This is a genomic window from Bacillus siamensis (assembly GCF_051628075.1).
In the GTDB taxonomy this organism is placed as follows: domain Bacteria; phylum Bacillota; class Bacilli; order Bacillales; family Bacillaceae; genus Bacillus; species Bacillus siamensis.
Genome location: NZ_CP155579.1, coordinates 516,692 through 570,000, shown reverse-complemented (window position 1 = coordinate 570,000; position 53,309 = coordinate 516,692). Strand labels below are relative to the sequence as shown.

Below are 53,309 nucleotides of genomic sequence, written 5' to 3'. Positions count from 1 at the left end.
AGACTCTTACCTTGAGGCTAGCCCTAAAGCTATTTCGGAGAGAACCAGCTATCTCCAGGTTCGATTGGCATTTCACCCCTACCCACACCTCATCCCCGCACTTTTCAACGTGCGTGGGTTCGGGCCTCCATTCAGTGTTACCTGAACTTCACCCTGGACATGGGTAGATCACCTGGTTTCGGGTCTACGACCACGTACTCATGCGCCCTATTCAGACTCGCTTTCGCTGCGGCTCCGCATCTTCTGCTTAACCTTGCACGGGATCGTAACTCGCCGGTTCATTCTACAAAAGGCACGCCATCACCCGTTAACGGGCTCTGACTACTTGTAGGCACACGGTTTCAGGATCTGTTTCACTCCCCTTCCGGGGTGCTTTTCACCTTTCCCTCACGGTACTGGTTCACTATCGGTCACTAGGGAGTATTTAGCCTTGGGAGATGGTCCTCCCGGATTCCGACGGAATTTCACGTGTTCCGCCGTACTCAGGATCCACTCAGGAGAGAACGAAGTTTTGACTACAGGGCTGTTACCTCCTATGGCGGGCCTTTCCAGACCTCTTCATCTACCTCGTTCCTTTGTAACTCCGTACAGAGTGTCCTACAACCCCAAGAGGCAAGCCTCTTGGTTTGGGCTGATCCCGTTTCGCTCGCCGCTACTCAGGGAATCGCATTTGCTTTCTCTTCCTCCGGGTACTTAGATGTTTCAGTTCCCCGGGTCTGCCTTCTCATATCCTATGTATTCAGATATGGATACCACTCCATTACGAGTGGTGGGTTTCCCCATTCGGAAATCTCCGGATCAAAGCTTGCTTACAGCTCCCCGAAGCATATCGGTGTTCGTCCCGTCCTTCATCGGCTCCTAGTGCCAAGGCATCCACCGTGCGCCCTTTCTAACTTAACCGTTAAAAAGAATCACTACGTGATATCTTGCATTACAATTGAATGTGAATTACTTCTGTTATCTAGTTTTCAAAGAACATTATCTCGAAGAATCGAATGATCCTTCAAAACTAAACAAGACAGGGAACGTTCTGTTTATAAGACCCAAGGTCTTATATTCCGTTAAAATCCTTAGAAAGGAGGTGATCCAGCCGCACCTTCCGATACGGCTACCTTGTTACGACTTCACCCCAATCATCTGTCCCACCTTCGGCGGCTGGCTCCATAAAGGTTACCTCACCGACTTCGGGTGTTACAAACTCTCGTGGTGTGACGGGCGGTGTGTACAAGGCCCGGGAACGTATTCACCGCGGCATGCTGATCCGCGATTACTAGCGATTCCAGCTTCACGCAGTCGAGTTGCAGACTGCGATCCGAACTGAGAACAGATTTGTGGGATTGGCTTAACCTCGCGGTTTCGCTGCCCTTTGTTCTGCCCATTGTAGCACGTGTGTAGCCCAGGTCATAAGGGGCATGATGATTTGACGTCATCCCCACCTTCCTCCGGTTTGTCACCGGCAGTCACCTTAGAGTGCCCAACTGAATGCTGGCAACTAAGATCAAGGGTTGCGCTCGTTGCGGGACTTAACCCAACATCTCACGACACGAGCTGACGACAACCATGCACCACCTGTCACTCTGCCCCCGAAGGGGACGTCCTATCTCTAGGATTGTCAGAGGATGTCAAGACCTGGTAAGGTTCTTCGCGTTGCTTCGAATTAAACCACATGCTCCACCGCTTGTGCGGGCCCCCGTCAATTCCTTTGAGTTTCAGTCTTGCGACCGTACTCCCCAGGCGGAGTGCTTAATGCGTTAGCTGCAGCACTAAGGGGCGGAAACCCCCTAACACTTAGCACTCATCGTTTACGGCGTGGACTACCAGGGTATCTAATCCTGTTCGCTCCCCACGCTTTCGCTCCTCAGCGTCAGTTACAGACCAGAGAGTCGCCTTCGCCACTGGTGTTCCTCCACATCTCTACGCATTTCACCGCTACACGTGGAATTCCACTCTCCTCTTCTGCACTCAAGTTCCCCAGTTTCCAATGACCCTCCCCGGTTGAGCCGGGGGCTTTCACATCAGACTTAAGAAACCGCCTGCGAGCCCTTTACGCCCAATAATTCCGGACAACGCTTGCCACCTACGTATTACCGCGGCTGCTGGCACGTAGTTAGCCGTGGCTTTCTGGTTAGGTACCGTCAAGGTGCCGCCCTATTTGAACGGCACTTGTTCTTCCCTAACAACAGAGCTTTACGATCCGAAAACCTTCATCACTCACGCGGCGTTGCTCCGTCAGACTTTCGTCCATTGCGGAAGATTCCCTACTGCTGCCTCCCGTAGGAGTCTGGGCCGTGTCTCAGTCCCAGTGTGGCCGATCACCCTCTCAGGTCGGCTACGCATCGTCGCCTTGGTGAGCCGTTACCTCACCAACTAGCTAATGCGCCGCGGGTCCATCTGTAAGTGGTAGCCGAAGCCACCTTTTATGTCTGAACCATGCGGTTCAAACAACCATCCGGTATTAGCCCCGGTTTCCCGGAGTTATCCCAGTCTTACAGGCAGGTTACCCACGTGTTACTCACCCGTCCGCCGCTAACATCAGGGAGCAAGCTCCCATCTGTCCGCTCGACTTGCATGTATTAGGCACGCCGCCAGCGTTCGTCCTGAGCCAGGATCAAACTCTCCGATAAATGGATCACAGACTAAGTTCACTGCATCCTGCAGTAACGTCTGTGTGATCTGCATCGTGCAGACCTTAGTTTGACTGACTACGCACATCGCTGTGCGATTTATTTAAAACTTTGAATTAACAGGTACGTTTTGTCTTGTTTAGTTTTCAAAGATCATTATAATGGAGCGGGTGATGAGAATCGAACTCACGACATCAGCTTGGAAGGCTGAGGTTTTACCACTAAACTACACCCGCATTTTAAATTGGCGCGCCCGAGAGGAGTCGAACCCCTAACCTTTTGATCCGTAGTCAAACGCTCTATCCAATTGAGCTACGGGCGCTTATCAGGCGACTTAACTATCATACTATCAATCAGAGATGATGTCAAGTGTTTTTTATTTCTTTTTGAAGTTGTTTTCTCAACCTCATTTATTATACACGTTTCTAATAATTTGTAAAGTCTTTTTTCAAAAGCTCATTTTCTCTTTTAGCGTGATCGCTTTGTTCATCAGCGACGTTTACTAATATACCATGCCCCTTAAATCGCGTCAACACTTTTACAAAAGTTTTTTCTCGCTTATTACTTCCTTCTATATATATATAGAAAATAAAAAACAGGATTCCTAAGAACCCTGCATCTCTCTTGATTACCCGCTCACCTTGACCTCTGCACTTTTTCGCTCTGGTTTTTCATAAGTACGGAAGTTTTGTTCAAGCTGTTCAAGCGACAGACCTTTTGTTTCCGGCAGGAACCTTTTCACGAATATGACGGACGCTATTCCTAACAGAACAAAAATAAAGAAGGTTGCAGACAGTCCGATGCTTGCGAGCAGAACCGGGAAAGTTAAACCGACAAGGAAGTTCGCGATCCAAAGACAGAAGACAGTGACTCCCATACCAAGCCCCCGCAATCGAAGCGGGAATATCTCCGACAGCATCAGCCAGGTCACAGGAGAAACCGCTCCCTGCTGAAACGCAAGGAAAGTGACGGTTAACGTAAGAACTACATAAGGAAGGGAAGGGGATCCTTTCAGCACGACAGATAAAATGCCGATCAGCAGCAGCACGGCAGTCGTTCCGATCAGCCCCGTCATCAGCATCGGGCGCCGGCCGACTCTGCCGAGAAGCCATATGCCCACAAACGTCGCAAGCACGGAAATCACACCGTTAGCGATATTGCCGATCAATGCAGCTTTTGTTTGGAAGCCGGCATCTTTTAGTATTTGAGTTCCATAGTACATAATTGAATTTACGCCGGTGAGCTGCTGCACTACCGCAATTCCGATTCCGATAAATACAATGCGGCGCACCCACGGAACGGCAAGGTCCTTAAATGTCGCCCGCTCCATCTCCGCTTCCTTATGAAAAGCAGATTCAATCTCGGCGAGTTCTGACTTTGCTTTCTCGTCATTCCGTATTCTCCGGAGAACACGCAAAGCATCTTCTTTTCTTCCTTTAGAAACCAACCAGCGCGGACTTTCAGGAACTTTCAGCATACCGAAAAACAAGAATACCGCCGGAAGAGCCGCGATAACGAGCATGTAACGCCAAGCGTGAGACGTATCACCGAGCACATTGCCGATGATGGCATTACACGTGAAGGCAAGCAGCTGGCCCGTTACAATCATCAGTTCATTTTGGGTAACCATTCTCCCCCGGCTTTCCGCCGGCGACATTTCAGCCAAGTATGCCGGAACTGTTACGGAAGCTCCCCCGACAGCAAGCCCCAGCAGAAAACGAGAGATAATCATAACCGATACGTTAGGCGCCAGTGTACATCCCAGCGTCGCCGCAAAGAACAAAACGGCAAGGAAAAGGATATTTTTACGTCTGCCGTTATAGTCCGACAGCCGCCCTCCGAAAACTGCGCCGATCGCAGCTCCCAAGAGAAGAGAGCTTGCCACCATGCCTTCAGTCAGCGCCGTAAGATTAAGCTGGTCAGCTTCCGCCATAAACGGCAGCGCTCCATTAATTACACCTGTATCGTAACCGAAAAGAAGCCCCCCGAACGTCGATACTAAAATGATGGTTCTCAAAAATGAATACTGGCTGCTATTTTTATTCATCTTCAAATCCTCCCAGTTTTTATACAGAGATATAAACCGAATATTCAGTTATCTATATTTACGCCTATAATGTCTTACCCACGTTTCGACAATTCAAAACAGCTTCTATATAAAAAATCACTCGAAAGCGTCATCATTTATCATTTATATTCGCTCTCTCCTTTCGTCGAATTGTTACTTTATAGTTATTTTTTAGTTAAGTTGTAATGATATTATTAGCACTTATGTTATTATCTTAATTTTAAAAGCGATTTCAGTCAATAAATATTTCAGATAATTTCAAAGATTTTCTTAATATGATCTACATATAATCAATATTTGTTTAAAATAAGCTTACGTTCATAATATACTCAATAATCATCTCAGTTTTAATCAACAAATGATTATATAATGAAAAAACCCCCAACTGCTGATCGGGGGTTTTTGTTTATTCTTCGTTCAGTTTAACGATCGTTCTCCCTCTCGCTTTTCCTTTTAAGAGAGCAGGAAGCGTGTTCGGCAGTTCCTCAAGTGTAATTTCCTTTTGAATAAAGGCCTCGAGATCCGCTGGCTTGAAATCTTCAGCCAGACGCTGCCATGTTTTCTTTCTTGTGTCCATGGGACAGAATACGGAATCAATTCCCAGGAGGCTGACGCCGCGCAAAATAAACGGGAAGACCGTAGCCGGGAGTTTCGTTCCCGCTGTCAGTCCGCTCACTGCAACTGTTCCGCCGTACTGAATCTGGCTGAGAACTGAAGCAAGCGGCTCACCTCCGATCGGATCGACGGCCGCAGCCCATTTTTGTTTTTGCATCGGTTTTAACGTGCCGTTGTAAACTTCGTCACGGTGAATAACCGATTTCGCACCGAGACTCTTCAGATAGCCGCTTTCTTCTTCTTTTCCGGTACTGGCCTCTACGTCATAGCCTAATGAAGAAAGAATGGAAACCGCAAAGCTTCCGACGCCTCCTGTTGCTCCCGTCACCAGCACTTTCCCTTTTTCAGGGGCGGCATGGTTTTCCTCAAGCCGCTGAACGGACAATGCGGCCGTAAAGCCGGCGGTTCCGATCGTCATGGCTTCTTTAAGAGTCAGACCTTCAGGCAGCGGCACGATCCAATCTGCCGGAATGCGGGCCATCCCGCTATAGCCGCCAAAGTGGGAGACGCCTATGCCGTAGCTTGTCGCAATGACTTTGTCTCCTTCTTTAAAACGGGCGTCATCTGAGGAAACGACGATTCCCGCTAAATCAATTCCCGGCACGAAAGGATACGAGGTTACGATCTTGCCGTCAGGAATGGCAGCCAAGCTGTCTTTGTAATTCACGCCTGAATAGCAAACCTTAATCAGTACTTCACCCTCGGGAAGGTCCTGAACTGCGAGCTCCTGTACGCTGACTGAAAACCGGTCTTCACGTTGATCGACTACTAACGCTTTAAATTGATCTGTCATCACTATGTCTCCTTAAAATGTATTGAATGGCTTTGAAAAAGCATAAAATAAGTTTGATTTATTTTCAAATGTCCTGCCCCGTGTAGTATGATCAAAAGAAAAAACAGCGAAAGAGTGGTTAGCAGCATGTCTGATAAACAAAACAATGATAACAAAAATAACAACAGCAGTAATCAAACATTACCGGACATTATTCATACCGCCGTTTTCAAGGCGCCGCTGCAAGTGGTCTGGGATACGGTCTCCACTGCGGACGGACTGTCTCTCTGGTTTATGCCGAATGATTTCACTCCTCAAGAAGACAGTGAGTTTCAGCTGGAATCTCCATTCGGTCCGTCTCCGTGCAAGGTGCTGGATATCGAAGCGCCGTACCGTCTTTCTTTTTCATGGGATACGGAGGGCTGGATCGTTTCTTTTGTCTTGAAAGAAACGGAAAGCGGAGATACGGAATTCACTCTCATTCACGGCGGATGGAAAGAGCCGGATGCTGTCATCAATAAAGTCAATCGGAAAAGCTCGGAGATTCACAGTACGATGGATCAAGGATGGAACGGGCTTGTCAACACGAAGCTCCGCGGGGCGGTCGAGGCTTAACGCAAAAGGACGGGACACACTTTCCGTCCTTTTTTTGCTGCCAATACATAAAAACCGACTTTGCTAAGACACTAACAGAAGAACCGAAAACTGATTTCAGGGGGCGCTGTTCATGTATTATTACAAAGAAGAACTGATCAATATCATTAAGCCGGACAAGCCGGATCCAGCCGCCGCCAAGGTGCTTCAGGAAATTTTAGGCGGGCACTACGGAGAAATGCGGACGATGATGCAATACTTTTTCCAAAGCTCTAATTTCAGGGGAAAAGAAAAGCAGTTCCGCGACCTGCTTCGCGGCGTATTTTTAGAAGAAATTGCACACGTTGAGCTCGTCCAGCATACGATTAATGCGCTGCTCGATGAAAGCGGGGCTGAGGGCCCCGGAAATCAGGCTTCAGATCAGGCGCCGATTGACGAAGCGGTGAAGCATGCCAATCCGCACCATTACATTATCGGGGCGCAAAGTTCTCTGCCTGCAGATGCAAGCGGCAATCCATGGAATGGCTCTTGGGTCTACAATCACGGTAATCTGATTGCCGACTTATTGGACAATGTCGTGCTGGAATCAACCGGCGTGCTGCAGAAAACGCGCATTTATGAGATGAGTTCTAACCAGACGTTCAGAGAAACACTCGGTTTCCTGATTGTCCGTGACAATGCTCATCAAAATGCTTTTACAAAAGCGCTGGAAACACTGGGTGTTGAATGGGGCAAATTATTCCCCGTGCCGAATTATGACATTGAAAAATATCCGGAGTGCCGTAAATTCGTTGAGATGGGATATCATAATACCCAATTTAATTTCAGACTGGATCCGACACGGATCGGAGAAATTCTGCAAGGACAGACGCCGAGCCGAAACGGCGGCGAATTAAGTGTGTCTGAGCCGCCTAAAGGGTTCCCTGTGCCGGAACTTCCTGAGCTTCCGAATGAGCACAGCCCCGGACTGAAAGATATGAACTTGTAATAAAAAAACGCCTGCTTCGGGCGTTTTTTTATTTTTATAGATGTAAGGTTTGAACGTGAGCAAAACGGGGAATATAAGCGGGGAGATCTTGACATGCGGCCGTATCAAGTCACTCCATTATGATTTGAGCATACTGATGTACATACTTCAGCATCGAAAGCTGTCCTAATTTTCCAGCCGGCCGGCTGGGTATGTTCGAATGATAATGGGAATTATGTAAATAGAACATGTCTTATAAGGAGGCAGCGAATGTCTAAGCAGGGAAACTTCCAGAAATCTATGTCACTTTTTGATCTTATTTTAATCGGCATGGGAGCCATATTCGGTTCAGCATGGCTGTTTGCCGTCAGTAACGTCGCCTCTAAAGCGGGCCCATCAGGCATTTTTTCCTGGCTGGTCGGCGGGGGAATCATCTTATTGATCGGCTTAGTTTATGCGGAACTGGGCGCAGCGCTGCCGCGGACCGGGGGAATTATCCGGTATCCCGTATATTCACACGGACACCTGGTCGGATATTTAATTTCCTTTGTCACCATTGTGGCCTACACGAGCCTTATTTCTATAGAAGTTACGGCAGTCCGCCAATACGTGGCGTATTGGTTTCCCGGGTTGACCGTGAAAGGTTCTGACTCACCGACAATTGCCGGGTGGATATTGCAATTTGCGCTGCTCTGTCTGTTCTTCCTCCTCAATTACTGGAGTGTCAAAACCTTTGCAAAAGCAAACTTCATTATTTCGATTTTTAAATATGTCGTTCCGATTACGGTTATTATAGTACTGATTTTTCATTTTCACCCGGGCAATATGACCGTTCACGGATTCGCGCCTTTTGGTTTCACCGGAATTCAAGCCGCGATTTCTACCGGCGGCGTCATGTTCGCCTATCTTGGGCTGCACCCGATTGTGGCTGTCGCAAGTGAAGTGCAGAATCCGAAGCGGAACATTCCGATCGCATTGATTGTCTGTATTATCGTTTCTACTATTATTTACACCGTGCTGCAGCTCACTTTTATCGGGGCGATTCCGGCGGATACCCTGAAGCACGGATGGCCGGCTATCGGGACTGAATTCTCTCTTCCGTTCAAAGATATCGCCGTTTTGCTCGGATTAGGGTGGCTGGCGACATTGGTTATTTTAGATGCGATTTTATCACCGGGCGGTAACGGTAATATCTTTATGAATACGACTTCACGTCTCGTCTACGCCTGGGCCAGAAACGGAACTTTATTCAGCACCTTTTCTAAAGTCAATAAAGAAACCGGGACACCGCGTGCCTCCCTTTGGCTTTCGTTCGGTCTGTCTGTTTTTTGGACGCTGCCGTTCCCATCTTGGAACGCTCTCGTCAACGTGTGCTCCGTCGCATTGATTCTGTCTTATGCGATTGCGCCGATTTCTTCAGCGGCGCTGAGGGTGAACGCCAAGGAGATTAACAGACCGTTTTATTTAAAAGGGATGAGCATCATCGGGCCGCTGTCGTTTATTTTCACTTCTTATATTGTATATTGGTCCGGATGGCGCACCGTATCTTGGCTTCTCGGTTCTCAAATTGTCATGTTTCTGATCTACCTCTGTTTCAGTAAATATGCTCCCAAAGATGATGTCAGCATACGCCAGCAGCTGAAATCAGCATGGTGGATCGTCGGCTTTTATGTCATGATGCTGATTTTCTCCTATCTCGGCTCGTTCGGCCACGGATTGGGCATTATCAGCAATCCGCTTGACCTGATTCTGATCGCCATCGGTTCGCTCGGTATTTATTACTGGGCAAAATATACGGGACTGCCGAAGGCTATGATCGACAGTGATAAATGATGAGCGCCGGAAAGAAGCATGGTCTTCTTTCCGGTATTTTTATTTTAAGGGATGACAAAAAAGCGAATGTGCGATAAAATGAATGACAGTCATTCACAAAAGGAGGAACCCCTCTATTGGCAAAACAAAGCTCGGGAAAATATGAAAAGATCCTGCAAGCCGCAATTGAAGTCATTTCTGAAAAAGGATTAGACAAAGCATCCATTTCAGAAATCGTCAAAAAAGCCGGAACGGCCCAAGGGACGTTTTACTTATATTTTTCTTCTAAAAACGCGCTGATATCCGCGATTGCAGAAAACCTGCTCGACACTACACTGGACAGAATAAAAGGGAAAACGGACGGTTCTGAAGATTTTTGGACGTTGCTGGACATTTTGGTAGATGAAACATTTCACATCACCCGGCTTCATAAAGATATTATCGTTCTCTGTTATTCCGGTCTTGCCATCGATCACTCAATGGAAAAATGGGAGGCCATTTATCAGCCTTATTATTCCTGGCTGGAAGGCGTCATCAATACGGCCATTGAGCAGGGTGAAGTCAACAGCGGCATTCATGTCAGATGGACGGCCAGAACGATTATCAATGTTGTCGAGAACGCAGCTGAACGGTTTTATATCGGCTGTGAACAGGATGTCGATCTCGAAGTATATAAAAAAGAAATATTCAGCTTTCTCAAAAGAAGCTTGCAGAAATGATTGGCAGAGACCGATCATTTTTGACCGCCATAAAAATGACTGACATTCATTCATAACTGAGGTGACTGTAAATGTATTGGCTGCTTGTACTGATAGCCGGACTGTTAGAAGTAGTTTGGGCGTCCGCCCTGAAGCATGCGGATTCGCTCTTTGATTGGATTGGTATTTTCCTGCTGATTGCTGTCAGCTTCCTGATGCTGATCCGTTCTTATAAAAAAATACCGATGGCTGCCGCATACACCGTTTTTGTCGGAATAGGCACCGTCGGCACATATGTAACGGGCGTCATTTTAGGAGAACCTTTTTCAATCGGGCAAATCTTCTTTTTAACTTTGCTGTTGTCCGGCATTTTAGGAATGAAGGTATTTACGAAAGAAAACAAAACAAGGGGTGAACATTAATGGCATGGCTGCTGTTATTTATTGCCGGAGCGGAGGAAGTTGTAGCGGCCGCTGCCATGAAACATATTGACGGTTTTAAAAAAAAGTGGCCGCTGATTGTCATGGTAACAGGCTTTATGCTTTCATTCTTTTGCCTTTCCGGAGCGATGAAGGTTCTTCCCACAGGTGTCGCGTATGCGGCTTGGACCGGCATGGGAAGCATCGGCGTTTCGGCCGTGGGCATACTTTGGTTTAAAGAAAAATTCAATCTGTCACAATTGGTGTCTCTGGGGCTTATCCTCATCGGTGTCATCGGCTTAAAACTGACAACGTGACGGCCTGAGAAAGCTTTTTAAATAAAAAACAAAGGACCCTAAGCGGGCCCTTTGTTTTTTTATGCTGTTTTGATCTGTTCAGCTTTTCCGGCTCCGACACCGAAAATGAAAATCAGAACGGAGACCGCGATCAGCATGAATAACGGAACCGTCCAGCCGTGCGTGATATCATGCAGCAGGCCGAATACGAGCGGTCCGAACGCGGCAAGCAAATATCCGAATGACTGGGCCATTCCCGAAAGCGCCGCGGCTTCATGGACATGCCGAGTCCGCAGGCTGAAGAACATCATTGCCAGACTGAACGCACAGCCTCCCGCAATTCCGATCAAAATGACCCATAGCGGAGTGAGAGCCGGGCTTCCGAAAAGAACGCCGGCAATCCCGATAAGGAAAAATAAAGCCGTCAGTCCGGCGAGTGCGCGTTGGTTTTTCATTTTAGCGGCAGCGATCGGCACGATAAAAGTAATTGGCAGGACTGAGAATTGCATTAATGAAAGCATCCATCCCGCCTTACTTGAGCTGAGTCCATTCTGCTGAAGAATTTCCGGCAGCCAAGCGATGATGGTGTAAAAAATAAGGGATTGCAGCCCCATGAACAACGTCACCTTCCAAGCCAGCGGAGACCGCAGCAGACTGCTTTTCTTCTCTCCGTTTGTCCCAGTCGTGCGGACGGGCAGTTCGCGTCCTCGCATTTGCGGAATCCACATGACGAACGCAATGAAAGAAAGGATAGCCCAGCAGCCGAGCGCGCCTTTCCAGCCTAACCCCGCTGAGGAGGCGATCGGCACGCTGATGCCGGATGCAATCGCACCGCACAGATTCATAGAAACAGAGTAGACGCCGGTCATGACGCCTAAATTTCCGGGAAACTTATGTTTGATGAGACCCGGCAGCAGGACGTTACATACGGCGATCGACAATCCCAACAGGATCGTTCCGAAAAAGAGAGTGCCGATTCCGGCGATGGAGCGCAGCAGAGTTCCGGCTGTCAGGACAATTAATGATGACAGTAAAACAATCTCGGTCCCGAAGCGCCGGGACAATAAAGGAACAAACGGCGACAGACATGCAAATGCCAAAAGAGGCACTGTCGTAATGGTGCCGGCAGCCGCATTGGTCATGCCGAGGCTGTCCCGAATTGAGGAGACGAGCGGCCCGACCGATGTCAGAGGCGCTCTGAGGTTAGCCCCTATCAATATGACTCCGATAACCAGCAATATCAGTTTTTTACGCTGACTTGCTTGCAGCACTTGATGTTCGTCTTCAATTTTCATGTTCATCCTCCATGTGTATTGTATCTTTAAATACTGTGATGTATTGGTTGACGGCCTCCATGGCCTCATCCGGTTTCTGTCCGGCAATCGCAGCGGCAAGCTGGGTGTGGATCCGGATAGCAGGCGTAATTTCCAAGAGATTATGGACTGACGCACAAAGCGCCTCTGTCATATGCTCGTATAGATCAGAAAGCATGTTGTTATGGGCCGCCTGTACAATTGTTTTGTGCAGATTAATGTCAGCTTCGGCATACCGTTTTCGATCTTCATTTTGCAAGGCCGCCTCACATTCATCCAGGCATGCCTTCAGTGCTTTAAGGTCTTCGTCATTACGCCTTTGGGCCGCCAATCGTGCGGCTTCTCTCTCAAGTGCGTATCTGACTTCTAATGTTTCAAGCAAATTTGATTTTTTTATATGGCGGTAAAATGCAGCGCCGAGGACACTGGATGAGCTGACATACGTACCGCTCCCCTGCCTAGTCTGAAGAAGGCCGGCATGTACGAGCGCCCGAATGGCCTCACGCAATGTGTTTCGGCTCACATCAAATTGCTTCATTAAATCCAGCTCAGGAGGAATGCGCGTCCCGACCGGCCATTTATCCGATTGTATTAACGATTCAATTTGCGCCACCACTTGTTCTACGAGCGACAGTCTGCTTGTTTTGGATATTTCCATCAGAACACCTCTGTAATTTGTAGGATGATTCTATCATTGGATAACATAACATAAAGTAAACGAAGGTGTAAACAGCTGCAACAAAAAAAGAGTGAGTTTTTCTCTCACCCTTCGTCGCTTTTATGAACGTTTTATATGGACTGAGGTCACGACAAACTTGTCATGGCGGCAGCGGGAAAATGAAGTGCCGTTGTCCAAAAAACCTGCATGTTCCGACTTCTAATATCGGGTCATCCGGCTGCACCCGAACTCCATTGCGAGCGTCTTTTCATCAGGGAGCGGCTGATCTATGTCATAAACACTGCTTTTAATCCTCGTTCTCATTTTGTTGGCGATTTTTTCGTACTTATTCATCGGTTTCCTCAGGCTGTGTAATGTTTGATCTGTATAGACTCCTTACGGTTATCATAATTTTTTTTCTGCTCCATCAATGACATTACAGCCGCCGCTATTGAAATTGAAAGGATTTCCTCGAATTTTCTATGGAATCTCTCTCACTATTATGGTAGAATTCTTTGCAGAAACGGACACAAACGAATATTGTATACATTGTATAACCTCAATGATATGGTTTGAGGGTGTCTACCAGGAACCGTAAAATCCTGATTACAAAAAATTGTCCCGCACACTTTTTGTAATCAGGATTTTTTATTTTCTAAAAAATAAAAAAAGGAGTATCTGTACATGAATTTCAAAGTATTTCTGCTTGCAGCATCTACTATTGCAGTCGGATTGGTTGAATTAATTGTGGGCGGTATTCTCCCGCAAATCGCTTCCGACTTAGATATATCCATCGTCAGCGCAGGGCAGCTGATCAGCGTATTTGCGCTCGGTTACGCGGTATCCGGCCCGCTGCTTTTGGCAGTGACGGCAAAAGCTGAACGAAAGCGGCTTTATTTAATCGCACTTTTTGTTTTCTTCCTGAGTAATCTGGTCGCTTATTTCAGTCCCAATTTCGCCGTGCTTATGGTGTCACGGGTGCTCGCTTCCATGAGTACGGGACTGATTGTCGTCCTATCTTTAACGATTGCCCCTAAAATCGTAGCGCCGGAATACAGAGCGCGGGCGATCGGCATCATTTTCATGGGCTTCAGCTCCGCAATCGCTTTAGGCGTGCCTGTCGGCATTATCATCAGCAATGCTTTCGGATGGCGCGTTCTGTTTTTGGGAATCGGCGTATTATCGCTTGTTTCCATGCTGATTATCAGCGTCTTTTTTGAAAAAATACCTGCTGAAAAAATGATTCCGTTTCGTGAGCAGATCAAAACGGTCTGGAACGCCAAAATTGCCAGCGCACATCTTGTCACCTTGTTTACACTGGCTGGGCATTACACACTCTATGCCTACTTTGCGCCTTTTTTGGAAACAACGCTTCATTTGAGTTCCGTTTGGGTCAGTGTATGCTACTTTTTGTTCGGCCTGTCAGCGGTATGCGGCGGACCGTTCGGCGGCTGGCTGTATGACCGTTTGGGATCATTTAAAAGCATCATGCTTGTGACTGTTTCTTTCGCTTTGATCCTGTTTATCCTTCCGCTGTCAACGGTTTCTTTAATCATTTTCCTGCCTGCGATGGTGATCTGGGGATTGCTCAGCTGGAGCCTTGCGCCGGCGCAGCAAAGTTATTTGATCAAAATTGCGCCTGAGTCTTCCGATATTCAGCAAAGCTTCAATACATCCGCTTTGCAAATCGGCATTGCGCTCGGGTCAGCCATCGGCGGCGGCGTGATCAGACAAACGGGTTCTGTCACAGCTACCGCCTGGTGCGGCGGTTTGATTGTCATTATCGCTGTCGCGTTAGCCGTGTTTTCTTTAACGAGACCTGCTTTGAAAAGAAAATCCGCATAAGTGTGAAACCGCAAAAAAGCCAAAGGAGTTCCTTCGGCTTTTGCGGTCTTTTTTTATTTTGCGGCGGAAAGTTCGTCTTCTGTGACCCATTTATGGTTGGTTACTTTTTGGCCGCCGTCCGTCGATGTATAGTCGACCATATAAACGGTTGTCTTTTTGGCTGAATCAATGACGGCTTCAGCGCCCTTCATGCCTTTCATATGGGATGCCTCGATGACGGCCTTGTCACCTGGCTTTAACGTCTTATCACCGGCGCCCTTTAATTCTTCCTGAATGACCCATTTATGATCTTTAACGCGCTTTCCTCCCGTTGTCGGCGTGTAAGATACACTGTAAACCGTTGTATCATAAGCACCTGTTACGGTTCCTTGCGCATTTTTCATGCCCTTCATATGAGAAGCTAAAATCATGACGTCACTGCCGACTTTATAAGTCGGATTTTCGGCCTTCTTTAAACCTTTCGGCACCTCGGATGAACCTGAGTGATTCATGTCTTCGTGAGCGTGCGTTTCTTTGTCTTTCGCTTTTTCGCTTCCTCCTGAAGATTGGCTGTTGCATCCGGCAAGCGCCAGGACGGGAATGAGGAGAAACATGCTGAATAAAAATAATCTTGCTTTCATTTCAAGAACTCCTTTGCCTTTTTGATTTTTTACTTTTCCCTTTCGGTTCGTCAGTAAAACAGAAGATGAATTGCAGCCGGTCATCTCTCCTAATTCTTCAAATCTCTCTTCATTGCCTTTCGTCAGGTGAAATTGTTCACAAAATGTACACATTAATGGAAATGCAGTATAATTCCATTATCAGATAATAGGGGGAACTCATCATGAAAACAAAGGTTTTTGCGGTGGTATTGGGTGCTGTTTTAATGGTTGCAGGTTTGATTTTGGCAGAGGTTTCACTTTATATGGAATACATCACCATGCTCGGAGCTATGATTTTCTCTTCTATCTTTATGTCAGAGCCGAAAAGAAAATTTCGCGTCATCAAAGGGGTTTGACTTTTCTATTACCGCCGTCTTCTCAGGACGGCGGTTTTTTTGTATGTCACTCAGTCTATTCGCAGAGCGGTTTCTTCTGTGCCGTCTTGATATAAAACGAAATGTGAGGCCGCTTGGGCTTTATCACCGGCAAATTCAATTTCAAGCGGCAGCGCCCGGACAAAATAACGGGTTTCCGTCATTGGGAATAATTCGAATGGTGTCTGCCCGTCTATAGTAAGATACAATCGATTTTCTTTTACCGCCACCGATGCATGGGTATCATCCTGAAATGAGTAATCACCGATAAATCTGCTGTAAATCGCAGGATCGATGTCTGCTTTTTTCTGATCCGCCGGACGTTTCGGAATCTCGTATGGCTGATCAAATAAGATGTTTACAGCAGCGGCAATCACAGCTTGTTCAAATTGATACGGTTGTTCCATATTGCTGAGATAGATCAATGTTTTATTGTAGTCAATATAACGGATCATCAGAGTTGAATAGCCCGGCCAGCCTCCGTCGTGACTGACAACCTTCCCTTTTTGGGGGCTGTTTTGAATCATCCAGCCAAATCCATACCCGAAGTGCTCTTCTTCATTCCAATAGCCAGGTGTAAAAGCTTGGTCTTTCGTCTCTTTGCTGATGATTTCTTCCGTATAAAGAGCCTGATCAAACAGATATAAATCTCTTATCGCGGAGTTAACGGTTCCATCACCTTGAATACCGTCAAGGAAGACGACATAATTGGTTTCCTCAAGTTCATCAGGCAGGACATACTCTCCGGAATGCACATCATAGACATAGCCATATGCATAGTTCGGGATGTTTTCTTTACTCAGCCTTCTGTTATAAACCCGAGTATCGTTCATACGGAGCGGACGAAATACAGCTTGCTTCATAAATGCAGCAAAACTCATGCCTGATACAATTTCAATCATAACCGCTAACACAACATACCCCGTATTACTATAAAGCCACCCCTTACCCGGCGGGAAATAAGCATCCGGTTTATGCTGCTTAAGCATATCAATCACATCTTGATTAACGGCAATTCTGTCCCGGTCCCAATGTGTTAAGAACAGCTCCATATAATCCGGCAATCCTGACGTATGATGAAGTAAATGCCGAATGGTAATGCCCGGATAAGGAAAATCAGGAAGCCACCGCTCTACCATATCGTCATACCGCAGCTTGCCCTGCTGCTCTAACTTCATAATCCCGAGAGCAGTAAACGGCTTCGATACTGAGGCCAATTCAAAGACAGAGCGGTCATTCAGCATCCTGTTTGTTTCCAGTTCTGCAGTGCCGAATGAACCCTGATATAAAATGCGGCCGTTTTCTGCCGCTAAAACAGCTCCGTTTATTTCATGCCTTCCGTCTAAAGTGCTGAAAAGCTGTTCAAAAGCTTGTTTTTTCTTATCCATCATTATGATCCCTCCATATAAAAACTGTATCTCTCTTTTATACGAATGGCTTTTATATGAGTTTCAATATTCTTCCTCAACCGGAACAAGTCGGTAAATATACGATGATAATCAGAAGCCGCGGAGTTTTTATGAGGATCTTTTATTCACACAATACAGTACAGGCTTCGAATTCAACATGCTTCTCATCTTTTTTGGCCCCGGCAATTTCCATAGTTGAAAACATCGCGCAGACGACAGCTTTGTATTCGTTCATGACGGTTTGAATTTCAATCAGGAACCGTTCGGATGAAGCCGCGCATTCCGTTACGTACTCTTTCATTTTGCCGATAATATCATCTGCCTGACGGCTGAATCCTGCCGCCTCCAAATCACTCTCAAACTGGTTTTTGTTCATCATATGAATATGCATTTTCAGGCCCCTTTCAGCAGTGTGTTTGTGGTTATACCTACTGTAAAGGACAGGGTTGGATAAACTTTTAATAAAATATGAACAAACTATGAATTGGAACATCTGCCTGACCCGCGTGCATCCGGCTGTTCTCCATACCATTTGAACTACCTGAAAATATTACTTCTTTACTCTATTAAAAACAGCTCATATATGATCTAATACTGTAAAACGATCGTTTAGGAGGCGGCCTATGTCAACAGCAGGAAACCGGCAAAAATTTTGGATCAAGGCGATGCTTATAGCGGTCTTTGCTGTGTTTGTCTTCTCTTTTTCTGAGAATCATTCACAAAAGGACTGGCACGCGACAGTAGATGAGGCGTCCGTGAATGTCTTCGGCCAGCAGATCTTTGAAAAAGACCGTCTGGAAAAAACACTCGGCGCACGTGAGGCAGAATCTCTTCTGACTCTTATCAAACTCGCAAATGAAGAGCATCACATCATCTAAGAGTCTTTATAAAAAGCCTGTTTCCCTTTTTACAGCGGAAACAGGCTTTTTTCGTGTATTATTTTTTTTGTTCAATAAACCGGTCGATCCGGGCCAGGACATCTTTCATGTCCATGCATTCTTTAAAGCTTTCGTTAATGGCTTGAATGCCTTGTTTATATTTTCCGTTATGCAGCACTTCTTCTGCGGCAAGCTTTAACTTTTCAGCGCTTATTTCATCTTTTTGCACGGTATAGCCGGCATTCAGTTCAGTCAGGCGGCGTGCAATCATCGGCTGATCTTTATCATGCGGGATGACGACCAGCGGCACTTGATAATGAATGCCTTCATTTACACTGTTCATTCCGCCATGTGTAACAAATAGGTCAGCCTGCTCCAGCACCTCAAGCTGCGGCACGTATGGAGCGATGATAAAGTTTTCCGGCGCCTGTTTGATTTTCGACAGATCGGCTATTTCTCCGGCGGCGATGACAACCTTGCCTTCAAAATCTGAGAACGCGTCTATGCACAGATTGAAAAACGCTTCCGTGTCCCAGAGCACTGTCCCCATTGAAATATAAATGACTTTTTCATCCTTTAAAGAATCAATCGGGAAGTCGGTGTGCCCCTTTCTCTTCGGAAAACTCGGACTGATAAATAAATACTCATCTCCGAACGTCTCGCTTTCGGGCTGAAAATATCTGCTTGTATAGACGACGTTCAGTTCACCCGTGTTGTTCATAAATTGAATCAGGCTGTCAGGAGCAACGCCGTATTTGTCTTTCATCTCAGCCAACAGCTCTTCACATTCCCTGTCCGGCTTAAACGGCACGCCCGATTCCGGATGGAGCGGGAGGGTTTTCAGGCCGTCTTCATTGAGCAGGAAGGATGCTGAAGAAGAGATGCCGGGAATGTTGAGATAATCCCTCACCAGCTCTCCCGCACCGAATTTATCATAATAGACGGCGTCGAATTGAATGTCCTCAGCCAGACGCTGCACAATATGTAAAATCTCCAGTGACGTTTTGATATGAATTTTTAAGAATGGCAGTATGCCGGACGGGCTGTCAGGATCAATGGGTGTCATTCTGAGCAGATCGCGGTGAAGGTGAACCTCCGCCCCTACTCCTTCCAGCCTGCTTTTGTACTTTTCCGTTGAGATATAATGAACGTGATCGCCCCGTTCACTGAAGGCCTTTGTCATACCGAGGGTCGGGTTTACGTGTCCTTCTGCGGGAAAATTGACCATGAGAATATGTTTTGCCATTTTTCAAACTCCTTTGCCTTTTTTGCGCTTTTTCCATATCCATCATAAATGATGCGGGAAAAATTATGCAAGAAACACCCGTCAGGTCTTCATGGCGGTTTGATGACACCGCCAAAAAAAGACAAGGCTTTTCGCCTTGTCTATCGTGATGATTCGTCTGTTTCTTGTGCTTTCAGCACGCCTTTCAGATGTTCTGCATCGTGCTTGAGATGCTCCGTCATATAGTGCACGGCTTTTGTTTTGTCGCCTTTTTTTATTTCTTCAAAGACTTTCCGGTGCTCATGTAAGATCACTTCCGCACGGTCATCCCCTTTAAAATTAAGGACTCTGCAAAAATGAATCAGCACATTGACATGCTCAAGCAGCTTGGCCAGCTGACTGTTATGGCTGAACTCCACAAGGAGCTGATGAAACGTTTCGTTCAAGGAAATAATCTCCGTCTCTTTGACGCCTTTATGGATGGCTTCTTCCGTCTCCCGCAGCTGTTTTTCGATGAGTTCAATTTCACTCTCAGCCGCTTCATCAATGACGAGTTCGACCGCCAGTGATTCAAGTGACATTCTGATTTGATAAATCTCTTCAACATCCTTTACGGATAAAGAATAGATGACAAAGCCGTTTCGATCGTCTGCCGTCAGAAGCCCATCCTTTTCAAGGAGCCGCATCGCTTCTCTGACCGGCGACCGGCTGACTCCGAAATCCTTGGCCAGCTGTGTTTCATTCAGCCGTTCTCCCGGTTTAAAAATCCCGTCAAATATCATTTTTTTCAATTGGGAATAAAATTGCAGATAATACGGGGTTGGCTTATCTAATTTAAAGTTATCCATCTTTCCTACCTCTTCATACAATTTAGGCCTTATTGTTACCAAGATCATATAACAGTTTATCTATGGAAGCAACATTCCCGAGCTTGTCAGCATAGCGAGTATGGCGTAATATGGAATTATAACAAACGACGGTCGACGGTCTGCCGTAAACCGAAACAATTCATTCAGGGGGGATGGAACATGAAAACATACAAGATTGCCAGCATACCGGGGGACGGTGTAGGAAAAGAAGTCGTTCCGCAAGCGGAGCGGGTGTTGAACGCAATCGCCGAATTACATGGGGGCATGGCATTCGATTTTACTTCTTTTCCGTGGAGCTGCGAGTATTACTTGGAGCACGGAACCATGATGCCGGATGATGGATTAGAAACGTTACAGCACTTTGATGCTTTGTTTTTAGGAGCGGTGGGGAATCAAAAGCTCGTCCCCGATCATGTTTCGCTGTGGGGGCTGCTCATCAAGATACGCCGGGAATTTGAACAGGTGATCAATGTACGGCCGGCGAAGCTGCTGCCGGGGATCACTTCCCCTCTCGTTAACCCGAAGGATTTTGATCTGCTGGTCGTCCGGGAAAACAGTGAGGGCGAGTACAGCTCTGTCGGCGGCAGAATGTATCAGGGCGAAGACGAAATCGCCATTCAAAACGCGGTCTTTTCCCGCAGAGGAACGGAAAGAGTGATGCGGTATGCCTTTGAACTGGCGGCAAATCGGAAGAAACACGTCACAAGCGCGACGAAATCCAACGGTATTGTTCACTCGATGCCGTTTTGGGATGACATCTTTAAAGAGGTCAGCCGGGAGTATGCCGGGATTGAAACGGACTCGCAGCATATTGACGCACTGGCGGCCTTTTTTGTCACTCACCCGGAGCGCTTCGATGTCATTGTCGCTTCAAACCTGTTCGGAGATGTGCTGACAGATATCGGGGCGGCGATTATGGGAAGCATCGGAATCGCTCCCGCCGCTAACATCAATGTAAACGGCAAATACCCTTCCATGTTTGAGCCTGTTCACGGCTCCGCTCCGGATATTGTCGGAAAAGGGATTGCCAACCCTATCGGCCAAATATGGACGGCAAAATTAATGCTCGATTCATTCGGAGAAGAGGAGCTGGGCAATCTGCTCCTGCAATCCATTGAAACGGTCACAAACAGCGGCGTCCTGACCCCGGATGTCGGCGGAAAACATTCAACGGAAGACGTCACTTCCGCTATTATTTCTCAAATAAAAAATTAACATTTTATAAGGAGAGAGAAAATGGATTCTTTTCGTGAACAATTTGAAAAGCATGTGACCCATGATTCAATTGAGGTAAATGGCATCCGCCTTCATTACGTCTTTGCGGGAAAGGAGGATGCTCCCCCCGTCATTCTCCTGCACGGCTTTCCGCAAAGCTGGGTGACGTGGCGTTATGTGATTCCGACGCTTGCCGCTTCTCATAGAGTCATCGCTGTTGATCTGAGGGGCTACGGCGATTCTGAAAAGCCGGGCGGCATAAACGGCTATGATAACAAAACGATGGCAAGCGATATACAAGGTCTGATGCGCCGCCTGCATATACAAAAAGCGTTAATTGCCGGGCATGACAGAGGCGCCAGGGTCGCAAGGCGGCTCGCTTTAGATGCTCCGGAGCTGGCGGCAGGCCTTGTGCTCATTGACATTATGCCGACTGAATACGTCTATGATTCTCTGACGGCAGCGGAAGCGGCAAAAAAATACTGGCACTGGACATTTCAAGTCGTTCCCCATCTGCCGGAAGAATTAATAAGAGGAAAAGAAGAGGAATATCTTAGATTTTTATTAAGCAGAGGTGACGGGCTTTTTGACCTGCTGACATCAGACGGCGCCTGGGACCGGTACTTAGCCGCCTGGAAGCAGCCCGGCGCTGTCCAAGCTGCGCTTAATGACTACAGAGCCGCTTATCAAATTGATTTGCCGAGATATCGTTCAGAAAAGGAATCACAGAAAAAACTGGATGTGCCCACGCTTTTGCTGTGGGGAGAAAAAGGGAACTTAGCCGGCCTTCCCGTGCTTGACACATGGAGAGAATCAATTCGTGAAGTCAGCGGATATGAGGTAAAAGGCTGCGGCCATTACGTCCCCGAGGAAAAACCGACAGAAATTGCCCGCAGGATTATCGATTTTTCAAAAACGGTTTTTTAAGGGGCGCACCACACCGAAACAGGCAGACTCTTAAAACCCGGCCTGATGATTTACCATCTCTATCACAGGCCGGATCATTCATAAGTGAAATGGTTATGAACCAGTTTCTCTCTTTTTTCTGCTTGCTGCCTTAATCAAAATAAACGGGTTCGTCCGGATGTTTGAGATATGCAAACATCCTTTCAATCTGACTTTCCGTATTGCGGGCTTCAGACAGCGGCGGCAGCTCCGTTTCTGCAAAAAAAGCGGCCGCGCTTGTTTCCATTCCCTCCCTGAGCTGTCCGCCGATGATCTCACATTTGATAAACACTTTGTAAACGTGGGCGGCGGACGGCGGATGGGAATGGCATTTCTTATCCATTACAGCTAACAGTTTGACCGGCTTTACGTCGATGCCCGATTCCTCTTTTACTTCTTTGACAGCTGCTTCGCCCGGAGAAATCCCGATATCGGCCCACCCGCCCGGCAGCGCCCATCTGCCGTCGCTTTTCTCTTGCACCATTAATATACTCTGATCTTTAAAAACTGCCGCTCTGACATCAACTTTCGGAGTGGGATACCCGCTGTCCCCTGCGAAGACGTCTTGTATGATCTCTTTGCCGGTCCCGGTATGATGCGCCATGATATCCACGCTGATTTTTCTTATTTCTTCAAATCTCTCAATATCATATATGTCTTTGGAATAAGCCAGCCCCGCTTGCGCCGCGGATTGAAGCTGTTTTGCCCATTCAAGCCATTTTGGCTCCATTTTCAATCATCCTCCGATCTTTATGTTTTCACAAATACAGAAACCTAGTTCATTAACCCCCAGTTTTTCCGCTGCTTTCTCCCCCCTGGCGGAGAAAGCAGCGGAACAGGGTTTGTTTTTTTCATGGAAGAGTTTTGGAATTCAACCGTTATGAAGTATTTTTTGACGTCTTCGCTCATAATACCTCCTTGACGATATGGCAACCATATCCTTTATGATGATCATTGGATGATCATCATAAAAAGGGAAGAGGAGTATGAAGGATGACGATTGAAATCAGAGCAGTCACGGAAGAAAACCGTACCGATATACTGGCGCTTCATGTAAGTGAAAGCCAGGCTTCATTTATTGAAACTGCGGAAGAGTGTTTACAAGATGCTGAGGATTGCCCGCATTATCAGCCGGCCGGCCTTTATGTTGACGGGGAGTTGGTCGGCTTTTCCATGTACGGCTGGTTTCCGGAATATGATGAAGAAAATAAAAACGGCAGAGTGTGGCTTGACCGTTTTTTCATTGATGAACGATACCAGGGACGGGGATTGGGCAGATTGATGCTTGATGCCCTTATCCATCATCTCGCTCAATTATATGATTGCAGACGGATTTATTTAAGCCTGTTTGAAGATAACGTGCACGCACTGCGCCTTTATCAAAAATTCGGCTTTAGATTCAATGGAGAGCTGGACTCAAACGGGGAAAAAGTGATGGTCAAAGAGCTGCAGAGCGCTGTATAAACGCATTCCGGCTTCTTGCCAATACTTTAAATTTGAGGTAACATAAAGTTATTGAACGACGGTCGACGGACAACGGTCGATCGTTAAACATCTGGTACAGCGGATCGAAACATTGTCATCAGGCATCTAAATGGAGGAGAAGATTGTGCTTATTATACTCGTTATGTTTCTGCTCGGGATTATTCTCGGGTTTATCGGCGCGGGGGGAGCCGGTTTTGTCATTGCACTTTTAACTATACTTTTTCACGTACCGATTCACACGGCTTTGGGCACTTCCCTAGCCGGAATGGCTTTCACAAGTTTGTCCGGGGCTTTCAGCCACTACCGTGAAGGCAACATTCAGATGAAAATCGGTCTCATCGTCGGCGTTTTTGCGGCATTCGGTTCATTTTTCGGGGCCAGACTTACTTCTCTTATCCCCGCAGATTTGCTGCATTACTTGACGGCGGGCATGCTGTTTTTATCTGCTCTATTGATTTTAGTCCGGTTATTTATTTTAAAAGAAACACAAGAGGACACCGGACCGCAAAGCCATCTGAACATATGGGTGAAAGCCGTTGTTCTCGGTATTATCGCAGGAATCTTGTCCGGAACATTCGGCATCGGCTCTGCCCCTTTCATCCAAATCGGCTTAATGATTCTTTTGCGCTTATCCATCCGCCAGTCGGTCGGCACCACCATGCTAGTCATTATCCCGCTTGCAGTCGGCGGAGGTCTCGGTTATGTAACGGAAGGGTTTGTCGACTATATGCTGTTGGTCAAAGTGCTGATCGGAACGATGTGCGGTGCATATGTCGGAGCGAAATTCACCAATCTCGTGCCGAAAGTCATTCTGAAATCAGCCATCTTTTTAACACCGGCCATCGCCGGGCTGATGCTTTTATTTTAAACTGAAACGGAAGGCGGCGGCCTCCCGTTTTTTTCTGTTTTCACCTGTTTTCGAAGAGCTTTTTCAGCTTTGCTTCCGTTTCGGTATGATCTACCGGCGTATACACGCTGCAGCGCAGATCACTGTTGCCCTGAACCTGAAAAGAAGTCAGATTAAAGACCATTTTTCCCGCCTTCGCGTGGCGGAACTCAATTAATACTTCGGGAGCCGAGCTGACTTCGCTCTCATTCCACAGCGTATGAAACTCTGAATATGTCTTCTCCATTTCCTCTATAAACTGAGAATACCACGTATCCGCTACATACTGGCCGTAATACGTTCTGAAAATGGCAATGAAACCTTTCACAAAATGCTCCCAGTTCACGGCTAGACTTCTTAATTCTTTTCTTGAAAACAATAGCTCAATGAGATTCCGTTTTTCGGGGGGAATTTGTTCAAAATCTAAAAACACGTGAGCCGCCGCCTGGTTCCACCCTACGATATGACACCGCCTGTCCGAGATGATGGTGGGACAATAACGGAGCTCTTGCAGAATTTTTGAAAGGGACGGGCTGATGACCGCCTCTTCCTCCGCGGCAAACGGCTGTTTCACGCCCTCATCAATGGCAAGCGCGTACAAATAATTTCTTTCATCTTTATTCAGCTGGAGCGCATCGGAAACGGCGTCCAATACACCTGCCGACACTTTAATGTCTCTGCCCTGCTCCAGCCACGTATACCACGTGGTGCTTACGCCGGCTAATTGCGCGACCTCTTCTCTTCTGAGTCCCGGCGTTCTTCTTCGCGTGCCCGTCGGCAGGCCGGCCATCTGCGGAGAAATTTTGGCCCGCTGCATTTTTAAAAACTCTGAAAGAGCCTGCAATCTTCCTTCTGGTATCATACCGAATCTCTCCTCTCCTACCCTGGTATTTATTATACTAGGATAAACAACAACTTGTAATAGGATAATTGCGAGTTACAATAAATACATACCGAAGGAGGAATGACCATGAAAAGAGTTGTCATCACCGGAATGGGAGTGATTTCACCTCTCGGCAATGATGTAAATACATTTTGGAAACACCTGACGGAAGGAAAATCGGGAATTTCTCTCATAGATTCTTTTGATGTCTCCAGCTCCAAAACAAAAATAGCCGGCACCGTCCGCGATTTTGACGCAGAAGAAAGATGGGGCAGAAAAGAAGCGAGACGGCTTGACCGTTTCAGCCAGTTTGCTTTAGCGGCAGCGGAACAGGCGCTGGAAAGCTCCGGAATTCAGCTCGATCAGATTGACCGTGAACGCCTCGGCGTGTACGTCGGCTCCGGAATCGGCGGCATCACGACTTTGATTGACAATGTCCATACTTTAAATGAACGGGGAGCGCGAAAAGTGAGCCCGAGCCTTGTCCCCATGATGATCTCAAATGCGGCCGCCGCTCAAATCAGCATCAGATTAGGCGCGCTCGGCCCCTCACTTTCTCCCGTCACCGCGTGTTCCATCGGCAATACGTCGATCGGGGAAGCATTCAACGCCATTCGGAATGATGATGCGGATATCATGTTTGCCGGGGGCGCGGAGGCGGCGATTACGAATTTGTCATTAGCCAGCTTCGGCAATGCCCACGCGCTGTCAGCGAGAAACGAAGACCCCGCCGCGGCAAGCCGGCCGTTTGACGCGGATCGCGATGGATTTGTCATGAGTGAAGGCGCGGGCATCTTAGTATTGGAATCATTGGATAGCGCAATCGGCAGAAATGCCCCGATCCTTTGTGAGGTGCTCGGCTACGGTGCGAGCTCTGACGCCTATCATATGGTGGCCTCCCATCCGGAAGGAACGGGCGCATACCTGGCGATGAAAAACGCTTTGAAAAAGGCGAACGTTTCAGCGGAAGACATTGATGTCGTAAGCGCCCATGCGACAAGCACAAAAGCCGGAGATCTTTCTGAAACGTTGGCCATCAAGACATTATTCGGGGAGCTTGCCTATGACATTCCGGTCACGGCCAACAAATCAATGCTCGGCCACATGCTTGGCGCGGCAGGCGGCGTTGAAGCCATCGCTTTGACAGAGAGCTTGAGACACGGCATCATTCCGCCGACGATCAATCTGCAGCACCCTGATTCGGCATGTGATTTGGACTATGTAGCAGACGGGCCCCGCCAGCAATCGTTAACGATCGGTCTTTCCAACTCATTCGGCTTTGGCGGGCATAATTCGGCGATCGTGCTGAAGAAATATGAATAACGGGCATCAAAAAAAGGAGTGAATCATTTCACTCCTTTTTTGCTTTCTCCGTTTTTGTTGTTAAGGCGAAAAAAGCGATGGAACCGATAACGGATGTCGTGAACATAATTGCCCCCATCGGGACGGCTGTCGCTTCATTCATCCCCACAAGCGGCGACACGATGGAACCGAGAAGAAGCGGAAGCATGCCGAGCAGTGCGCTTGCGCTTCCCGCGCGGTGTCCCTGCTTTTCCATCGCCAATGTAAAGGTGCTTGTCAGCGTCATGCCGATCGTAATCATATAAATGAAAATTGAAATCACCAGCGCCGCCAGCGGTCCGTGAATGATCGTCATGACGAGCAGAACGGCAGTCGCCGTCATCGCTGTAATCACGCCGATTCTCAACAGGCTTTTTTCGTGAATGATTCCGCCGAAACGCCCGATGATAAAGCTTCCGGTAATGATCGCCAGACCGTTTATGCCGAATAAAATACTGAATACCTGCGGCGATACTCCGTAAATATCCTGATACACAAAAGGCGTCCCGGAAACATACGCAAAGCTCCCGCCGTGAATAAAGCCGACCGTCAGCGCATAGCCGATAAATGACCGGTCTTTCAGCAGGCTTCCCATTGTCCGCACGGAATTTCCGACGGAACTCGGAATCCGCTTTTCCGGCGGCAGGGTTTCTGTCAGCTTAAGCGCAATAATGAGAACAAGCAAAAACCCGATAAAGGTTAAAAAGAGAAAAATCGTATGCCATGATGCAAACGGGAGCAGTAAAATCGCGCCTCCCGTCATCGGCGCCACCATCGGCGCGACGGCGGTAATGACCATCAGCAGCGAGAAAAACTTAGAAAGCTCTCTTCCCGTAAACACATCTCTGACGATCGCACGGGACAGAACGAGCCCCGCCGAAGCGGTGAAGCCTTGAAGAAAACGGGCAATCACTAATGTAGTAATGTTCGGTGCAAGCGCGCAAAACAGAGAAAACAAAGCAAATAAAAAAATACATAGTAATAACGGTTTTCTTCTTCCCTTCGCGTCACTTAACGGGCCGACAACAACCTGTCCGATTGTCAGTCCGATCAGACATGCGGTTAAACTGAGCTGGACAAGCGATGCGCGGGCGCTTAAATCTTCAGCGATTTCAGGGAAACTCGGCAGATACATATCTATATTCAGCGGCCCCAGTATCGCAAGCATGCCAAGAAGAAAAGCCAGCGCAAGCCGCTCCTTGCCGGTCGGATTATGCAGCATATCGTTCCCACCTTTCCTTTGTTAGTCTCTCAAAACATTTGTATATTGTATCATAATTTTTTCTTTATTTTTAAAAGTTTTCAAGCGGGGCAAAAAGACATAAAAAAACCAAGAGCCGTCACAGCCCTTGGTTTCAACTCGCGCGATGAAAATGTTTACGCATGCTTTTCTTTAAACGCTTTTGCGTACTGGTCGGCCGCTATGATAGCATCCGCCACGTCGTCAGCCGTCACATCAAAAGCGGCATGAATCGTTTCTTCCTCAATCGTCGCGGCTTCTGCCACTTTCATAATATCCTCTTTCGAAGCGTCTTTTAATTTGATGTCTTCAAGTGTGACAGGCAGTCCCAAGCTGATATAAAACGCGATATACCGCTCAATTTCTTCAAGCGAACGTTTTTCCAGCGCCAACTGAACGAGCGTGCCGAATGCCACTTTTTCACCATGGGTTAAGTGATGAATTTCTCCTTCAAGCGCGGTGAAGCCGTTGTGAATGGCATGCGCCGCAGCCAAGCCGCCGCTTTCAAATCCCAGTCCGCTCAGAAGTGTATTCGCTTCAACTACCGCTTCTAATGGAGGAGTGACGACTTTCGCTTTCACAGACTCATAGGCGAGACGGCCGTATTTGAATAGAACTTCCTCACATTTTTCCGCGATAGCTTCCCCGGCAATTGTGGGAATTCCGCCTGCCATCGTTTTACCGCCGCTGGCGATGACACTGCGCGCCTCTATCCACGTCGCCATCGCATCGGCAATCCCTGATGCTAAAAAGCGCGGCGGAGCTTCTGCGACGATTTTCGTATCGACCAGAACCAGATCAGGATTTTTATGATAGAAACGATAATTTTCAAACGCGCCTTGTTCAGAATACACGACAGACAGCCCGCTTGTCGGGGCATCCGTTGAAGCGGCCGTCGGCACGATAACGGTGTAGCCGTTTATTTCATCTGATACCGCTTTGGCCGTATCAAGCGTTTTACCGCCGCCGACTCCGATTACAATGGACGCGCCCGCTTTCTCTGCGATGCCCGCAATTCTTTTCATTTCTTCCTGGGAGGCTTCCCCGTTGAAAACCGTCTCTTCAGCCGAAATGCTGCTTTTCTTTAATTCAGCCGTCACTTTGTGACCCGCGATATCCCATACGGTTTTGTCCGCAATGACGATGGCTTTTTCACCAACGCCCTCAAGGTGTCCGCCGATCGTTTCAATTGCGTTTTTTCCCTGCACATATTTAGCCGGACTGATAAAAATTCGTTCCAATGTTCTCATCCCTTCTTTGTTGCTTTTTTCATTTCTCTAATCAATAGTTTAGAAATAAAAGCTCTTCTGATATAATTCCTTGTTTTTATTTCATTCAAACCTCATAAATACAATAGAAAATTCAATTTTTACATCATTGACAAGATGTGAAGGTGTCTATATAATCTTCGATATTGAAGCTGATCATTCTTTATTGAATGAACAAACGAGATTGTGAATGATTCGTCTTAAAAATTATTTAGTTCTGCTGGATAATTTTTGAGGCGTTTTTGTTTTGTATATATTTTTGACTGCAGAGGAGGTTTGCACATGAAGAATATTTGCAAGGATATACTGATGATTATGGCCGGAGCCTTTCTTATCGCGGCATCCGTGGAATTTTTCGTCATCCCGAATCATCTGGGGGACGGCAGCACCGTGGGAATCGCTCTCGTTTTATATTATCTTTTCCATATACCTGCAAGCATTACAACTCTGGTGGTAAATTTGATTTTTATCGGGCTGGCTTATAAATTTTTAACGAAAAGGACAATTTTATATACGATACTCGGCACGGGAATGACTTCTGTTTTTCTCAGTATCGTCAGCTTTATTCCATTCGGCGTGCACGACATGGTGCTCGGGATTGTATTCGGCGCTCTGCTGATGGGAGCGGGGCTGGCATTGATCTTTATCGCTGACGGATCTACCGGCGGAACCACGCTTTTGGCGTATTTATTGAACTACACAAAGGGCTTTAACATCTCCAAAAGCATGTTTTATATGGATTGCGTCATTATTTTCGCGTCCGTTCTAGCGATTGGCATCAATCATATGCTGTATACGTTTATATTCGTTTATCTGTGTGCCAAAATCGTCGATATTGTCATTGAAGGTTTCCATAATAAAAAAGCTCTCACCATTATGTCTGACCAATACGAAGAGATCGCCAAAGCCATCACGTCCGAATACGGCAACGCGGCGACGATTTTTTACGGATACGGGTATTACGGAAGCAAAGACAAGCGCATTATCTATGTCGTCATTAAAAAGAACGAATTGCTGAAAATCAAAAAACATGTTCAAAAAATTGATCCGAAATCATTTATCGTTATTCATGAAGTAAAAGAAGCTGTCGGAGGGCAATTCGGTTTTACTAACCTGCCTGCCGCCGCGAATGAGAAATAACCGCCTGCAGTGTAGTAGCTGCAGGCTTTTTATATCGCCCTTCCCCGCTCAAAGGTTTTTGCATCTTTTCGATCGAAGTATTAGGATGAAACCTTTTGGATGGGAGAATGTAAAATGAAGATCAAAACCGACAGGCTCGTGATCCGGACATTTGAACGGGAAGATTGGCAAGACGTTTATGAGTACACGTCAAATCCGGAGGTCATGAAGTATATACCGGAGGGCGTCTTTTCCGAAGAAGACGCCAAGAAATTCGTTATTGAAAACAGCGGTGAACGTGCTGAAAAGTATCCCGTTTTATTGAAGGATGAAAAAACGGTCATTGGCCACATTGCTTTTTTTCAGTATTTTGGCAACCATACGTATGAAATCGGATGGGTGTTTCACCCGGAATATCAGGGCAAAGGATATGCTTCAGAGGCTGCACGCGCCGTGCTGGCATTCGGGTTTAACGAGATGAAATTGCATCGGATCATTGCGACATGCCAGCCGGAAAATACGGCTTCGCACCGGGTGATGGAAAAGATCGGAATGAGACGGGAAGGCTTTTTTAAAAAATGCATCCCCCATGAAAATGACTGGTGGGATGAATATTATTACGCCGTGTTAGAAGAAGAGCGGGAAGCCTCGAATCTGGAATAAAAAGGCGAATACCCTTTGCTCTTACAGGTAAGTGTATGCTACACTGTTTGTAACAAATACGAAGGGACGATGGGTGGACAATGATTAACTAATCTTATTTTGACCGTTTGAAATCAAATATTTCAAATCAGAAAAAATAGGATTAGTCTGCCCATTTTCTATACGATACAAAAGCTATGTGAAAATAGCTTATTTGATCATGTACAGGTACGGCTAATCCTTCCAAATCAATTGGGAGGATTTTTTTGTCCTCCCTTTAAAGCGAGGGATTGACATATGAAAGAAATATTAAAATTAAGCGGCGTCAGTTATGAAATCAATAGTGTGCCCCTTTTTGAACAGATCAGCGCAAGCGTTCAGCAGGGCGACATCATCGGCGTTATCGGCAAAAACGGCGCCGGCAAATCTTTATTGCTGCAATTGATCTGTAATAAAACAGCGCCGTCACAAGGACAGATTCAGATGCTGCAAGATATGAACATATATATGGTGGAACAAGAAACGGAAGCTTATGATTCCGGCCACCCGGAGCCTGCGGAAGCAGCCCTGTTAGAAAAATGGAACGTGCCCGCCCGCACCTTTTCACAATTAAGCGGCGGAGAAAAACTGAAAGCCCGGCTTGCCAAAGGATTCTCTTCTTCGAGCGGTCTTTTGTTATTAGATGAACCGACGAACCACCTCGATCAGCACAGTTTAGACCTATTGCAAAAACAGATCAAGAACTATAAAGGCACCATTATTCTCGTCTCACATGACCGTGCATTTTTGGATGCGGCGGCGACAAAAATCTGGTCGATCGAAGGAAAGAAACTCATTGAACATAAAGGGAATTATTCAAGCTATATGGAGGTCCGCAAACAGAGAAGACTGACACAGCAGCGCGAATATGAGAATCAGCAGCATATGATCAGACGGATTGAAGCTCAAATGAACGAGCTGAGCGCCTGGTCAGCAAAAGCCCATGCCCAGTCAACGAAAATAGAAGGCTTTAAAGAATACCATCGCGTAAAAGCAAAACGCACGGACGCCCAGGTTAAATCAAAACGGAAGCGTCTTGAAAAAGAGCTTGAAAAAGCGAAAGCAGAACCGGTGGAGGCGGAGTATGAAGTCCGTTTTTCCATTGAGCACCGCAAAAAAGCGGGAAAACGTTTTTTAGAAGTACGTGATCTCACAAAATCGTATGACGGCCGAACGCTGTTCAAAAACGTGAATTTCACTGTGATGCACGGCGAAAAGATTGCCATTACAGGCCCGAACGGGAGCGGGAAAACAACATTATTGAAGGTCATCCTCGGTCAGGAAAAAGCGCAGGGAAGCATATGGATATCTCCGTCTGCAAACGTCGGATATTTAACGCAGGAAGTATTCGACCTCCCGCTTGATAAAACCCCCGAACAGCTTTTTTACAAAGAAACGTTCGAAGCAAGGGGAAATGTTCAATCTCTCATGAAGCATTTAGGATTTACCGCAGCGCAATGGACGGAACCTATCGGCAAGATGAGCATGGGAGAGCGGGTCAAATGCAAGCTGATGGCGTTTATTCTGGAGGAGAAAGATGTGCTGATTCTGGATGAACCGACAAACCACCTTGACCTGCCGTCACGCGAGCAGCTTGAAGACACATTGGCTCAATACGACGGTACGCTCATCATCGTATCGCATGATCGCTACTTTCTCGAAAAGACGACAGACATCCGGCTTGATATCACGAACGGCAGCATCCAAAAACAATGGAAAGAATCCCCCGCCGCCAGAGTTGATATTGAAGAGCTGCGGTTAAAGCTTGAAACCGAACGGCAGGAAGTCCTCGGAAAGCTCAGCTTCATGACTCCGGCTGATAAACAATATCGTGAGCTTGACCAAAAATTCAAAGAGCTGACGGAAGAGATCAAGAAATTGAAATGAGTTCAAAAACCCGTGATTATTGTCACGGGTTTTGTTTTAGAAAGTTTACGTATAAAGAGAATAATTTCAAACTGATTTGTACAACCTACGTTCTGATTTGTTATGAGCAGGCTCAGAAAGAAAGGTTCAGGTGAACGAAGAATGGCCAAGCGCATTGGTATTACGGGAAACATTATGGCTGATCAATCCGGTCCTTTTCCGGGTTATAATCGGGCGTATGTCAACAATGATTATATTCAGTCTGCTGCCGAGGCCGGCGGTGTGCCGTTTATATTGCCGGTGATTCAAGAAACTGAGCTTATAAAGGAACAGGTCTCTCATGTTGACGGCATTATTCTGTCCGGCGGCCAGGATATAGACCCGCTGATGTACGGTGAAGAACCTTTACAGGCTTTAAGAAAGACCTTTCCTGACCGGGACGCCTATGAGAAGGAGCTGATCCAAACGGCGATTGCTTTAGAGAAGCCGATATTAGCAATCTGCCGGGGGATGCATATGTTAAACGTCACTTTCGGGGGCACTTTATATCAGGATCTGACACATGCTTCGTTTGCTGAAATCAAGCACGATCAAGAAAAAGATCCCCCGTTAAGAACCCATCATGTTTCTTTTGAAAAAGGGACCCGTCTTCATTCCTTGTTTGGCGATTCAACGCTTGTGAACTCGTTCCATCACCAAATCATAAAAGAGACAGCGCCATCGTTTAAGGCCGCGGCTTATGCAAAAGACGGGGCCATTGAAGCGATTGAACGGACGGGTGAATTATTTGTCGTCGGCGTGCAATGGCATCCTGAAATGCTGACAAAAAAACATGAAGACATGAAAAAGCTATTTTCTCTTTTCATGGATGCGGTCAGCACATAAAAAAAGCAGATCATCATGATCTGCTTTTTCATTTTATTCTTCCGGTTTCTCCGGCGTTGTGTCCTGTGTCAGCTTATGGCCTTCGATATCCACGTTCGGAATGATCTTATCCAGCCGCTTCGGCAAGTACCAGGCCGCATGTCCCATCAGCTTCATGACACTCGGAATGATGGTCATTCTTACAATGAACGCATCGAAAAGAACACCGAATGTCATTGCCAATCCCATGGATTTGATCGTAGAGTCCCCTGCGAAGATGAATCCCGCAAAGACGAAAATCATGATCAGTCCCGCCGCTGTTACGACAGGCCCGCTATGCTTCAATCCGGCATGGATGGCTTGTACCGGATGTTTTGTTTTGACATATTCTTCTCTCATTCTGCTGACAAGGAATACTTGATAATCCATCGCAAGCCCGAAAAGAATACCGATCGCCAAAATAGGCAGGAAGGCGAGAATCGGTCCTTTTTCCGGAATGCTCAGCAAGCCGGTGAAATTCCCATCCTGCAGGACAAATACCGATAATCCGAGTGTAGCGGTCATCGTCAGCAAAAAGCCAAGAACGGCCGCCAGCGGCACGAGAAGAGAACGGAAAACAACGGTCAGCAATACAAACGCAAACCCCACAATGAGAATGGCGAATTCCGGAATCGCATCGTTTAACCGGTCTGAAATATCAATGTTCACCGCGGTTGATCCGGTGACGAGCAGGCGGATACCGTTTTTGTCTGATAGTTTCCGTATATCCTGCACTAACTCTTTCGTTGCCTTATCGTTCGGCCCGGTTTCAGGCACTGCCGTAATAATGGCATAGTCCCCTTTTTTGTTCGGCATGGCAGGGGTGACGCTCGCCACATTATGCAAGTCCTTCATTTCATTCACGGCGTCTTGGAATGCTTCATTTTTATTGCCCTTGACATCTTTTGCATCGGCAACAATTGTCAGCTTGCCGTTAAAGCCTTCGCCGAATCCTTTAGACAAAAGATCATAGGCGCGGCGATCCGGGCTGTCTTTCGCTTTCATTCCCGCATCAGGCAGCCCCAGCTCTAAATGCATGGCCGGCAGACTGATGACGGCTAAGAGAATAATACTGAAAATGCTTAACAGAATAGGCCTCTTTGTCACGAAGCGCCCCCAGGCATTCGTGTCGGCGCTTTTCTTTTCTTTCTTCTTGTTTGATTTCGGAATCATCCGTTTTCCTGCGACCGATAACACTGCGGGCACCAGCGTAACAGAAGCCAATACAGCCATCAGCACACTGAGTGCCGCAGTCAGCCCCATCGCAGACATGAACGGAATGCCGACAACAGTTAATCCGCAAAGCGCCACGATCACAGTCAGTCCGGCAAAAACGACGGCGCTGCCAGCCGTTCCCGCAGCTTTAGCGATCGATTCATTTTTTTGTACACCTTCGCCCAAAAACTGACGATGCTTCGTAAAGATAAACAGCGCATAATCAATCCCGACGGCCAGTCCGATCATGCCGGATAATGAGAGACTGACTGAGGCTATCGTAAAGAACTGTGTCCCAATTAACGTCAGCACGACGCTTACGCCTAAACCAATCAGGGCCGTGACAATCGGCAGTCCCGCTATGACTAATGAACCAAACGTAATAGCCAGTACGACGAATGCCAGCACAATGCCGATAATTTCTGATACACCGCCGACTTCAACACCGGCCCCCGGCACATCACCGCTGAGCTCCGTCTGCAGGCCCTTGTCTCCTGCGGCAGACAGACTGTGTTTAATATGTGAAACAGACGCGGCCGAAATGTCATCCGCCGCTTTTTTGTACGTAATATCGGCATATGCCACTGACCCGTCTTTAGAAATGGTTCCTGTCTCAAAAGGACTTGTAATTGAAGCGACTGAATGATCTGTTTTGATCTTCTTTAAAGTATCTTCGATCGCTTGTTTTTCCGATTTTGAAGTCAGTTTTTTTCCATCTTCAGCACCGAAAATAACCCGTATGCTTCCTTTATCAGGACCCTTTGAAAATTCTTTTTGAATGATATCCATTGCCTTTTCAGAAGGTGTGTCGGGTATTGACATATCCTCAGAAAAAGCAGGTTTTAACGAGATGGCGATCACAGCCGAAGCGATCAGTATCACAAGCCACGCACTGATCATTTTTAATCGGTTGCGGGCAGACCATCCCCCTAATTTATATAAAAATCCAGACATCGAATACTCCTCTCCAATCATTACTTTCTGCCTAATTGTAGTTCACATTCACATAAAAAAAACGTACATAGGGGCATGTACGTTTGGGCAGTTTTTCATTATATGTTCAGTTTCAAAATGCCTTTTTGCATGGCAATGGTGACGGCTTCAGTCCGCGAATCCGCTCCTAATTTGTTATAAATCGATGTTAATCTTGCTTTTACCGTCCGCTCAGAGATTCCTAAATCAAAGGCGATCGCTTTGCTTTTATGCCCTTTCGCAACGGCTTCCAGAACTGTGATTTCCTTTTCCGTCAGCTGTGTTTCATTGGCATTTGCCCGTTCCATTTTCATTTTCCGGAAACGCTGCAAGATGTCCGGCTGCAGAAGCACTTCTCCCCTGACTGCCGCATCCATCGTATGAAATAAGGTTTCTGAGCTTGTGTCTTTCAGCAGATAACCGTTCGCGCCTGATTCGATGCCTTCTATCATCAGATGATCTTCATTATAGGTCGTCAAAATAATGATCGGCACATCAGAATGCCCTTTTATCTGTTTAATGGCTTCCAGCCCGCTCATTTCCGGCATGTACAGATCCATGAGGATGACATCGGGCTTTAGTTCCTCTGCGAGGCGGACGGCCGTTTTCCCGTTTTCTGCTTCTCCCGTTATGGTGTAATGGTCATTTGTTTCAATCAAAAGCTTCAGACCTTCTCTGACGACAAGATGGTCATCAGCTATTAACACTTTATACATGTTCCGCCTCTCCTTGAATTGGTATGATGATCTCAATTTGAGTTCCCGCTGATCTGGCGCTTGTTATACGGCAGGTGCCGTTCATCATATTGACACGTTCTTGTATCCCAAGCAGCCCGTAATGTCCGCTTTTTCTCATTTCTGTTCCGGCATCAAAGCCTTTCCCGTCATCTTTGACGGTTATGCGGATCTGTCCCTCTTCTTCCCGAACGGATACCCAGACGTTATCTGCTTCCGCATGCTTGGCGGCGTTTGTCAGGCCTTCTCCGATCATATAATGACAGTTCTCCGCCATATGAACGTCAAGCACATGATCCACGCTGTACTCTAAAAAACAGGACAGCCCGGAGGCTTCTGTAAAATGGTTGATTTGTTCAGTGATGCTTTCTTCTAAAAATCCGATCTCTTCTGATTTGCTGCGAAGGTTATCAATGGCCGAGCGCGCATCAGCCAATGTGCCCTTCACTCTTTTCATTGACTGGCTGATGATGTCTTTCGCTCTGTCAGTGTTATCTTTCGAAAGATGAACTTGCACCGCTTCAAGCTGCATATGCAAGCTGACCAATCCTTGGGCAAGCGTATCGTGCAAGTCCCTCGCCATCCGCTGCCTTTCGTTTTGAAGCGTCAGCTGTTTCACTTGCCGGTGAGCGATCTCTAATTTTTCAAGCGTCATCTGTGTTTTTATTTTTTCATCAACTTGCGCGAAAAACGTTGCCGCATACGTGATAATCACAATCATAATGGGAGCGGCGATAACGATGAAACGAAGCAGATGATGCGGATGCTCCTCGTGCAAGGCTGTTATGGACATTAAAATGAAAAGATAGAGTATGAGCAGCGTTTTGCCCTTTTCCGTCATTCCGATAATCTGCCCGATTAAAAAGGCATAGAGACCGACGACCACCGCGATATAGCCGCCGGCCATCAAGTTAGCCGCTGTATATATGATGAATCCCTGTATGATGAAATAAAGAAACGTTTTTCTCTTGACCCAGCGATAGGAATGCCAGTGCAGCACGGCAAAAGTGACGATCAATATCGTAAATAACAGCAGCAAAAAAACCGTCCAGCTTTCATAAATGTACTGCAAAGAGACTGATGCGGCATATACCATAAAAATAAACGCCAGACCGGGCACCCGAAACGCGAGCATATGCAATGAGCGTCTGTCACGGGAGAAATAGTCTTCTTGATATTTTGTACCAAACAATCTCTGTCCACTTCCTTTTAGCCGACGGCCTCACGAGATTTTATTCTATTTGTCATCATACCATAAGTGCCTTCTTCTCATCTTCCTCCCCTTCTGTCCTGCATGATGGGTAAAAGAAAAACAGCTTGCGGGATTGTTCGCAAGCTGCTTTTGTTCATATCTTTTTTATGACCTTTCCCGGGTTTCCGGCCATGACGGAATTTGGCGGGACGTCTTTCGTAACAACTGCTCCGGCCGCAATCACGGAATGATCGCCGATGGTGACACCTGCTAAGATGACACAGCTGCCCCCGATCCATACATTACTGCCGATCGTAATCGGTATGCCGTACCCGCTTTTATTTCTTCCTTCCGGCTGCAGAGAATGTCCGGCTGTGTAGATCCCGACATTCGGCCCTATCATGCAGTTATCGCCTATCCGCACTTCAGCCATATCTAAAATGGTGCAATTATAGCCGGCATAAAAATGATCGCCGACATGAATATTGGTTCCGATATCACAATGAAAGTTATGCTCGATACTCGGTTTCTCCCCTGCTGTCCCGAACAATTCTTTGATAATCGCTTCTTTTTTTTCATACGCTTCCGGATCGGTATCGTTTAATTCCCGGACAAGCTTATGCGCCCGGATGTTTTTCTTCCTCAACTCTTCCGTTCCGCGTTCATAATAGATTTTGTTATCAGAACTCATTTTTCGCGCCTCCATTCTTCTTTAATCACCGTATTGCAAGGATACCCTATCTGCCCGGCGATTGAAAACCTTCCATTCATCTCTTTCATCGACTTGACTGATACGGAAATCATATTTTAAACTACTTTTAATAAGTCTTATAAAAAGTGTTTAATAAAGGGGTGCCGAGCATGGCGAACAACATCAATAATACTTCCATCGTAAAGAAAACAAATGAAGAAACCATCATTGAAGCGCTGCAGAAAACAGATGCGGCTACTATTTCCTTTCTCTCTAAACAAACAGGGCTCAGTGCGGCCACGTGCGGAAACATTTTACATGAATTAAAAGAACGCGGCGAAGTAATGGAATCGGGGCCGAGTGCCTCAACCGGCGGAAGAAAAGCAAGGCAGTTTACGTTAAATGCGGACAGTCATTTGGTTCTCGGCATATCCGTTAAAACAGAAGGCGGCATCCATTCGATTGACATTGCACTGGCAGATTGGCACGGTGACTATGTTGAAAAAGACAGCTGTTATTATGAGATCATCAATTATGAAGTTATCGAACGGCTTACTGACGAGTGGATCAGCCGGTTTCCCAATATAAAGGCGATCGGCATGGGTGTTCAGGGTGTGGTCAGCCACGGGGTGATCGGCATTTGTGACACTGAAGAGCTGTGTGATATCCCGATGCAGGAAAGACTTGAAGCCAGACATTCTGTCAAAGTCAATGTAGAAAATGAGATGCATTACGCTTTATACGGCTTTTATCGCGACCAGCAGTATTCCGTCCCGAAAACAATCGCCATGGCCTCATTTGTCAAAGACAATCCTCCGGGAGCGCGCTTCGTCATAGACGGGCGCTTAGTCAAAGGCAATACGCAATTCGCCGGAGAAATTTCTTATATTCCGTTTGAAACGACACGCCAGCAGCAGCTTGAAAAGCTCTATTCACCGGATTCTTTTCCGGAACTGGCTGTAAAGATGACAAGCGCCATCATTTCAATCATCAACCCGCAGGCCATTGCATTTATCGGAGAATTATCAAAAGGCTTGGATATGGAACAGGTTTATGAAGCCTGCTCCGCTTTTGTCCCGAAAGAACACATGCCCGAGCTGATTCTCATAGATGACATTCAGCCCTATTACCAAAAAGGATTGATTGCCATCACATTAACATCTCTGCGTTTTCCGCTTCATTTGGCAGAGAGGGAACTGATTTTATGAGTAAACAGGGCATTCAAAAATGGAAGCTTTCCCTTTTTATTATTTTTTCGCTGCCCGGACTTGCTTTCTCATCCTGGATTTCCCGCACGCCTGAAGTCAGAGAAACGCTGAAAGCCTCGACTTCAGTGATGGGGTTGATTATTTTCGGGCTTGCCTGCGGCTCATTAATCGGCCTGTTAAGCGCCAGCCGGGTCATCTCACGGAAGGGAACCAGATTCGTAGCTCTGATCAGTGTTCTGATTGTCATTATCGGGATATTCGTCATCAGCGCAGGTGTTTTTTCCGCCTTCAAAAGCATCGTATTTGCCGGACTGATCATCTTCGGGCTCGGTTACGGACTTGCGGAAGTAGCCCTTAATGCAGATGGTTCCGCCCTTGAACGCGCCGCCGGGAAAACCATGATGCCCGCATTGCACGCTTCGTTCAGCGCCGGCACACTGATCGGCGCGGGCCTCGCCTCCGCGGCTATTTTATTCAAGGTTCCCGTGCTCGTTCACCTGCTGCTCATTGCCGGAATTGAGTTTATCCTGATTTTTACTTTCTTCCGGTTTCTGCCGGAGGACACCGGGAAAGAAGATGCCGTCTCAAGGCGGCAGGAAGTCTCAAGCGAAAAGCCGGTAAACGTCTGGACAGAGCCGCGCACGCTGCTGATCGGGCTCATCGTGCTCGGAATGGCTTTCGCAGAAGGATCGGCCAATGACTGGCTTCCGCTCACCATGACGGATGGTTTTCATGTGACGCACGCGCAAGGCACGGCGGTTTACGGCGTCTTCCTCACCGCTATGCTGATCGCCCGCATCTTTGGCGGGGCATTTTTAGACCGATACGGACGCGTGCCCGTTCTTCGTCTCTGCACCGCCGTCAGTGTCATCGGACTTTCCCTTGTGATTTTCAGCGGGAACCTCACAGCAGCCGTAATCGGTGTCTTTCTTTGGGGGATCGGCGCCTCCCTCGGCTTCCCGGTCGGCCTTTCCGCAGCCGGCGATGATCCAAAAGGAGCAGTTAAACGGGTCGGAGCAATCTCCTTCGTCGGCTACTGCGCCTTCTTAGTCGGCCCTCCCGTTCTCGGACTGCTCGGTGAAGAATTCGGCCTTGTTCAAGCACTGACGATCGTTCTGATCGGCATCGTGCTCAGCGGTCTCGTCTCCCGTGCGGCAAAACAGCCCGCGCATCAGAAAAACGTTCATGACACCAACAGCCATTCCATGTGAACAAGAGGAAGCGATTGTGCTTCCTCTTTTTTGATGTGCCGTCAGACTTCTTCTCTGCTTTTTTTATAAACAAAATGTGCAAGAATAAAGTCCTTTTCTCAGGGGAAATTAATTACGTAATCGAGAAGAGGAGGTTTAACGATAATTATGGAAAAGCGTGAATTAGCGGCTCACGAGTCGCTTGACTTACATGAAATGATTAACTTCAAGACGCTTTGTGTAGCGAAATCCAAGCTCATGCAAGGGCTTGTGTTTGATCAGGACCTGAAAACGTTAATGGAAAAAGACGTGCAGCAAGCCTCTCAAGACCTGGCTGATTTACAGGCGGTTTATGAACGTGCACCTTTTCAGGCTCCTGTTCCTCAAAACCGGCCGACTTCGATCATCAATTGAAAGGAAGGTAAGCATCATTGAATCATGACCATTTAGATCCAATCAATTCATTACACGTCCCTGAACTCGCAGATACGACATTCGCAATGGATTTTCTTTTACGGGCAAAAGAAGGCGTCAGAAATACCGCCGTCGCTTTAACAGAAACTGCTTCACCTGATGTAAGAGCCTTGCTGCGCAAACAGCTTATGCAAGGAATCGCGATGCATCAGGAAATTACAGACTTGATGGTCAGCAAAAAGTGGTTTCACCCGCATGATCTGAGCGAACAGTATAAACTGGATCAGCTCTCTGCGAAAAATACCCTCATGGTTGGAAACATGAATCTTTTTCCCGTTGAAACGAATAGAAAAGGGATGTTTGACCGCACACCTGATGAACACTAACACTGGAGGTATTACAGCATGAAGGCCGTAACGTATCAAGGAGTTAAAAACGTCGTCGTCAAAGACGTGCCTGATCCGAAGATTGAAAAACACGATGACATGATTATAAAAGTCACAAGTACGGCAATTTGCGGGTCAGATTTACATTTAATCCACGGACTCATCCCGAACTTGCAGGAAGACTACATCATCGGGCATGAACCGATGGGCATCGTGGAAGAAGTCGGCCCCGGCGTGACGAAAGTCAAAAAAGGGGACCGTGTCATTATTCCTTTTAATATCGCCTGCGGAGAATGCACTTATTGTAAAAATCACCTGGAAAGCCAATGTGATCAATCAAATGATAACGGCGATATGGGCGCTTATTTCGGCTATTCAGGGAGTACCGGCGGCTATCCGGGCGGCCAGGCCGAATATTTACGCGTCCCTTTTGCGAACTTTACTCATTTTAAAGTCCCCGAAACATGCGAAGAACCGGATGAGAAACTGAGTGTTATTGCCGATGCAATGACAACCGGCTTTTGGAGCGTTGACAATGCCGGCGTAAAAGCAGGCGATACGGTCATCGTTCTCGGCTGCGGGCCTGTGGGTCTGTTCGCTCAAAAATTCTGCTGGTTAAAGGGAGCGAAACGCGTAATAGCTGTAGACTATGTCAACTACCGTCTCCAGCATGCGAAACGGACGAATAAAGTGGAAATCGTGAACTTCGAAGACCACAAAAATACGGGCAGCTACCTGAAGGAAATCACCAAAGGCGGCGCTGATGTGGTCATTGACGCCGTCGGCATGGACGGAAAAATGACGGACCTGGAGTTCCTCGCCAGCGGATTAAAACTTCAAGGCGGGGCGATGAGCGCTTTAGTCATTGCCTCCCAAGCGGTGCGCAAAGGCGGAACGATCCAGATTACGGGTGTGTACGGCGGCAGATATAACGGGTTTCCTCTTGGCGATATCATGCAGCGAAACGTCAATATCCGATCAGGACAAGCTCCGGTTATCCATTATATGCCGTATATGTTTGAACTGGTATCAACCGGCAAAATTGATCCGGGCGATGTTGTAAGCCATGTCATTCCGCTTAGTGAAGCGAAGCACGGCTATGAGATGTTTGACACGAAAACAGATGATTGCATAAAAGTTGTACTCAAACCTTAGAGAACGGAGGCTACAGAAATGGCCAGCGCCTTACATGAATTACTCGAAATTCAGGAGATGGCTTCTTTTAAGTCACTTTGTCTGACGAAGTCCAAAACCATGAAAGCGCTCGTATCCGATCCGCAGCTGAAAGAAATCATGCAGCAGGATGCGGATACATCAACAAGGCAATTGCAGGAGTTTGCCTCGATTTTATCTGATGCAAAGCATGAATAGGAGATGAATAACGAATGAATCCGATTATGGAATACCTGACGGGGATGGATGCACTGACAGACCAAATTGTCGCAATGGATTTATTGAATTCGGCAAAAAGCGGAGTCAGAAACTATGCGATGGCGGCGACGGAAGCCGGAACGCCTGAAGTGAAAGCGATCCTCACCCGTCACTTAGAAGAAGCGATCGACATGCACGAGCAAATCTCACGCTATATGATGGAAAAAGGCTGGTATCATCCGTGGAACACAGATGAACAAGTCCGGTTTAATTTACAAAATATTGATACGGCGCTCCGCCTGCCCGTCCTATAAATCGTTTTGCTGATGAGACAGCCCCTCTTGCTCAAGCTTCAGTATGTCAAACTGAGAACTGCCTTTACAGCGCCCAGGCAGCTCTCAGTTTTTTTATACCCCCGCGAATTACGTCTAATAATACCGCTCTTTTTTTCCGGTACAGCTTTCTCATTCTGTTGATATGTTTCTGCCACTCCCCGCTTTTGATAAATTGGGCAAGTGTCAGCTGACGGTGGCAGGAGAAGGTCTGTTTATATAAAGAAGCGATTTACGAAAGAGTGGGATGGGGACTTGCGGCGGTGAATGTCGGCGTTATCGCGTGCGTGGCAGCCGCTCGGCGGTTTTCAGCTCATACAGTCCACTCAGAAAACGACGTAACAAAATAAAATCATGTCACCAACGGCAAAAAAGATACCGGGAAACCGATATCTTTTTTATGAAGACTCCTGCTGCTTTTGCTTCATGCGGTTCCACATTCTCACCGTTAAGATTGTAATCAATATAAACGAAACGATCACTAACACAATACCTGTCATTGACTCACTGAAATTGATAACGACAAAGCTGGACAATAGCACCATAGGAATATTTGAAATCAATACAGTTAACATGTAGGCAGAATACCTTAACCCGATTGCTGCCGATAAAAAACAAATCACATCCGTAGGAGCTACCGGACAAATCATCCCCAATGCCAAAAACTTATAATTGTACGCCTCCAATAACACTTTCAAGTCAGGATATTTATCTTCCAGCAATTGAGTCGTTTTTTCGCTGGCGAATTTCTTTGAAAAAAGATAAACCAACGTTTCGCTTATAAACAGTCCCGCCATTGATAATAAAATACTGACCATCGGATCAAAGCATATTCCACCTACAAACATAAGCGTCATGCCGGGAATAAAAAAGAGAAGCCTGACGACCCACAAAGCCAAAAACAGCAGCATCGCGTATTGCACATGCCCTGATATAAAGTCCGTTACATCATTCATATCAAATGACAGCACATCCAGTTCCTTCAAACAATAAACGCCTAAAAACCATATACATAATAAAATCATTTTATTTTTCAATTTCTCCGCTCTCCTCGCTTTCCATCACATCATAAGCAAAAAAAATGAAGAAACAGCCGGTAAAATTCTTAAGTATTCTTAAGTTATTCTAAGAAAAAAGCTTACGGAACGTTTGTCCCGCAAGCTCTAGTCAATCGGGTGTTCAACAGAAAAACGAAGCCATCCGCCGCTGTAATCCGCATGAATACGGCCGCTGTGAAGCTCAACAATTCTCTTTGAAATGGCAAGTCCGAGCCCGGTACCTTGATGACCCGTCCTAGCCTTATCCCCTCTGAAAAACCGTTCAAACAATTGATTGATATCCTCAGCAGGGAGATTTTCGGCCTTGTTTGACACTTGCAAAATTGCTTTTTCATCTTTTATTTCTAGGTTTATGAACAATTCAGATGGTTTGATGCTGTACTTCAGCGCATTCATAAAAAGATTATCATAAACGCGAACCATCTTTTCTATATCAATACAGACGGGAACATGTTCTTCCGTAATTGATTTTCGGACAGTTAATTGTTCCTTTTCAAAAATGGGAATGTACTCTCCGGTGATTTGTTCCAATAGGGCAGACAAGTCTGTTTTGCTGCGGTTCAAAGTAACGTCCGGACTCGATAAATGTGTATATTCAAACAGTTCATCTATTAAATATTTCAGCCTTTGCGATTTTGAATAAATCGTTTCAAGGTACTCCTGAAATTGGGCTTTACTGTTGTATTGTTCTTTTTTAAGCAGATCCAAATATCCGATAATTGATGTTAACGGGGTCCTTAAATCGTGGGATACACTTGAGATCAGCTCACTTTTCGCTCGTTCTAATTGTCTTTCATGTTCAAATTTACTCTCTAATTCTTCGGACATATAATTGATATGTTGTGCAAGCTGTGTCAATTCATCCCTGCTTTCAGTCCTGATGGTCAAGCCTAAATTTCCATTGGCAATATGGTGAACACTCTCAGTAATGTGTTTCAAATATAATATTTTTTTCCGCACCAATAACAAAAAAACCGCAATAAAGGTCAAAATAGCTGCAGTAAATTGAATCAGTATCCTAAAATTAGCGTTTCCCTGGCTCACATCTGTTAAATAATTCATTTTGTACAGATATGAAATAGATAAAATAACAAGAATCAACACACCAAATGCAACAAGATAACTAATTGCGATCGCGATCAGAAGCCTGACAATCAGCTTATTTCCAAACTTCTTCATATTTTGTATCCTGTTCCCCATACCGTTTTGATATAAATCGGATGTTTAGAATCCTCTTCTATCTTGTCTCTGATCTTTGTGATGTGGACCATCACCGTATTGTCCGACTTAAAAAAGTCTTCCTTCCATACCGCCTCATATATTTTTTCAACACTCATGACAATTCCTTTGTTTCTCGAAAGCAACTCCAGAATATCAAACTCTTTCGGAGTCAGCCTGACTTCTTTCCCCCGCACCCACACTTGCCTTGTATCTGTATTCACGGTCAAATCACCGATTTCAATGACGTTCTTCGTGCTGATTGTATCTGTATTGTATTTTTTATACCTTCTCAGCTGCGATTTCACTCTGGCGATCAATTCCAACGGATTAAACGGTTTCGTTAAATAATCATCGGCACCGGAAGCCAGTCCTTGAATTTTATCCATATCCTCCGATTTGGCGGAAAGCATGATGATAGGCAGATTTCGTTCCTGTCTGATCTTCATGCATGCTTCAATCCCATCCATATTGGGCATCATAATATCTAAAATGATCAGGTCAAACTCCTTTTGCTCCAATAATTTTAATGCTTCAGCAGCATCTTCCGCCTTCTGTGTGTCTATTCCTTCATTTTCTAAATAGACAGAGATCAGGTTTCGGATATCTTTGTCATCATCTACGATTAGAATGGTTGTCCCCATATGAATCCTCCCTCTTTTTTTTCGGCAATGAACAGCTGAAAACATAAGCCGGCGGTATATTCCTGATTTCTCTCCTTACTTCTATTTGCGGAAAGAATTGCTCAATCAATGCCTTCTTATATTGAGTATATTGGAACGTAATGAATTCTCCGTTATCTTTTAAGATTTTAGCCGTATTCGTCAAAATATCGGCAGACACTTTTTTTGGAAGGCTTGCAAAAGGAAGTCCGGAGACGACATAGTCGGCATAAGGAATTCCATGCTCCTTCATATGACTCTCAATATGTTCAGCTGATCCATGTACAATAAATAGGTTTTGTTCCTCTTTATATTTTTCTTTCAGTAAAGCATAAAATTCCTCATTTTGTTCTATCAATAAGATCATCGTCCCAGGCTGACGTTTTTCAAGCAGCTTTTTTGTAAATACTCCCATGCCTGGTCCGTATTCAACAATGTATTCAGCTTTATGAAAATCAATTTTTCCGGTCATTTTCTCAGCAAGAAAGTGTGAGCTGGGCAGAACGGCGCCGACAGTTCTTGGTTTGATGATATATTGAAATAAGAATAACAGGCGTTTCATCTTTAATCTCTCCATTTGTTTTGAATTTATAAAACACACTCTACATTCAAAACCTGAAGAAAAAGCGGTAAAAGTTCTTAAGAAATCTTAAGATATAAAAAAAGACGGCGGGATTTGCCGTCTTTTTCAGCTGCCGATTCTTTCAGCAGCGGTAAAACCATGTCATAATATGTTAAGAATTAATTGTGCCATAGGCAGGTGAACACATGAAGAAGTATTTATATAAACACCTTTTGCTGGCTCTGATTTCGTCCGTTTGCTTTTTATTGGTCTTTTATGTGAGTTTAAAAGTGACACAGGAAGACACACCGCCGTTGTCTGATCTGTTTTACCTTTCTATTTATATGTACATCGCAGCCGGTTATTTGACGGTCGGCCTTTTTTCAGCATGTATGACTGATGTTTTGGGGAACCGTTGGACATTGAATAAAACGTCTTTCATTCTATTGAAACTTATCGTTTACTTACTCATAACATATGCTATTTCCCGTTCTTTCTTCGTTTTATCGGCACCGTTGATTTATTTGCTGTTTGAGTCGTTTTTCATCCCGAGAAAACCTTCATAACCAGAAAAAAACATACCCATGCTGCCGGTATGTTTTTAAGATGCGTATCAGTTTTTTGCAGTGATCCGCTTGATGTTTTCTTCCATCAAGCCGGAAATGAGCTGTTCGTTTGTGTGCGGGATCTGTTTGAGCTGTTGTACGACCATTTCCTGTCTAGCGGCTGAATGATTTTGACTCAGCTTCGCCTGCCCCTCTATTTTGCTGATTTTGATTTTAAAGCCTTTTACCCCTTTGTTCATGCCTGACAAGAATTTCGCATCGACATCTTCTAATTTGTACGGGCTGTCGGGGCTTTCGTATTTCAATACGAGATCGCCCATCGAATGCACGGTTTCTTCCTCTTCCAAAAGCTCCGCCTCCCCGTATACATGAACCGCCACATAATTCCATGTAGGAACAGCCTGATTCGTCTCATACCATTTGGGCGAGATATAACAATGAGGCCCTTGAAAAACGGCTAATACATTTTGGCCTTCTATCTCTTTCCATTGGGGGTTCGGCAAGGCAAAATGACCGTATAAGCATTGGTTGTCCTTGCTCATCATCAATGGCAGGTGGGTTGCATACGGCATGCCTCCTGCCGTTGAAAACAGTGCTGCGAAACCATACTCTTTAATAACATCGTACGCTTCAGCTTCACTCAGCTGAAATGGAGCGGGAATATACATAAAAACTCTCCTCTCTGAACCTGGATTGATAAAGTGCTTTCCGCTATAATAAAATATCAACTGACATTTAAAAAGGTACAGTTTTGGATAAATACGCATGTCAGAGGTGAACATCTGATGAAAAATATGATTTTCGCTTTCAAAAGCGACACCCCGAAATACAAACAAATTTACGAGCAATTTAAGACATTGATTGAACAGGGAACGATTCAGGCAAATGAGCGGCTGCCATCCATTCGGGAGCTGGCAGATTCCCTGCGGGTAAGCCGCAATACGACACTGATGGCCTATGATCTGCTTTTCGCGGAAGGATACATTCGCGGCGAAACGCGCAAAGGATATTTTGTAAATGAAATAGAGCTCTCTTTATTTCAGCAAGAAAACGATGTTGTTCACGCAGAGAAAACCGAATCAACTCAGCCGGCTCTGATTGATTTTCGCGCCGGAGCCGTCGATCAAAAGCATTTTCCTCTGAAAACATGGAGAAAATTACACAATCAAGTTTTGACATCAGAGAAAAGCTTTCTGTACGGTGAACCGTTCGGCGAGAGAAATTTGCGTGAACAAATTGCCGTTTATCTCTTGGAATCACGCGGGGTGAAAACAGATGCGGATTCGGTTATCATCGGCAGCAGCACACAGCAGATGCTGATTTATCTCAGCCGGATTCTGAAAGAAGATTTTTCCGGAGTTATCGTGGAAAACCCGGGATTTGACGGTGCCAGAGAGGCATTTCAATTTCACGGGCTATCACTGGAAACGATGCCCGTCTATGAAAACGGAGCTGATTTTTCTCAATTGCATGCAATGAAAGAAAAATTAATCTACGTGACTCCTTCCCACCACAGCCCTTACGGCGTAAGCATGTCCATTCAGCAGCGCCAAACACTGATCAATTGGGTGAATAAAAGAGAGGGATATATTCTTGAAGATGATTATGACAGTGAATTTCGTTATACGCAGCAGCCGTTTCCCGCCCTTGCTTCCATTCAGTCAGACCGGGTGATTTATTTGGGGAATTTCTCAAAATCCTTTCTTCCGGGCATCCGCATAAGCTATATGGTTTTGCCGCAGCGCATTTTGCATCGGTATAAAAAACGTTTCATTCATTTCGAAAGCACCGCTTCTTCGCTTAACCAGCTGACCATGGCTGAATTGATGAAGAACGGGGAATGGACCCGCCATATTAAGCGCATGCGCACTGTCTACAAGCGTAAGATGCAGCACTTAACTTCACATATTAAGCAGCAGTTCGGCGAACAGTTGACGATTATCGGCGAGCAGTCCGGATTGTATATATTGGTGAGAGTTCACTTGAACTGTACAGAAGAAACGTTAATCGAGCGCGCTCTTCAGTACGGAGTGAAAGTATACCCTACCGCCGTTTATTTCGTTGCCGGAAAGCCTGAACCGCCGATCATAAAGTTAGGTTTCGCCCACCTTGATACGGATCAGATTGCACAGGGCGTACAGCTTTTGAAACATGCTTGGCTGACATGAAAGAAAAAAGGCGCCGAACGGCGCCTTTTTTTATTTCGTATTCCTTGTGAATTTCGGCAGGCCAAACATAATGGCGATAATGCCGCAAATTCCGATTAAAACGGGATAGAAAGAGTATGGCAGCATACTGACGGGGGAAATATTCCCGAATTTCCCGGCCGATAACAGCTGCGCGCCGTAAGGAATCAAACCTTGCACCATGCACGAAAAGATATCCAGAATACTTGCCGATTTTCTGTTGTCGATCTTAAATTGATCAGCGATATTCTTCGCAATCGGACCGGCTGCGATAATTGAGATCGTATTATTGGCAGCAGCCAGATTCGTCACGCTGACCAGCCCGGCAATGCCGGCTTCGGCGCCTTTTTTGGAACGGATTCGTTTCGTGATGAACTCCAGTAAAAAGTCGATCCCGCCATTTTGTTTCATCACGCCGACCATTCCGCCGATCAGCATGGACAGGATGATCAGATCGCTCATTCCGGCAACTCCATCCGTAATCGCCTTAAAATAAGAATCAAACGTCAGGCTGCCGCTCGCTAACCCTATGATTCCCGTCAAAACCAATCCGCCGAATATGACAGCCATCACATTAAAACCGATTAACGCGAAGACCAACACGGCGACATAAGGAAGCACGTTAATCCAGCTGTAAGATGCAGCACCCGCATGGCCGGCGTGGCCTGCCGGAATAAAAAATAAGATAATAACGGTTAAAATAGCAGCGGGCAAAACAATCAGAAAGTTCGTTTTGAATTTATCCATCATTTGTGTTTTTTGCGTCCGCACTGACGCAATGGTCGTGTCGGAAATAAAAGAAAGATTATCTCCAAACATAGCTCCGCCGACCACGGCCGCCATCGTAATCGCGCCGGAAATGCCAAGCTCCCCGCTCAAACCGGCGCTGATCGGCGCAACCGCCGCAATCGTGCCCATTGATGTTCCCATCGATATAGAAATGAAACAAGCAATGATAAACAGCCCCGGCAGCAAAAACTGCTGCGGAATAATGCTCAAAGCAAGATTGACAGTTGAATGCACCGCTCCCATCGCTTCAGCCGCTGAAGCAAAGGCACCTGCCAATATAAAAATCATAACCATAATGATAATATCAGGATGCCCCGCGCCGGAAGCAAACCATTCTATTTTTTGATTGAGCGATTTCTTCCGGTTAAATAGCAGCGCAAAAGCTGATGCAATAATCGCGGCAATCAAGATCGGCAATTTATAAAAATCTCCGGTCACCAGACCAGAGCCGACAAAAAGCCCTACGAATAAGACTAAAGGCAATAACGCCCAAGGGTTCTTTTTATTGTTCATCTGGGTAAACCACCTCTTTTCAGCATTAAAGTCGCTAATCACAGTCTAAGCAACATTTCACACTTTAAAAGTCTGCAGTAAAAAAGTCAAGCTGAAAAAAGGATAAGTAAAGATTGATAAGATAGGAAAAACTGTTTTGTTTCCTCACTTTAGAAAATAAAAAAACCAAGGTTCGTTTCCCTTGGTACATTTCATGCGGCCCGGCGCCCGGGACATCTTCTCTTCATTCAGAGATATATTCAACTTTCAATCTGTTTTTAAGTTTCGCTTCATTTTCGAGGATGTCTTCGTAATCCTCAATCTTCCTGTTTAATCGTTTTATAGTTTCATCAATTTCCCTCTGTTTCTCCGTCAGCCTTTTCCTTTCATTTATAAGGATGTTTTTTCGGGGTTCAATCGTATGATCGGCTCCTTCAATAAATAAAGCGGTATATTCATTCAGCGCCTCAATCGACAGCCCGGCATTTCTCATGCATTTTATAAATTGAATCCAATTCACATCATCTTCGTCATAATCGCGGATGCCGCTTTCATCCCGTTTTACCGGAGGGATCAGTCCTATACTTTCATAATACCTAAGCGTCGCGGCTGATAACTCAACCTGCTTTGCAGCCTGCGCAATCTTCATATTCTTACCACCCATCCTTCATCCCTTTCATAAGCGTGCCATTATAGAATATCATTTCATAAAAAAATAAACCAAACCCCTTGACTTAAAGTCCGCTTTAACATTTAAAGTAAAACCAAACAGAGGATTCATCACTTTATCTTGGAAAGGAAGATAACCATGTGCAATAATCATCCGACTCGTGTATTAAGCGCTCCGCATGCAAAAGCTAAATTTGAGCGGACAACGATTGAGAGAAGAGCATTACGGCCGCACGATATCCTGATTGATATTAAGTACAGCGGGATTTGTCACTCAGACATCCACAGCGCATTCGATGAATGGGGCGGCGGAATCTTTCCGATGGTTCCCGGGCATGAAATTGCCGGAGTTGTGGAAGCCGTGGGTGAAGAAGTCACCACATTTGCCGTCGGCGACCGTGTGGGTGTCGGCTGTTTTGTAGACTCCTGCGGGGAATGTGAATACTGCCTTAACGGAGACGAACAATATTGCACAAAAGGCGTTGTTCAGACCTACAATAATCTGGACTACGACGGAAATCCTACGTACGGCGGCTACAGCCAGAAAATAGTTGTCACTGACAGATTCGTTGTCCGGATTCCGGATCAGCTGGATTTGGATGCTGCCAGCCCGCTATTGTGCGCGGGCATTACCACGTATTCTCCGCTGAAACACTGGAATGCCGGTCCCGGCAAAAAAGTGGCGATTGTCGGAATGGGAGGGCTCGGACACTTAGCCGTTCAATTCGCGCACGCTTTAGGCGCAGAGGTCACTGTCCTCAGCCGCTCAATGAACAAAAAAGACGAAGCCCTTGAATTTGGAGCCGATCATTACTTCGCGACAAGCGATCCGGATACATTCACTGAGCTGGCCGGACATTTTGATATCATTTTAAATACGGTATCCGCGAACCTTGATGTAGATGCCTACTTATCCCTGCTTCGCATTGACGGTACATTAGTAAATGTAGGAGCGCCTGCTAATCCGGACTCATACAGTGTGTTCTCCTTAATCACGGGCCGCCGCAGCATTGCGGGTTCACTCGTCGGCGGTATTCCGCAGACTCAGGAAATGCTTGATTTCGCCGCCGAGCACGGCATTGCTCCTAAAATTGAAGTGATTCCGGCCAATCAAGTCGACGAAGCGTACGAACGGGTTCTCCGAAGCGATGTCCGCTACCGTTTCGTCATTGATATTTCAACTTTATAATCATAAAAAAACATACCAATATCCCTTGGTATGTTTTTTCAGTTCAGATTTTTTTTATTTCAGCAGCCATTTGGGCACCGCTTTTATATAAATCAATTCGCCTATCAGTTCAACAATCGTCTGTGTGACGATTACAGCGGCGGCTAATGAGGCCCAAGCATCCGGCAAAGCCAGCGCTAACGGAAGGACTGCGAGAGAATTTCTTGTGCCAGTGCTGAAGATCAATGCTCTTCCTTCGCCGGTATCCAGACGGAACGCATATGCGATAAACCGGGAAACAAACGGCATAATGAGCAGGAATAAC

General features: G+C 46.2%; 52 protein-coding genes, 2 tRNA genes, 2 rRNA genes, 3 pseudogenes and 1 riboswitch (2 of these 60 running past the window's edge). Of the genes and pseudogenes, 27 read left to right on the top strand and 32 right to left on the bottom strand.

The features are described from left to right. The 6 genes from ABDB98_RS03025 to ABDB98_RS03000 all read right to left on the bottom strand — a co-directional run. A 23S ribosomal RNA gene (locus tag ABDB98_RS03025) occupies window positions 1-900 on the bottom strand (it extends 2,029 nt beyond the left edge of the window). A 174-nt stretch (window positions 901-1,074) separates the two neighbouring features. Further along, a 16S ribosomal RNA gene (locus tag ABDB98_RS03020) occupies window positions 1,075-2,624 on the bottom strand. Together the 16S and 23S rRNA genes with 2 tRNA genes alongside form the textbook arrangement of a ribosomal RNA operon. A gap of 162 nt (window positions 2,625-2,786) precedes the next feature. After that, a tRNA-Gly gene (locus tag ABDB98_RS03015) sits at window positions 2,787-2,860 on the bottom strand. A gap of 9 nt (window positions 2,861-2,869) precedes the next feature. After that, window positions 2,870-2,946 (bottom strand) — tRNA-Arg (locus ABDB98_RS03010). Window positions 2,947-3,252: 306 nt separating this feature from the next. Then, the gene (locus ABDB98_RS03005) at window positions 3,253-4,671 is read right to left on the bottom strand and encodes a sugar porter family MFS transporter (protein WP_438421332.1); all 1,419 of its coding nucleotides are present in this window, start codon (window positions 4,669-4,671) and stop codon (window positions 3,253-3,255) included. Window positions 4,672-5,098: 427 nt separating this feature from the next. Continuing rightward, window positions 5,099-6,100 (bottom strand): NADPH:quinone oxidoreductase family protein, encoded by a 1,002-nt coding sequence (locus ABDB98_RS03000; protein ID WP_438421331.1) that lies wholly within the window; start codon window positions 6,098-6,100, stop codon window positions 5,099-5,101. A 126-nt stretch (window positions 6,101-6,226) separates the two neighbouring features. Here ABDB98_RS03000 and ABDB98_RS02995 point away from each other — a divergent pair, with 126 nt between their 5' ends. The 6 genes from ABDB98_RS02995 (at window position 6,227) to ABDB98_RS02970 (ending at window position 10,886) form a co-directional block, all read left to right on the top strand. Continuing rightward, the gene (locus ABDB98_RS02995) at window positions 6,227-6,694 is read left to right on the top strand and encodes an SRPBCC family protein (protein ID WP_269774458.1); all 468 of its coding nucleotides are present in this window, start codon (window positions 6,227-6,229) and stop codon (window positions 6,692-6,694) included. A 112-nt stretch (window positions 6,695-6,806) separates the two neighbouring features. Beyond that, window positions 6,807-7,661 carry a manganese catalase family protein gene (locus tag ABDB98_RS02990; RefSeq protein ID WP_060963444.1) on the top strand — a complete coding sequence of 285 codons (855 nt, stop codon included), beginning with the start codon at window positions 6,807-6,809 and terminating at the stop codon, window positions 7,659-7,661. A 249-nt stretch (window positions 7,662-7,910) separates the two neighbouring features. After that, the gene (locus tag ABDB98_RS02985; protein WP_438421328.1) at window positions 7,911-9,473 is read left to right on the top strand and encodes an APC family permease; all 1,563 of its coding nucleotides are present in this window, start codon (window positions 7,911-7,913) and stop codon (window positions 9,471-9,473) included. A gap of 116 nt (window positions 9,474-9,589) precedes the next feature. After that, complete coding sequence (locus ABDB98_RS02980; protein ID WP_060963446.1) at window positions 9,590-10,171, top strand: TetR family transcriptional regulator; 582 nt, start codon at window positions 9,590-9,592, stop codon at window positions 10,169-10,171. Between the two features lie 71 nt (window positions 10,172-10,242). Then, window positions 10,243-10,572 (top strand): DMT family transporter, encoded by a 330-nt coding sequence (locus ABDB98_RS02975; protein ID WP_438421325.1) that lies wholly within the window; start codon window positions 10,243-10,245, stop codon window positions 10,570-10,572. Beyond that, the gene (locus ABDB98_RS02970) at window positions 10,572-10,886 is read left to right on the top strand and encodes a DMT family transporter (RefSeq protein ID WP_438421323.1); all 315 of its coding nucleotides are present in this window, start codon (window positions 10,572-10,574) and stop codon (window positions 10,884-10,886) included. The genes ABDB98_RS02975 and ABDB98_RS02970 overlap by 1 nt, the downstream gene beginning before the upstream one ends. A 59-nt stretch (window positions 10,887-10,945) precedes the next feature. Here ABDB98_RS02970 and ABDB98_RS02965 read toward each other — a convergent pair whose 3' ends face one another. The 4 genes and pseudogenes from ABDB98_RS02965 to ABDB98_RS02950 form a co-directional block, all read right to left on the bottom strand. Continuing rightward, window positions 10,946-12,160, bottom strand: a complete 1,215-nt coding sequence (locus tag ABDB98_RS02965; RefSeq protein WP_438421321.1) for a CynX/NimT family MFS transporter — start codon at window positions 12,158-12,160, stop codon at window positions 10,946-10,948. After that, window positions 12,150-12,836, bottom strand: a complete 687-nt coding sequence (locus tag ABDB98_RS02960; RefSeq protein WP_438421318.1) for a FadR/GntR family transcriptional regulator — start codon at window positions 12,834-12,836, stop codon at window positions 12,150-12,152. Before ABDB98_RS02960 ends, ABDB98_RS02965 begins: the two co-directional genes overlap by 11 nt. Before the next feature lie 120 nt (window positions 12,837-12,956). Then, window positions 12,957-13,071: pseudogene (locus ABDB98_RS02955) on the bottom strand (GntR family transcriptional regulator); the annotation flags it as partial. Further along, window positions 13,065-13,190, bottom strand: a pseudogene (locus ABDB98_RS02950) (GntR family transcriptional regulator); the annotation flags it as partial. The pseudogenes ABDB98_RS02950 and ABDB98_RS02955, both read right to left, overlap by 7 nt. 175 nt (window positions 13,191-13,365) lie before the next feature. After that, window positions 13,366-13,465, top strand: a riboswitch (purine riboswitch). A 55-nt stretch (window positions 13,466-13,520) separates the two neighbouring features. Between ABDB98_RS02950 and ABDB98_RS02945 the strand changes: the two are divergent. Then, window positions 13,521-14,681 carry an MFS transporter gene (locus ABDB98_RS02945; protein WP_016937083.1) on the top strand — a complete coding sequence of 387 codons (1,161 nt, stop codon included), beginning with the start codon at window positions 13,521-13,523 and terminating at the stop codon, window positions 14,679-14,681. Window positions 14,682-14,734: 53 nt separating this feature from the next. Here the strand turns inward: ABDB98_RS02945 and ABDB98_RS02940 are convergent, their stop codons facing one another. Further along, a complete protein-coding gene (locus tag ABDB98_RS02940; RefSeq protein WP_045926971.1) occupies window positions 14,735-15,301 on the bottom strand; it encodes a YdhK family protein in 567 nt (188 codons plus the stop codon). A 203-nt stretch (window positions 15,302-15,504) separates the two neighbouring features. Between ABDB98_RS02940 and ABDB98_RS02935 the strand changes: the two genes are divergently transcribed. Further along, complete coding sequence (locus ABDB98_RS02935; protein WP_016937085.1) at window positions 15,505-15,678, top strand: hypothetical protein; 174 nt, start codon at window positions 15,505-15,507, stop codon at window positions 15,676-15,678. A gap of 50 nt (window positions 15,679-15,728) precedes the next feature. Here the strand turns inward: ABDB98_RS02935 and ABDB98_RS02930 are convergent, their stop codons facing one another. Beyond that, window positions 15,729-17,087, bottom strand: a complete 1,359-nt coding sequence (locus tag ABDB98_RS02930; RefSeq protein ID WP_438421316.1) for a serine hydrolase domain-containing protein — start codon at window positions 17,085-17,087, stop codon at window positions 15,729-15,731. Window positions 17,088-17,226: 139 nt separating this feature from the next. Next, window positions 17,227-17,496 carry a hypothetical protein gene (locus tag ABDB98_RS02925; protein WP_047478256.1) on the bottom strand — a complete coding sequence of 90 codons (270 nt, stop codon included), beginning with the start codon at window positions 17,494-17,496 and terminating at the stop codon, window positions 17,227-17,229. A gap of 232 nt (window positions 17,497-17,728) precedes the next feature. Here ABDB98_RS02925 and ABDB98_RS02920 point away from each other — a divergent pair, with 232 nt between their 5' ends. Continuing rightward, window positions 17,729-17,983 carry a hypothetical protein gene (locus ABDB98_RS02920; RefSeq protein ID WP_438421314.1) on the top strand — a complete coding sequence of 85 codons (255 nt, stop codon included), beginning with the start codon at window positions 17,729-17,731 and terminating at the stop codon, window positions 17,981-17,983. A 58-nt stretch (window positions 17,984-18,041) separates the two neighbouring features. Here the strand turns inward: ABDB98_RS02920 and ABDB98_RS02915 are convergent, their stop codons facing one another. Then, on the bottom strand, window positions 18,042-19,229 hold the full coding sequence (locus tag ABDB98_RS02915) for a macrolide family glycosyltransferase (protein WP_438421313.1): 1,188 nt from the start codon (window positions 19,227-19,229) through the stop codon (window positions 18,042-18,044). A gap of 140 nt (window positions 19,230-19,369) precedes the next feature. Next, window positions 19,370-20,056 (bottom strand): GntR family transcriptional regulator, encoded by a 687-nt coding sequence (locus ABDB98_RS02910; protein ID WP_029575258.1) that lies wholly within the window; start codon window positions 20,054-20,056, stop codon window positions 19,370-19,372. Between the two features lie 180 nt (window positions 20,057-20,236). Here ABDB98_RS02910 and ABDB98_RS02905 point away from each other — a divergent pair, with 180 nt between their 5' ends. Further along, the gene (locus ABDB98_RS02905; RefSeq protein ID WP_060963455.1) at window positions 20,237-21,292 is read left to right on the top strand and encodes a tartrate dehydrogenase; all 1,056 of its coding nucleotides are present in this window, start codon (window positions 20,237-20,239) and stop codon (window positions 21,290-21,292) included. A gap of 21 nt (window positions 21,293-21,313) precedes the next feature. After that, window positions 21,314-22,219 carry an alpha/beta fold hydrolase gene (locus tag ABDB98_RS02900; protein ID WP_438421311.1) on the top strand — a complete coding sequence of 302 codons (906 nt, stop codon included), beginning with the start codon at window positions 21,314-21,316 and terminating at the stop codon, window positions 22,217-22,219. Between the two features lie 130 nt (window positions 22,220-22,349). On the opposite strand, the gene ABDB98_RS02895 is transcribed toward ABDB98_RS02900, so the two are convergent. Continuing rightward, the gene (locus tag ABDB98_RS02895) at window positions 22,350-22,967 is read right to left on the bottom strand and encodes an NUDIX hydrolase (protein ID WP_438421309.1); all 618 of its coding nucleotides are present in this window, start codon (window positions 22,965-22,967) and stop codon (window positions 22,350-22,352) included. Between the two features lie 263 nt (window positions 22,968-23,230). Here ABDB98_RS02895 and ABDB98_RS02890 point away from each other — a divergent pair, with 263 nt between their 5' ends. Next, window positions 23,231-23,701 carry a GNAT family N-acetyltransferase gene (locus tag ABDB98_RS02890; protein WP_438421307.1) on the top strand — a complete coding sequence of 157 codons (471 nt, stop codon included), beginning with the start codon at window positions 23,231-23,233 and terminating at the stop codon, window positions 23,699-23,701. Window positions 23,702-23,846: 145 nt separating this feature from the next. Continuing rightward, a complete protein-coding gene (locus ABDB98_RS02885; RefSeq protein WP_060963459.1) occupies window positions 23,847-24,590 on the top strand; it encodes a sulfite exporter TauE/SafE family protein in 744 nt (247 codons plus the stop codon). A 40-nt stretch (window positions 24,591-24,630) separates the two neighbouring features. Here the strand turns inward: ABDB98_RS02885 and ABDB98_RS02880 are convergent, their stop codons facing one another. Then, window positions 24,631-25,470, bottom strand: a complete 840-nt coding sequence (locus tag ABDB98_RS02880; RefSeq protein ID WP_438421305.1) for a helix-turn-helix transcriptional regulator — start codon at window positions 25,468-25,470, stop codon at window positions 24,631-24,633. Window positions 25,471-25,578: 108 nt separating this feature from the next. On the opposite strand from ABDB98_RS02880, the gene fabF reads away from it, so the two are divergent. Then, window positions 25,579-26,814, top strand: coding sequence for a beta-ketoacyl-ACP synthase II (gene fabF, locus ABDB98_RS02875; protein WP_438421304.1), 1,236 nt, complete (start codon window positions 25,579-25,581; stop codon window positions 26,812-26,814). A 28-nt stretch (window positions 26,815-26,842) separates the two neighbouring features. Here the strand turns inward: fabF and ABDB98_RS02870 are convergent, their stop codons facing one another. Together ABDB98_RS02870 and ABDB98_RS02865 are read right to left on the bottom strand one after the other, a co-directional pair. Then, on the bottom strand, window positions 26,843-28,054 hold the full coding sequence (locus ABDB98_RS02870; protein WP_438421302.1) for a Bcr/CflA family efflux MFS transporter: 1,212 nt from the start codon (window positions 28,052-28,054) through the stop codon (window positions 26,843-26,845). A 155-nt stretch (window positions 28,055-28,209) separates the two neighbouring features. Continuing rightward, on the bottom strand, window positions 28,210-29,322 hold the full coding sequence (locus ABDB98_RS02865) for a glycerol dehydrogenase (protein WP_438421301.1): 1,113 nt from the start codon (window positions 29,320-29,322) through the stop codon (window positions 28,210-28,212). 300 nt (window positions 29,323-29,622) lie between these two features. Between ABDB98_RS02865 and ABDB98_RS02860 the strand changes: the two genes are divergently transcribed. The 4 genes from ABDB98_RS02860 to ABDB98_RS02845 all read left to right on the top strand — a co-directional run bounded on the left by ABDB98_RS02860 (window position 29,623) and on the right by ABDB98_RS02845 (window position 33,891). Continuing rightward, window positions 29,623-30,480 (top strand): YitT family protein, encoded by an 858-nt coding sequence (locus tag ABDB98_RS02860; protein WP_438421299.1) that lies wholly within the window; start codon window positions 29,623-29,625, stop codon window positions 30,478-30,480. 114 nt (window positions 30,481-30,594) lie between these two features. Continuing rightward, window positions 30,595-31,122, top strand: a complete 528-nt coding sequence (locus ABDB98_RS02855) for a GNAT family N-acetyltransferase (protein ID WP_438421298.1) — start codon at window positions 30,595-30,597, stop codon at window positions 31,120-31,122. 276 nt (window positions 31,123-31,398) lie between these two features. Continuing rightward, on the top strand, window positions 31,399-33,027 hold the full coding sequence (gene abc-f / locus ABDB98_RS02850) for a ribosomal protection-like ABC-F family protein (RefSeq protein WP_438421296.1): 1,629 nt from the start codon (window positions 31,399-31,401) through the stop codon (window positions 33,025-33,027). 141 nt (window positions 33,028-33,168) lie between these two features. Then, window positions 33,169-33,891: a gamma-glutamyl-gamma-aminobutyrate hydrolase family protein gene (locus ABDB98_RS02845; RefSeq protein WP_438421295.1), complete on the top strand. Its 723-nt coding sequence runs from the start codon at window positions 33,169-33,171 to the stop codon at window positions 33,889-33,891. A gap of 33 nt (window positions 33,892-33,924) precedes the next feature. Here the strand turns inward: ABDB98_RS02845 and ABDB98_RS02840 are convergent, their stop codons facing one another. The 4 genes from ABDB98_RS02840 to ABDB98_RS02825 all read right to left on the bottom strand — a co-directional run bounded on the left by ABDB98_RS02840 (window position 33,925) and on the right by ABDB98_RS02825 (window position 38,713). Then, window positions 33,925-36,078, bottom strand: coding sequence for an MMPL family transporter (locus ABDB98_RS02840; RefSeq protein ID WP_438421293.1), 2,154 nt, complete (start codon window positions 36,076-36,078; stop codon window positions 33,925-33,927). Between the two features lie 98 nt (window positions 36,079-36,176). Beyond that, complete coding sequence (locus tag ABDB98_RS02835) at window positions 36,177-36,812, bottom strand: response regulator (RefSeq protein ID WP_438421292.1); 636 nt, start codon at window positions 36,810-36,812, stop codon at window positions 36,177-36,179. Further along, window positions 36,805-38,022: a sensor histidine kinase gene (locus ABDB98_RS02830; protein WP_438421290.1), complete on the bottom strand. Its 1,218-nt coding sequence runs from the start codon at window positions 38,020-38,022 to the stop codon at window positions 36,805-36,807. Before ABDB98_RS02830 ends, ABDB98_RS02835 begins: the two co-directional genes overlap by 8 nt. Before the next feature lie 154 nt (window positions 38,023-38,176). After that, window positions 38,177-38,713: a sugar O-acetyltransferase gene (locus ABDB98_RS02825; RefSeq protein ID WP_060963470.1), complete on the bottom strand. Its 537-nt coding sequence runs from the start codon at window positions 38,711-38,713 to the stop codon at window positions 38,177-38,179. Window positions 38,714-38,883: 170 nt separating this feature from the next. Here ABDB98_RS02825 and ABDB98_RS02820 point away from each other — a divergent pair, with 170 nt between their 5' ends. The 7 genes from ABDB98_RS02820 to ABDB98_RS02790 all read left to right on the top strand — a co-directional run bounded on the left by ABDB98_RS02820 (window position 38,884) and on the right by ABDB98_RS02790 (window position 43,596). Next, window positions 38,884-39,921, top strand: coding sequence for an ROK family protein (locus ABDB98_RS02820; RefSeq protein ID WP_438421288.1), 1,038 nt, complete (start codon window positions 38,884-38,886; stop codon window positions 39,919-39,921). Beyond that, complete coding sequence (locus tag ABDB98_RS02815) at window positions 39,918-41,132, top strand: MFS transporter (RefSeq protein ID WP_438421287.1); 1,215 nt, start codon at window positions 39,918-39,920, stop codon at window positions 41,130-41,132. Before ABDB98_RS02820 ends, ABDB98_RS02815 begins: the two co-directional genes overlap by 4 nt. A gap of 147 nt (window positions 41,133-41,279) precedes the next feature. Next, a complete protein-coding gene (locus tag ABDB98_RS02810; RefSeq protein WP_060963473.1) occupies window positions 41,280-41,525 on the top strand; it encodes a hypothetical protein in 246 nt (81 codons plus the stop codon). Window positions 41,526-41,542: 17 nt separating this feature from the next. Beyond that, the gene (locus tag ABDB98_RS02805; RefSeq protein WP_049627976.1) at window positions 41,543-41,911 is read left to right on the top strand and encodes a spore coat protein; all 369 of its coding nucleotides are present in this window, start codon (window positions 41,543-41,545) and stop codon (window positions 41,909-41,911) included. Window positions 41,912-41,929: 18 nt separating this feature from the next. Then, window positions 41,930-43,066: a zinc-dependent alcohol dehydrogenase gene (locus ABDB98_RS02800; protein WP_016937106.1), complete on the top strand. Its 1,137-nt coding sequence runs from the start codon at window positions 41,930-41,932 to the stop codon at window positions 43,064-43,066. A gap of 18 nt (window positions 43,067-43,084) precedes the next feature. Continuing rightward, entirely contained in the window at window positions 43,085-43,282 is a 198-nt protein-coding gene (locus tag ABDB98_RS02795; RefSeq protein WP_003156073.1) for a hypothetical protein, read from the top strand. Window positions 43,283-43,296: 14 nt separating this feature from the next. After that, on the top strand, window positions 43,297-43,596 hold the full coding sequence (locus tag ABDB98_RS02790; RefSeq protein WP_016937108.1) for a spore coat protein: 300 nt from the start codon (window positions 43,297-43,299) through the stop codon (window positions 43,594-43,596). Between the two features lie 103 nt (window positions 43,597-43,699). On the opposite strand, the pseudogene ABDB98_RS02785 reads toward ABDB98_RS02790, so the two are convergent. The 6 genes and pseudogenes from ABDB98_RS02785 to ABDB98_RS02760 form a co-directional block, all read right to left on the bottom strand. After that, window positions 43,700-43,846, bottom strand: a pseudogene (locus tag ABDB98_RS02785) (PLP-dependent aminotransferase family protein); the annotation flags it as partial. Window positions 43,847-44,012: 166 nt separating this feature from the next. Further along, the gene (locus tag ABDB98_RS02780) at window positions 44,013-44,651 is read right to left on the bottom strand and encodes a TVP38/TMEM64 family protein (protein WP_060963474.1); all 639 of its coding nucleotides are present in this window, start codon (window positions 44,649-44,651) and stop codon (window positions 44,013-44,015) included. A 126-nt stretch (window positions 44,652-44,777) separates the two neighbouring features. After that, window positions 44,778-45,851, bottom strand: a complete 1,074-nt coding sequence (locus ABDB98_RS02775) for a sensor histidine kinase (RefSeq protein WP_438421285.1) — start codon at window positions 45,849-45,851, stop codon at window positions 44,778-44,780. Then, window positions 45,848-46,534, bottom strand: a complete 687-nt coding sequence (locus tag ABDB98_RS02770) for a response regulator transcription factor (RefSeq protein ID WP_438421284.1) — start codon at window positions 46,532-46,534, stop codon at window positions 45,848-45,850. The genes ABDB98_RS02775 and ABDB98_RS02770 overlap by 4 nt, the downstream gene beginning before the upstream one ends. Further along, window positions 46,506-47,114, bottom strand: a complete 609-nt coding sequence (locus ABDB98_RS02765; RefSeq protein WP_438421282.1) for a class I SAM-dependent methyltransferase — start codon at window positions 47,112-47,114, stop codon at window positions 46,506-46,508. Before ABDB98_RS02765 ends, ABDB98_RS02770 begins: the two co-directional genes overlap by 29 nt. Before the next feature lie 613 nt (window positions 47,115-47,727). Continuing rightward, window positions 47,728-48,348, bottom strand: coding sequence for an FMN-binding negative transcriptional regulator (locus ABDB98_RS02760; RefSeq protein ID WP_438421280.1), 621 nt, complete (start codon window positions 48,346-48,348; stop codon window positions 47,728-47,730). A gap of 117 nt (window positions 48,349-48,465) precedes the next feature. On the opposite strand from ABDB98_RS02760, the gene ABDB98_RS02755 reads away from it, so the two are divergent. Further along, complete coding sequence (locus ABDB98_RS02755) at window positions 48,466-49,848, top strand: PLP-dependent aminotransferase family protein (RefSeq protein ID WP_438421278.1); 1,383 nt, start codon at window positions 48,466-48,468, stop codon at window positions 49,846-49,848. 30 nt (window positions 49,849-49,878) lie between these two features. Here ABDB98_RS02755 and ABDB98_RS02750 read toward each other — a convergent pair whose 3' ends face one another. After that, on the bottom strand, window positions 49,879-51,168 hold the full coding sequence (locus ABDB98_RS02750; protein WP_438421276.1) for a Na+/H+ antiporter NhaC family protein: 1,290 nt from the start codon (window positions 51,166-51,168) through the stop codon (window positions 49,879-49,881). A 223-nt stretch (window positions 51,169-51,391) separates the two neighbouring features. Further along, a complete protein-coding gene (locus ABDB98_RS02745) occupies window positions 51,392-51,796 on the bottom strand; it encodes a MerR family transcriptional regulator (protein WP_438421275.1) in 405 nt (134 codons plus the stop codon). A gap of 159 nt (window positions 51,797-51,955) precedes the next feature. Between ABDB98_RS02745 and ABDB98_RS02740 the strand changes: the two genes are divergently transcribed. Then, window positions 51,956-53,005: an NAD(P)-dependent alcohol dehydrogenase gene (locus tag ABDB98_RS02740; RefSeq protein WP_060963481.1), complete on the top strand. Its 1,050-nt coding sequence runs from the start codon at window positions 51,956-51,958 to the stop codon at window positions 53,003-53,005. A gap of 54 nt (window positions 53,006-53,059) precedes the next feature. Here the strand turns inward: ABDB98_RS02740 and ABDB98_RS02735 are convergent, their stop codons facing one another. Next, window positions 53,060-53,309, bottom strand: partial view of an arsenic resistance protein gene (locus ABDB98_RS02735; protein ID WP_438421274.1) — the end only. The gene runs 713 nt beyond the window's last position; 250 of the gene's 963 nt are visible here — the last part of the coding sequence; the start codon falls outside the window, past its right edge — the gene reads right to left on this strand; it ends in the stop codon at window positions 53,060-53,062.

What these genes read in the sequence shown, in the direction of transcription:
- ABDB98_RS03005 (WP_438421332.1), bottom strand. Translation starts at nt 4,671, where the DNA reads ATGAATAAAAATAGCAGCCAGTATTCATTTTTGAGAACCATCATTTTA.
- ABDB98_RS03000 (WP_438421331.1), bottom strand. Translation starts at nt 6,100, where the DNA reads ATGACAGATCAATTTAAAGCGTTAGTAGTCGATCAACGTGAAGACCGG.
- ABDB98_RS02995 (WP_269774458.1), top strand. Translation starts at nt 6,227, where the DNA reads ATGTCTGATAAACAAAACAATGATAACAAAAATAACAACAGCAGTAAT.
- ABDB98_RS02990 (WP_060963444.1), top strand. Translation starts at nt 6,807, where the DNA reads ATGTATTATTACAAAGAAGAACTGATCAATATCATTAAGCCGGACAAG.
- ABDB98_RS02985 (WP_438421328.1), top strand. Translation starts at nt 7,911, where the DNA reads ATGTCTAAGCAGGGAAACTTCCAGAAATCTATGTCACTTTTTGATCTT.
- ABDB98_RS02975 (WP_438421325.1), top strand. Translation starts at nt 10,243, where the DNA reads ATGTATTGGCTGCTTGTACTGATAGCCGGACTGTTAGAAGTAGTTTGG.
- ABDB98_RS02970 (WP_438421323.1), top strand. Translation starts at nt 10,572, where the DNA reads ATGGCATGGCTGCTGTTATTTATTGCCGGAGCGGAGGAAGTTGTAGCG.
- ABDB98_RS02965 (WP_438421321.1), bottom strand. Translation starts at nt 12,160, where the DNA reads ATGAAAATTGAAGACGAACATCAAGTGCTGCAAGCAAGTCAGCGTAAA.
- ABDB98_RS02960 (WP_438421318.1), bottom strand. Translation starts at nt 12,836, where the DNA reads ATGGAAATATCCAAAACAAGCAGACTGTCGCTCGTAGAACAAGTGGTG.
- ABDB98_RS02945 (WP_016937083.1), top strand. Translation starts at nt 13,521, where the DNA reads ATGAATTTCAAAGTATTTCTGCTTGCAGCATCTACTATTGCAGTCGGA.
- ABDB98_RS02940 (WP_045926971.1), bottom strand. Translation starts at nt 15,301, where the DNA reads ATGAAAGCAAGATTATTTTTATTCAGCATGTTTCTCCTCATTCCCGTC.
- ABDB98_RS02935 (WP_016937085.1), top strand. Translation starts at nt 15,505, where the DNA reads ATGAAAACAAAGGTTTTTGCGGTGGTATTGGGTGCTGTTTTAATGGTT.
- ABDB98_RS02930 (WP_438421316.1), bottom strand. Translation starts at nt 17,087, where the DNA reads ATGATGGATAAGAAAAAACAAGCTTTTGAACAGCTTTTCAGCACTTTA.
- ABDB98_RS02925 (WP_047478256.1), bottom strand. Translation starts at nt 17,496, where the DNA reads ATGCATATTCATATGATGAACAAAAACCAGTTTGAGAGTGATTTGGAG.
- ABDB98_RS02920 (WP_438421314.1), top strand. Translation starts at nt 17,729, where the DNA reads ATGTCAACAGCAGGAAACCGGCAAAAATTTTGGATCAAGGCGATGCTT.
- ABDB98_RS02915 (WP_438421313.1), bottom strand. Translation starts at nt 19,229, where the DNA reads ATGGCAAAACATATTCTCATGGTCAATTTTCCCGCAGAAGGACACGTA.
- ABDB98_RS02910 (WP_029575258.1), bottom strand. Translation starts at nt 20,056, where the DNA reads ATGGATAACTTTAAATTAGATAAGCCAACCCCGTATTATCTGCAATTT.
- ABDB98_RS02905 (WP_060963455.1), top strand. Translation starts at nt 20,237, where the DNA reads ATGAAAACATACAAGATTGCCAGCATACCGGGGGACGGTGTAGGAAAA.
- ABDB98_RS02900 (WP_438421311.1), top strand. Translation starts at nt 21,314, where the DNA reads ATGGATTCTTTTCGTGAACAATTTGAAAAGCATGTGACCCATGATTCA.
- ABDB98_RS02895 (WP_438421309.1), bottom strand. Translation starts at nt 22,967, where the DNA reads ATGGAGCCAAAATGGCTTGAATGGGCAAAACAGCTTCAATCCGCGGCG.
- ABDB98_RS02890 (WP_438421307.1), top strand. Translation starts at nt 23,231, where the DNA reads ATGACGATTGAAATCAGAGCAGTCACGGAAGAAAACCGTACCGATATA.
- ABDB98_RS02880 (WP_438421305.1), bottom strand. Translation starts at nt 25,470, where the DNA reads ATGATACCAGAAGGAAGATTGCAGGCTCTTTCAGAGTTTTTAAAAATG.
- fabF (WP_438421304.1), top strand. Translation starts at nt 25,579, where the DNA reads ATGAAAAGAGTTGTCATCACCGGAATGGGAGTGATTTCACCTCTCGGC.
- ABDB98_RS02870 (WP_438421302.1), bottom strand. Translation starts at nt 28,054, where the DNA reads ATGCTGCATAATCCGACCGGCAAGGAGCGGCTTGCGCTGGCTTTTCTT.
- ABDB98_RS02865 (WP_438421301.1), bottom strand. Translation starts at nt 29,322, where the DNA reads ATGAGAACATTGGAACGAATTTTTATCAGTCCGGCTAAATATGTGCAG.
- ABDB98_RS02860 (WP_438421299.1), top strand. Translation starts at nt 29,623, where the DNA reads ATGAAGAATATTTGCAAGGATATACTGATGATTATGGCCGGAGCCTTT.
- ABDB98_RS02855 (WP_438421298.1), top strand. Translation starts at nt 30,595, where the DNA reads ATGAAGATCAAAACCGACAGGCTCGTGATCCGGACATTTGAACGGGAA.
- abc-f (WP_438421296.1), top strand. Translation starts at nt 31,399, where the DNA reads ATGAAAGAAATATTAAAATTAAGCGGCGTCAGTTATGAAATCAATAGT.
- ABDB98_RS02845 (WP_438421295.1), top strand. Translation starts at nt 33,169, where the DNA reads ATGGCCAAGCGCATTGGTATTACGGGAAACATTATGGCTGATCAATCC.
- ABDB98_RS02840 (WP_438421293.1), bottom strand. Translation starts at nt 36,078, where the DNA reads ATGTCTGGATTTTTATATAAATTAGGGGGATGGTCTGCCCGCAACCGA.
- ABDB98_RS02835 (WP_438421292.1), bottom strand. Translation starts at nt 36,812, where the DNA reads ATGTATAAAGTGTTAATAGCTGATGACCATCTTGTCGTCAGAGAAGGT.
- ABDB98_RS02825 (WP_060963470.1), bottom strand. Translation starts at nt 38,713, where the DNA reads ATGAGTTCTGATAACAAAATCTATTATGAACGCGGAACGGAAGAGTTG.
- ABDB98_RS02820 (WP_438421288.1), top strand. Translation starts at nt 38,884, where the DNA reads ATGGCGAACAACATCAATAATACTTCCATCGTAAAGAAAACAAATGAA.
- ABDB98_RS02815 (WP_438421287.1), top strand. Translation starts at nt 39,918, where the DNA reads ATGAGTAAACAGGGCATTCAAAAATGGAAGCTTTCCCTTTTTATTATT.
- ABDB98_RS02810 (WP_060963473.1), top strand. Translation starts at nt 41,280, where the DNA reads ATGGAAAAGCGTGAATTAGCGGCTCACGAGTCGCTTGACTTACATGAA.
- ABDB98_RS02800 (WP_016937106.1), top strand. Translation starts at nt 41,930, where the DNA reads ATGAAGGCCGTAACGTATCAAGGAGTTAAAAACGTCGTCGTCAAAGAC.
- ABDB98_RS02795 (WP_003156073.1), top strand. Translation starts at nt 43,085, where the DNA reads ATGGCCAGCGCCTTACATGAATTACTCGAAATTCAGGAGATGGCTTCT.
- ABDB98_RS02790 (WP_016937108.1), top strand. Translation starts at nt 43,297, where the DNA reads ATGAATCCGATTATGGAATACCTGACGGGGATGGATGCACTGACAGAC.
- ABDB98_RS02775 (WP_438421285.1), bottom strand. Translation starts at nt 45,851, where the DNA reads ATGAAGAAGTTTGGAAATAAGCTGATTGTCAGGCTTCTGATCGCGATC.
- ABDB98_RS02770 (WP_438421284.1), bottom strand. Translation starts at nt 46,534, where the DNA reads ATGGGGACAACCATTCTAATCGTAGATGATGACAAAGATATCCGAAAC.
- ABDB98_RS02765 (WP_438421282.1), bottom strand. Translation starts at nt 47,114, where the DNA reads ATGAAACGCCTGTTATTCTTATTTCAATATATCATCAAACCAAGAACT.
- ABDB98_RS02760 (WP_438421280.1), bottom strand. Translation starts at nt 48,348, where the DNA reads ATGTATATTCCCGCTCCATTTCAGCTGAGTGAAGCTGAAGCGTACGAT.
- ABDB98_RS02755 (WP_438421278.1), top strand. Translation starts at nt 48,466, where the DNA reads ATGAAAAATATGATTTTCGCTTTCAAAAGCGACACCCCGAAATACAAA.
- ABDB98_RS02750 (WP_438421276.1), bottom strand. Translation starts at nt 51,168, where the DNA reads ATGAACAATAAAAAGAACCCTTGGGCGTTATTGCCTTTAGTCTTATTC.
- ABDB98_RS02745 (WP_438421275.1), bottom strand. Translation starts at nt 51,796, where the DNA reads ATGAAGATTGCGCAGGCTGCAAAGCAGGTTGAGTTATCAGCCGCGACG.
- ABDB98_RS02740 (WP_060963481.1), top strand. Translation starts at nt 51,956, where the DNA reads ATGTGCAATAATCATCCGACTCGTGTATTAAGCGCTCCGCATGCAAAA.